The 57671-nt window shown below is 65.1% G+C and carries 47 protein-coding genes (1 of these 47 cut by a window edge); 18 read left to right on the forward strand and 29 right to left on the reverse strand.

Annotated features, from left to right (window positions below; genetic code table 11):
* Positions 1-36: 36 nt before the first annotated feature.
* The 3 genes from ftsA to H6718_25405 form a co-directional block, all read right to left on the reverse strand.
* Complete coding sequence (gene ftsA, locus H6718_25395) at positions 37-1317, reverse strand: cell division protein FtsA (GenBank protein MCB9588771.1); 1281 nt, start codon at positions 1315-1317, stop codon at positions 37-39.
* 214 nt (positions 1318-1531) lie between these two features.
* A complete protein-coding gene (locus H6718_25400) occupies positions 1532-2497 on the reverse strand; it encodes an SDR family NAD(P)-dependent oxidoreductase (GenBank protein MCB9588772.1) in 966 nt (321 codons plus the stop codon).
* A 2-nt stretch (positions 2498-2499) separates the two neighbouring features.
* Positions 2500-2976, reverse strand: a complete 477-nt coding sequence (locus H6718_25405) for an SRPBCC family protein (protein MCB9588773.1) — start codon at positions 2974-2976, stop codon at positions 2500-2502.
* Positions 2977-3124: 148 nt separating this feature from the next.
* On the opposite strand from H6718_25405, the gene H6718_25410 reads away from it, so the two are divergent.
* From H6718_25410 to H6718_25425, 4 genes are all read left to right on the forward strand, one after another.
* The gene (locus H6718_25410; protein ID MCB9588774.1) at positions 3125-4432 is read left to right on the forward strand and encodes an FAD-dependent oxidoreductase; all 1308 of its coding nucleotides are present in this window, start codon (positions 3125-3127) and stop codon (positions 4430-4432) included.
* On the forward strand, positions 4429-5235 hold the full coding sequence (locus H6718_25415) for a DUF1365 domain-containing protein (protein MCB9588775.1): 807 nt from the start codon (positions 4429-4431) through the stop codon (positions 5233-5235). The genes H6718_25410 and H6718_25415 overlap by 4 nt, the downstream gene beginning before the upstream one ends.
* 43 nt (positions 5236-5278) lie before the next feature.
* Positions 5279-6643 (forward strand): class I SAM-dependent methyltransferase, encoded by a 1365-nt coding sequence (locus H6718_25420; GenBank protein ID MCB9588776.1) that lies wholly within the window; start codon positions 5279-5281, stop codon positions 6641-6643.
* Between the two features lie 83 nt (positions 6644-6726).
* Complete coding sequence (locus H6718_25425) at positions 6727-7803, forward strand: class I SAM-dependent methyltransferase (GenBank protein ID MCB9588777.1); 1077 nt, start codon at positions 6727-6729, stop codon at positions 7801-7803.
* A 6-nt stretch (positions 7804-7809) separates the two neighbouring features.
* Here the strand turns inward: H6718_25425 and H6718_25430 are convergent, their stop codons facing one another.
* From H6718_25430 to H6718_25445, 4 genes are all read right to left on the reverse strand, one after another.
* Positions 7810-8988, reverse strand: coding sequence for an NAD(P)/FAD-dependent oxidoreductase (locus tag H6718_25430; GenBank protein ID MCB9588778.1), 1179 nt, complete (start codon positions 8986-8988; stop codon positions 7810-7812).
* 13 nt (positions 8989-9001) lie between these two features.
* Positions 9002-9703, reverse strand: a complete 702-nt coding sequence (locus H6718_25435) for a DUF1641 domain-containing protein (protein ID MCB9588779.1) — start codon at positions 9701-9703, stop codon at positions 9002-9004.
* Positions 9704-9769: 66 nt separating this feature from the next.
* Positions 9770-10810, reverse strand: coding sequence for a hypothetical protein (locus H6718_25440; GenBank protein ID MCB9588780.1), 1041 nt, complete (start codon positions 10808-10810; stop codon positions 9770-9772).
* Between the two features lie 2 nt (positions 10811-10812).
* Entirely contained in the window at positions 10813-11886 is a 1074-nt protein-coding gene (locus H6718_25445) for a hypothetical protein (protein MCB9588781.1), read from the reverse strand.
* Between the two features lie 533 nt (positions 11887-12419).
* Here H6718_25445 and H6718_25450 point away from each other — a divergent pair.
* On the forward strand, positions 12420-13292 hold the full coding sequence (locus H6718_25450) for an HDOD domain-containing protein (GenBank protein MCB9588782.1): 873 nt from the start codon (positions 12420-12422) through the stop codon (positions 13290-13292).
* 56 nt (positions 13293-13348) lie between these two features.
* On the opposite strand, the gene H6718_25455 is transcribed toward H6718_25450, so the two are convergent.
* The 13 genes from H6718_25455 to mraZ all read right to left on the reverse strand — a co-directional run bounded on the left by H6718_25455 (position 13349) and on the right by mraZ (position 28945).
* Positions 13349-14383 carry a class I SAM-dependent methyltransferase gene (locus H6718_25455; GenBank protein ID MCB9588783.1) on the reverse strand — a complete coding sequence of 345 codons (1035 nt, stop codon included), beginning with the start codon at positions 14381-14383 and terminating at the stop codon, positions 13349-13351.
* A 97-nt stretch (positions 14384-14480) separates the two neighbouring features.
* Complete coding sequence (locus H6718_25460) at positions 14481-15410, reverse strand: FtsQ-type POTRA domain-containing protein (protein ID MCB9588784.1); 930 nt, start codon at positions 15408-15410, stop codon at positions 14481-14483.
* Entirely contained in the window at positions 15407-16807 is a 1401-nt protein-coding gene (locus H6718_25465) for a UDP-N-acetylmuramate--L-alanine ligase (protein ID MCB9588785.1), read from the reverse strand. Before H6718_25465 ends, H6718_25460 begins: the two co-directional genes overlap by 4 nt.
* Positions 16807-17997: an undecaprenyldiphospho-muramoylpentapeptide beta-N-acetylglucosaminyltransferase gene (gene murG / locus H6718_25470; protein ID MCB9588786.1), complete on the reverse strand. Its 1191-nt coding sequence runs from the start codon at positions 17995-17997 to the stop codon at positions 16807-16809. Before murG ends, H6718_25465 begins: the two co-directional genes overlap by 1 nt.
* Positions 17994-19271: a putative lipid II flippase FtsW gene (gene ftsW / locus H6718_25475; GenBank protein MCB9588787.1), complete on the reverse strand. Its 1278-nt coding sequence runs from the start codon at positions 19269-19271 to the stop codon at positions 17994-17996. Before ftsW ends, murG begins: the two co-directional genes overlap by 4 nt.
* On the reverse strand, positions 19271-20704 hold the full coding sequence (gene murD / locus H6718_25480) for a UDP-N-acetylmuramoyl-L-alanine--D-glutamate ligase (protein MCB9588788.1): 1434 nt from the start codon (positions 20702-20704) through the stop codon (positions 19271-19273). The genes ftsW and murD overlap by 1 nt, the downstream gene beginning before the upstream one ends.
* Positions 20705-20706: 2 nt before the next feature.
* A complete protein-coding gene (locus H6718_25485) occupies positions 20707-21837 on the reverse strand; it encodes a phospho-N-acetylmuramoyl-pentapeptide-transferase (GenBank protein MCB9588789.1) in 1131 nt (376 codons plus the stop codon).
* Complete coding sequence (locus tag H6718_25490; GenBank protein ID MCB9588790.1) at positions 21834-23342, reverse strand: UDP-N-acetylmuramoyl-tripeptide--D-alanyl-D-alanine ligase; 1509 nt, start codon at positions 23340-23342, stop codon at positions 21834-21836. Before H6718_25490 ends, H6718_25485 begins: the two co-directional genes overlap by 4 nt.
* Complete coding sequence (locus H6718_25495; protein ID MCB9588791.1) at positions 23339-24895, reverse strand: UDP-N-acetylmuramoyl-L-alanyl-D-glutamate--2,6-diaminopimelate ligase; 1557 nt, start codon at positions 24893-24895, stop codon at positions 23339-23341. Before H6718_25495 ends, H6718_25490 begins: the two co-directional genes overlap by 4 nt.
* Before the next feature lie 3 nt (positions 24896-24898).
* Positions 24899-26971 carry a transpeptidase family protein gene (locus H6718_25500; GenBank protein MCB9588792.1) on the reverse strand — a complete coding sequence of 691 codons (2073 nt, stop codon included), beginning with the start codon at positions 26969-26971 and terminating at the stop codon, positions 24899-24901.
* Between the two features lie 161 nt (positions 26972-27132).
* On the reverse strand, positions 27133-27483 hold the full coding sequence (locus H6718_25505; GenBank protein ID MCB9588793.1) for a cell division protein FtsL: 351 nt from the start codon (positions 27481-27483) through the stop codon (positions 27133-27135).
* 38 nt (positions 27484-27521) lie between these two features.
* Positions 27522-28484 carry a 16S rRNA (cytosine(1402)-N(4))-methyltransferase RsmH gene (gene rsmH, locus H6718_25510; protein ID MCB9588794.1) on the reverse strand — a complete coding sequence of 321 codons (963 nt, stop codon included), beginning with the start codon at positions 28482-28484 and terminating at the stop codon, positions 27522-27524.
* Positions 28481-28945 (reverse strand): division/cell wall cluster transcriptional repressor MraZ, encoded by a 465-nt coding sequence (mraZ, locus tag H6718_25515; protein ID MCB9588795.1) that lies wholly within the window; start codon positions 28943-28945, stop codon positions 28481-28483. Before mraZ ends, rsmH begins: the two co-directional genes overlap by 4 nt.
* Positions 28946-29399: 454 nt before the next feature.
* Between mraZ and H6718_25520 the strand changes: the two genes are divergently transcribed.
* Positions 29400-29558, forward strand: coding sequence for a hypothetical protein (locus H6718_25520; GenBank protein MCB9588796.1), 159 nt, complete (start codon positions 29400-29402; stop codon positions 29556-29558).
* On the opposite strand, the gene H6718_25525 is transcribed toward H6718_25520, so the two are convergent.
* Positions 29540-30307: a 16S rRNA (uracil(1498)-N(3))-methyltransferase gene (locus tag H6718_25525; GenBank protein MCB9588797.1), complete on the reverse strand. Its 768-nt coding sequence runs from the start codon at positions 30305-30307 to the stop codon at positions 29540-29542. The genes H6718_25520 and H6718_25525 overlap by 19 nt on opposite strands.
* A 65-nt stretch (positions 30308-30372) precedes the next feature.
* Between H6718_25525 and H6718_25530 the strand changes: the two genes are divergently transcribed.
* On the forward strand, positions 30373-31674 hold the full coding sequence (locus H6718_25530; protein MCB9588798.1) for a hypothetical protein: 1302 nt from the start codon (positions 30373-30375) through the stop codon (positions 31672-31674).
* Here H6718_25530 and H6718_25535 read toward each other — a convergent pair.
* Positions 31659-32366 carry a metallophosphoesterase gene (locus H6718_25535; protein ID MCB9588799.1) on the reverse strand — a complete coding sequence of 236 codons (708 nt, stop codon included), beginning with the start codon at positions 32364-32366 and terminating at the stop codon, positions 31659-31661. The genes H6718_25530 and H6718_25535 overlap by 16 nt on opposite strands.
* 284 nt (positions 32367-32650) lie before the next feature.
* On the opposite strand from H6718_25535, the gene H6718_25540 reads away from it, so the two are divergent.
* From H6718_25540 to H6718_25550, 3 genes are all read left to right on the forward strand, one after another.
* Complete coding sequence (locus H6718_25540) at positions 32651-33340, forward strand: hypothetical protein (GenBank protein ID MCB9588800.1); 690 nt, start codon at positions 32651-32653, stop codon at positions 33338-33340.
* A gap of 231 nt (positions 33341-33571) precedes the next feature.
* On the forward strand, positions 33572-35728 hold the full coding sequence (locus H6718_25545) for a BamA/TamA family outer membrane protein (GenBank protein ID MCB9588801.1): 2157 nt from the start codon (positions 33572-33574) through the stop codon (positions 35726-35728).
* Positions 35728-40632: a translocation/assembly module TamB domain-containing protein gene (locus tag H6718_25550; GenBank protein ID MCB9588802.1), complete on the forward strand. Its 4905-nt coding sequence runs from the start codon at positions 35728-35730 to the stop codon at positions 40630-40632. Before H6718_25545 ends, H6718_25550 begins: the two co-directional genes overlap by 1 nt.
* A gap of 22 nt (positions 40633-40654) precedes the next feature.
* Here H6718_25550 and H6718_25555 read toward each other — a convergent pair whose 3' ends face one another.
* Positions 40655-41473 (reverse strand): class I SAM-dependent methyltransferase, encoded by an 819-nt coding sequence (locus H6718_25555; protein ID MCB9588803.1) that lies wholly within the window; start codon positions 41471-41473, stop codon positions 40655-40657.
* 126 nt (positions 41474-41599) lie between these two features.
* Here H6718_25555 and H6718_25560 point away from each other — a divergent pair, with 126 nt between their 5' ends.
* A complete protein-coding gene (locus H6718_25560) occupies positions 41600-42421 on the forward strand; it encodes a M23 family metallopeptidase (protein MCB9588804.1) in 822 nt (273 codons plus the stop codon).
* Positions 42422-42508: 87 nt separating this feature from the next.
* Here the strand turns inward: H6718_25560 and H6718_25565 are convergent, their stop codons facing one another.
* The 3 genes from H6718_25565 to uvrC all read right to left on the reverse strand — a co-directional run bounded on the left by H6718_25565 (position 42509) and on the right by uvrC (position 48258).
* Positions 42509-43207, reverse strand: coding sequence for a response regulator transcription factor (locus tag H6718_25565; protein MCB9588805.1), 699 nt, complete (start codon positions 43205-43207; stop codon positions 42509-42511).
* Between the two features lie 117 nt (positions 43208-43324).
* Positions 43325-45709: a hypothetical protein gene (locus H6718_25570; GenBank protein MCB9588806.1), complete on the reverse strand. Its 2385-nt coding sequence runs from the start codon at positions 45707-45709 to the stop codon at positions 43325-43327.
* A gap of 452 nt (positions 45710-46161) precedes the next feature.
* Positions 46162-48258 (reverse strand): excinuclease ABC subunit UvrC, encoded by a 2097-nt coding sequence (gene uvrC / locus H6718_25575; protein ID MCB9588807.1) that lies wholly within the window; start codon positions 48256-48258, stop codon positions 46162-46164.
* A 174-nt stretch (positions 48259-48432) separates the two neighbouring features.
* Between uvrC and H6718_25580 the strand changes: the two genes are divergently transcribed.
* From H6718_25580 to H6718_25595, 4 genes are all read left to right on the forward strand, one after another.
* Positions 48433-50004 carry a VanW family protein gene (locus H6718_25580; protein ID MCB9588808.1) on the forward strand — a complete coding sequence of 524 codons (1572 nt, stop codon included), beginning with the start codon at positions 48433-48435 and terminating at the stop codon, positions 50002-50004.
* Positions 50005-50084: 80 nt separating this feature from the next.
* Positions 50085-50426 (forward strand): hypothetical protein, encoded by a 342-nt coding sequence (locus tag H6718_25585; GenBank protein ID MCB9588809.1) that lies wholly within the window; start codon positions 50085-50087, stop codon positions 50424-50426.
* A gap of 61 nt (positions 50427-50487) precedes the next feature.
* Positions 50488-50997 (forward strand): dual specificity protein phosphatase family protein, encoded by a 510-nt coding sequence (locus H6718_25590; GenBank protein ID MCB9588810.1) that lies wholly within the window; start codon positions 50488-50490, stop codon positions 50995-50997.
* Positions 50998-51140: 143 nt separating this feature from the next.
* Complete coding sequence (locus H6718_25595) at positions 51141-51842, forward strand: TetR/AcrR family transcriptional regulator (GenBank protein ID MCB9588811.1); 702 nt, start codon at positions 51141-51143, stop codon at positions 51840-51842.
* A gap of 19 nt (positions 51843-51861) precedes the next feature.
* Here the strand turns inward: H6718_25595 and H6718_25600 are convergent, their stop codons facing one another.
* Entirely contained in the window at positions 51862-52740 is an 879-nt protein-coding gene (locus H6718_25600; protein ID MCB9588812.1) for a hypothetical protein, read from the reverse strand.
* A gap of 118 nt (positions 52741-52858) precedes the next feature.
* Here H6718_25600 and H6718_25605 point away from each other — a divergent pair, with 118 nt between their 5' ends.
* Together H6718_25605 and H6718_25610 are read left to right on the forward strand one after the other, a co-directional pair.
* Positions 52859-54037 carry a DUF882 domain-containing protein gene (locus tag H6718_25605; GenBank protein ID MCB9588813.1) on the forward strand — a complete coding sequence of 393 codons (1179 nt, stop codon included), beginning with the start codon at positions 52859-52861 and terminating at the stop codon, positions 54035-54037.
* Positions 54034-55008: a DNA polymerase III subunit gene (locus tag H6718_25610; protein MCB9588814.1), complete on the forward strand. Its 975-nt coding sequence runs from the start codon at positions 54034-54036 to the stop codon at positions 55006-55008. The genes H6718_25605 and H6718_25610 overlap by 4 nt, the downstream gene beginning before the upstream one ends.
* A 25-nt stretch (positions 55009-55033) precedes the next feature.
* On the opposite strand, the gene H6718_25615 is transcribed toward H6718_25610, so the two are convergent.
* Positions 55034-55708 carry a thiamine phosphate synthase gene (locus H6718_25615; GenBank protein MCB9588815.1) on the reverse strand — a complete coding sequence of 225 codons (675 nt, stop codon included), beginning with the start codon at positions 55706-55708 and terminating at the stop codon, positions 55034-55036.
* A gap of 229 nt (positions 55709-55937) precedes the next feature.
* Between H6718_25615 and H6718_25620 the strand changes: the two genes are divergently transcribed.
* The gene (locus H6718_25620; GenBank protein ID MCB9588816.1) at positions 55938-57146 is read left to right on the forward strand and encodes a hypothetical protein; all 1209 of its coding nucleotides are present in this window, start codon (positions 55938-55940) and stop codon (positions 57144-57146) included.
* A gap of 23 nt (positions 57147-57169) precedes the next feature.
* Here the strand turns inward: H6718_25620 and H6718_25625 are convergent, their stop codons facing one another.
* Positions 57170-57671, reverse strand: partial view of an acyl-CoA carboxylase subunit beta gene (locus tag H6718_25625; protein MCB9588817.1) — the 3' end only. The gene runs 1052 nt beyond the window's last position; the window shows 502 of its 1554 coding nt (coding positions 1053-1554); its start codon lies beyond the right edge, outside the window; the stop codon is at positions 57170-57172.

Raw genomic sequence — 57671 nt, forward strand, 5'->3', positions numbered from 1 at the left:
GCTCAAACCGGCCCTTTTTCGGCCGGTTCGTGAATTCTAGAAGGCGTCCTTGAGCCAACCCCAGAAGCCCCCTTTGCGCCTCCGCATCCGCACCTCGGCGGGCTCTGGCTGCGCGGGCTCCTCGTAGTACTCCTCGTACTCGCCCCGGGCCGCCGCCTGAGCCAGCTGCAAGGCGCCGTACTGGACGAGTCCCACGCCTGTCGCGTACTGCGGCCCCTGGACCAGCTGCACGATGCCCTTCATGCCGACGGGAAACCCGAGGCGCACAGGCATGCCCAAGATCTCTTCGGCGCACTCGACCATGCCTTCCATCAGCACGGAGCCGCCCGTGAGCACCGCTCCAGAGGCTACCTGGTCGAGCAAGCCGGCGTCTTCGATGCGGCGCCGAGCCTCGCTGAAGATCTCTTCGACGCGGGGCTCGATGATGTCGCTCAACACGCGACGCGCGACGCGCCGGGGCGAGTGCCCACCCACGCCAGGCACCTCGATCTCCTCCTCATCGGCGATCATGCGGCCGAGGGCGCAGCCGTAGTTGCGCTTTAGGCGCTCCGCCTCACCCATTGGAGTACGTAACCCCGCGGCAACGTCGCTCGTCACGTTGTTGCCGCCTGCCGGAATCACGCTGGTGTGGGCGATGCCGCCGTCTGCGTACACCAACAGATCCGTGGTGCCTCCGCCCATGTCGATCACGGCGACGCCGATCTCTTTTTCGTCCTCGCTGAGCACGGCTTCGCTGGAGGCCAGCGGCTCCAACACCACGTCGGCCACGTGAAGGTTGCAGCGCTCAACGCAGCGGATCACGTTCTGCACGCAAGAAGTCGCCGCGGTGACGAGGTTCACCCGCACCTGGAGTCGAACACCGCTCATCCCGATCGGATCGCGGATCCCGTCTTGGGTATCGACGATGTATTCGCGCGGCAACGCGTGAAGGATCATGCGGTCCGCATCCACCGGGATCGCACGAGCGCCTTCGAGCACCCGGTCGAGGTCGCTGCTCATCACCTCGCGCCCGCTGATGGCACACACGCCGTCGGACATGTGGCTGCGGATGTGGCTGCCAGCGACGCCGGCGTAGACCGTGCTGATCTCGACACCGGCCATGGTCTGAGCGGCGTCGATGGCCTCGCGGATCGCGCGCACAGTCCACTCGATGTTGCTGACCACACCTTTGCGGAGACCGCGACAAGGTACGTTGCCCACCCCAAGGATGGTGATCCCGTCACTATCTACCTCGCCCACCACGGCACTCACCTTGGTGGTGCCGAGGTCGAGCCCAACGACGATCTCGGGTTGGCTGAGGCCGGTGTAGCTGCGCATGGCTTCCTTTTTTGGCTCCGGTATTCGGCTCGGACTGGTCGAAGCGCCGCGAACTTTTTGGGGGGTGAGGTACCCTGCCCAAGCGGTGGGAAACCCTTGCTTTCCCACTGTTCGAGGCTCGCTCCGACGCTGCCATGCGCGTTACTCACGGGCCAAATTTCGCGACCGCCGATGCAGGCACAAAAGCGCTGCCGCAGCAGCCACGTCGCGGCTTTCAGGTCGCAGCAGCGTGACGCTGACCCGCGGCTTTCTCACGCGCCATGAGCGACTCGCACAGCTCCCAAAGCGCGGGGCCATGGCGGTCTCCACTCCGAGTCGTGGGAAACACATGGCTGGGGGCGCGCTGGCGGTCGAACCAGAAGTGACCGCTCTCGCCACGCAAGCGCGCACAAGCCGCAAGCCACACGATGGTGTCAGCCCCTTCGGCTGGGCTACGCAGAATCGCGCGGGTGATCTGGTGAAAGCGCGGCAGGGAACTCCTCACGGCGGGCGTATCTGCCCACCCCGGGTGCATGGCCGAGCTCGTGAGCCAACTCTCGCGGGACGCCCAGAGCTCGTTGAGCACGACCTCGGCGCGTTTGGTGAGCGCGTAGGCCCGGGTCCCAGCGTAGTCCCGGGTCTTCCACTCCCAATCAGCGAGGTCGAGGGCAACCGGATACATGCCGCCGCTCGAAACGTGAATCACCCGGGGGTCGTCGGACCGGCGCAACTTCGATAACAACCCGCGGGTGAGCGCAAACGGACCGAGCACATTGGTCGCAAAGCAGAGTTCGACGCCCTCTGGTGTCTCCTCACGCGTCGCCGGGAGTACCCCGGCGTTGTTGATCAACACGTCGACCACATCCGGAGCCCGTTGAGTGACGTAGCGCTCGACGTCCGCGAGCCGCGATACGTCGAGCAGCTCGAGCTCGAAGCTCCCACTGGGTACGGCTTGCTGAAGTCGCTCACACGCGTCGCGTCCGCGGGCTGCGTTGCGACACAGGAGGACCACATGGGCACCTAACTCCCCTAACCCCCGGCAAGCCTCGAAGCCGAGCCCCGAGTTCGCGCCGGTGACGAGCACCGTGCGGCCGGCAAGGTTTACCTCGAGGTCACTCGCTAGGAAGCCTCTCGCGTGACGCTTGAAGCCGGTGCGATCGAAGTTGAAAACGACACTCCGATCCAGAAGCCAGTTCAGCATGGTCAGGCCACGGCGGGGACAGAGTCTTCGGCGCGCCGGGCGACGTCGAGATGCTCGAGGCGCTCCCTGAGGTTCGTGATGGCAGCTTTGCCGCCGGCTACGATGCGCGATCGCAAGAGCCCCTCCATCGGCCTCAGTATGCCAAGCAGCGAAATCTCCGCGCGGTAGCTGACCCGTACCCGAGATCCCCGCTGTTCCACGCGGATCTCGTCCACGGCGTTCACTCCGGAGCTAGAACCAACCAGGGTGGCGACGCGATCCGTGAGTTCGACCACGCGGTAGTCGACGTTCACCGTTCGCCCTAGCGACTTGAGCGACACCAAGAAGCGCGAGCCGACCGCGACTTCCTTCGCATCATCCAGACGCTGAACGCGCACCACGCTCGGATCCCAAGCCGGCAGGTGCGCGAAGTCCGCGACGTACCCCAACACGACTTCGGCGTCGCCGGACACTTCCAAGGATTCTTCCAACAAGATCATTTTCGCACTCCTCGGCGATGGGCTCGTCATCCCCTCAGGACGTCGGTAAGACCAGCTTTCTTAAGCCGCCAGGGGCGAGCGCTGAAATGCGCAAACACCTCGCGCTACGATTGACCGTTGCAAGAGCGGTCCTACGAGGCGGCGAGAGATGGTTGCATCGGTTTCGCCGTTACCCCCTGGACAGCGGGTTGCTGTCATCGGCAGCGGCATCGCCGGCTTGACCAGCGCCTGGCTGCTCGCGAAGCGCCACGAGGTCAGCGTCTTCGAGGCTGACGCCAGGATCGGCGGGCACACCCACACCTTCGACGTGGAGGTCGGAGGCCAAGCCTACGCGATCGATACGGGCTTCATCGTCTTCAACCACTGGATGTATCCGAACTTCATCCGCTTGCTCGACAAGCTCGGGGTGGCGTCCAAGCCCACGGATATGTGTTTTGGGGTCAACGATGAAGAGACCGGCCTCGAGTACTCGTCGCGCTATTTGAGCGGCTGGTTCGCGCAGCGCGGGCGCATCTTCGATCGGGCGCACTGGCGCACGCTCCTCGATCTGCTTCGCTTCTCCAGGGAAACACGGGCCCTCATGCCGACCCGAGATCAGCTGAGCTGGGACTACAGCCTCGGGGAGTTTCTGCGAGAGGGGCGCTACAGTCGAGATTTCGCGGAGCGCTTCATCGTTCCCATGGGGTCGGCAATCTGGTCGGCTCCGTTAACGGAGCTCGAGCACGCGTTCCCTTTTCGGCTGTTCATCGAGTTCTTCCACAACCATGGGATGTTGAACCTGCTCCACAAGCCGGTCTGGCGGGTGATTCAGGGAGGCTCCCGGAGCTACCTGGAGCCGCTGACCCGCCCATTTGCGACGCGCATTCGCACCGCCTGTCCCGTGCTGCGGGTCGAGCGACTCCGCGACGAGGTCAAGCTACTCACACACGCTGGTTGGGAGTCCTTCGATCAGCTGGTGATCGCCACCCACAGCGACCAAGCGCTGCGGCTGCTGGACTTCGATGCTCGGGACGCGGAACGCGCAGTGCTGGGCGCCATGCGCTACCAGCAGAACGACGTCGTATTGCACACCGACGAACGTCTGCTGCCGAAGAACCGCGGAGCCTGGGCGGCCTGGAACTACAGCATCCCAAAGGGCGCATTTCGCGGTGCTACGCGCCCCCGCGCGACGTTGACCTACAACATGAACCACCTGATGGGTCTAGAGGCGCCCGTCACCTTCTGCGTCACGCTGAACGGCACCGCTAGCATCGACCCGAAGCGCATCCTCGGTCGATTCGACTATGCCCATCCCGTCTACGACGCGGCGAGCGCGCGGGCGCGCCTGCGCTATTCCGAGATCGGTGGCGCGAAACATCGCACGCACTTCGCCGGGGCGTACTGGGGTTATGGCTTCCATGAGGATGGCGTGGTGAGCGCCGTGCGCGTCGGGGAGGCATTCGGGTGCCGCCTTTGAACCACACGGAAACACACAGCGCGCTCTACGTCGGTCGCGTCAGCCACCGGCGCTTCGGGCCGACTGCTCACGCCTTCGACTATGGCCTCTTCATGGCCTACCTCGATCTCGACGAGCTACCGCGGGTGCTCGACCCGATCCCCGGCTGGTCGTCGCGGCGCCCCGCGCTGGCGGAGTTTCGGCGCAGCGATCATTTCGGGGCTCCGAAGCACAGCCTGCGGTCGAGCGTCGACTCACTGCTGATGGAGCGTGGGATCGAGCCGCCGGGAGGTGCGATCCGCCTCCTCACCCACCTGCGCTACGCGGGCTTTGTCTTCAACCCCGTGAGTTTCTACTACTGCTTCCCCGAGGATAAACAGGCGAGGGAACCCGAGGTGATCATCGCCGAGGTCGACAACACGCCCTGGGGCGAGCGACATCTGTACGTGTTGCCGAAAGCGGCAGCCAAGCTGTGCGGTGACGACCTGTGCTGGGAGTTTGACAAGGCCTTTCACGTCTCCCCGTTCCTGCCGATGGATCAGCGCTACAGCTGGCGCTTCGGGGCCCCAGGGCAAGCACTCCGGGTCGCGATGACCAACCGAGGGTTCGGGGCTGATGGCGTCGAGCCCGCTCGAACCGAGCAGCGTACGTTTGCGGCGCATCTGAGCCTCGAGCGGCGACCGCTCACCACAACGCAAGCGTGGGGCGCCCTCGCGCGCTTTCCGCTGATGACCGGCAAGGTGTTTGGCGCCATCTACTGGAACGCACTCCGGCTCTGGCTGAAGGGCGCGCCGTTCTATCCACATCCGCGCGGTAACGCTTAAGAGCCCGAGCGCCCCACTTCGACTCCAACCGAGGAAGATCGCCATGAGCCAGAGTCTGCTGCTGCATAATTCAACCGCTAATCCGCTCAGCGCGCCGAACCGGGCACTTCAACGCCACTCCGAGGAACGGTCCGCGCGTCCTGGCGCCCTTGCCGCGTTTGCCAAACGCTTGCTGCTCGGTCGCCTCGTGCGCTTGGAAGTTGGCTCCGTGGTCTTGATGGATGGTCAACAAGCGCACGCCTTCGGCACGCTGCATCCGGATTTTCCGGAGCCGGTACGCGTCTCGGTTCGCTCGCCCCAAGCTTACGTCGACTTGTGCTTCGGCGGGTCGATCGGCGCTGCTGAGGCCTACGCTCGCGGGCACTGGACGTGCGCGGAACCTGCGACCCTGGCGAGGATCTTCGCGCGCAATCGCGGCGCGCTCTGGCAGCTCGACAGCGGCTTGGCGCAGCTGACGAAGCCTGCTGCGCGCCTCGCCCACGCACTCCAGCGCAACACGCTGAGTGGCAGTCGGCGAAACATCGAAGCACACTACGACCTCGGCAACGACTTCTACTCCCAGTTCCTCGACGAAACCCTCAGCTACTCCGCCGCGGTCTTCGAGTCTCCTGACCAGGCGCTGTTCGACGCCTCGGTGAACAAGCTCGAGCGAGTCTGTCGGAAGCTCGATCTGAAACCGACGGATCACCTGGTCGAGATCGGGAGCGGGTGGGGAGCGCTAGCCGTCCACGCCGCGGAGCACTTTGGATGTCGAGTCACCACGACCACGCTCAGCCGCGAACAGTACCGCCTGGCTCGCCAGCGAGTCGCGCAGGCGGGTATGGACGATCGCATCGAAGTGTTGCTGCGTGACTACCGCGACCTGCCGCTCCTGGTGGAGTCACAGGGTCGCTTCGACAAACTCGTGAGCATCGAGATGGTGGAAGCGGTGGGGCACCAGTACCTCTCCGACTACTTTCAAGTCTGCGAGCGCTTGCTCAAGCCGGACGGCTTGATGTTGATTCAAGCGATCACGATCCGGGACCAGCGCTTCGAGGCGCACAAGCACAACGTCGATTTCATCAAGCGCTACATCTTCCCAGGCAGCTGCATTCCCTCACTCACAGCGCTCTCGGAGGCCTGCTCCCGCACCGATCTGAAGCTGATTGGTCTGGAGGACATCAGCAGCCACTACGCCTTGACGCTCCGTCACTGGCGCGAGCGCTTCATGGCGCGGCGTGGGGAGATCGCAGCTTTGGGGTACGGAGAAGAGTTTCTCAGGCTCTGGGAGTGGTACCTGGCCTACTGCGAAGGCGCCTTCAGCGAGCGCTACATCGGCAACGCGCAGCTCTTGTACGAAGGCCCAATGCGTCGCTCCGACGCGCCCCTCACCCCCACGAGCGCAATCGGTCTAGGGGAGATTTCGTGAACGCGCCGTTGCCCCCCAGCGTTGGGCTGGGCGTGCTTCTGCGCCAAGCCACGCGGCGCGTGACGGAGCAAGGCTTCTCGTGGATGGAGCGCGGTCATGTACCCGACGCGATGATCCGCCTGGGGATCCGCCGCTTGCTCAAACAGCGCCTGACGCGAGAGCGCGAGGGTGGCCTCGAGCGCTTGGGGGAGCGACGCGCTGAGTGGGTCGACGTACTGAAGCAAAGCCCCGTGGCTATCCTCACGGAATTGGCAAACGCTCAACACTATGAAGTCCCGACGGAGCTGTTCCAGATCGCCCTCGGTCCCCACCTGAAGTACTCTGCGTGTGCCTTCGAGCATCCCGAGAGGCGCGAAGACTTCAGCGGCGACACCCTCGCCTCGGCCGAGCGACGCATGCTCGAGCTCTACGCCGAACGCGCGGAGCTGGTCGATGGGCAGCGGATGCTCGACCTGGGCTGCGGCTGGGGCTCCTTCTCACTCTGGGCGGCGGAGCGCTACCCTCGGAGCAAGATCGTCGGCGTCTCGAACTCGCGCACCCAGCGCGAGCACATCCTGCGCGAGGCGGCGGCGCGGGGCCTCACGAATCTCCAAGTTCTGACCCAAGACGCCAACGCACTCTCTGCTCAGGACTTCATATCCGCGGGGATCTCTCCTCGGTTCGACCGCATCGTCAGCGTCGAGATGTTCGAACACCTGCGAAACTATCGCACGCTCTTCGCGCGCCTCGCGAGTTGGCTCGATACTTCGGGCAAGCTGTTCGTCCACATCTTCGTTCACAAGGAACTCACCTACGCGTTCGAGGCTGAGCGCGCGGACGACTGGATGGGACGACACTTCTTCAGCGGGGGCTTGATGCCCAGCGAAGACTTGCTGCTGAACTTCCAGGACTCGTTGAGCCTGGAGCGACGCTGGCGCGTGAGCGGGCTGCACTACGCGAAAACAGCGCGCGCCTGGCTCACGCGGCTCGATGAGAGCGCGGAGCGCGCCCGGGAGGTCTTGGCCGCGCACTACGGGACCACGAACGACGAACCGAACGCCGAGGCCCAGCGCTGGCTCATGCGCTGGCGGGTGTTCTTCATGGCTTGCGAGGAGCTATGGGGCTACCGCGGCGGAGACGAGTGGTTCGTGGCTCACTATCGCTTCCGCCGCCGACACTAGCAGTCCTCACATGCGGCCGCGCAGCATGCCGTTCCAGTACATGCTCGGTAGGCCGTACGCCTTCAGGAGCCACATGCTGTAGCGCTCTTCGGCTTGGTCGAAGGGGAAGCTCTCCATGATTTTCCCGTCGTAGCCAAACTCCGCGAGCATCACGGTACCGCGGCCGGTAACCAGCGGACACGACGCGTAGCCGTCGTACTCCGCTTCGACCTTTTCCCCTGCGCGCTTCGCCAATAGGTTGTCGACCAGCACCGGGACTTGTTTCCGCACGGCTGCACCCGTCTTGGAGGTCGGAGCGCTCGAGCAATCTCCTGCGGACCAAACGTTGGGGAACCGCGTGTGCTGCAGCGTGTGCTTGTTCACCTCCACCCAACCGGCAGTATCCGCCAGTGCACTCTGCTTGATCACGTCTGGCGAGCTCTGAGGTGGTGTCACATGGAGCATGTCGAACTTCAGCACCTTCTCCTTGCCGTCAACCTTGAACACCGCCTCTCGTCCACGCACTTCGATCAAGTCATGACCAAACCGCGCCTCGACGTTCCGCTCGGCGACCAGCTTCTCGAGTGCGGTACGGTACTTCGCCACGCCAAAGATCGCGGCTCCCGCGGAGGCAAAGATCACGTTGGACCCATCACGCACGCCGGAACGCCGAAAGTGCTCCTCGGCCAGCCACATGATCTTCTGCGGGGCGCCCGCACACTTGATGGGCGTGGATGGGTAGGTGAAAATCGCATTCCCACCTTGGAACTCGCGCATCAGCTTCCAGGTGTACTCGACGGTTTGGTAGCTGTAGTTGGAAGTAACACCGCCCTGCCCCAGCGCGTCCTCCAAGCCCTTGACCTTTTTCCAGTCGAGTTGAATCCCCAAGGTAACGACCAAGTCGTCATAGGTGATGGTCTTGCCACCCTTCGTCACCACCCGACTGTTCTCAGGGTCGAAGCTCTTGACCCGATCACGCAGCCACTCGACCCCTTTCGGGATGTACTCTGCCTCAGGGCGCACCGACACTTCCTTGGGGAAGACGCCGCCGCCCACCAGCGTCCAGATCGGCTGGTAGTAGTGGTGCTCCGAAGGCTCGATCAGCCCAACCTTTGGCGGCTTATCGCTTGCCATCAGCCGCGCCGCGATGCTCACGCCAGCGGTGCCACCGCCGACCACCAGGACCTCAAAGTGCTCGCTAGACATATGCGCCTCTCCTTCAGCCCTGGTTCCCTGCAGGGAGTTGCTTGACCTGAGCGGTGTTCAGCGCATCACCGAGGGTGCGGCCCATGGCGACCAACATGCCCATCGCTTGCTGCACGCCCGGCTCACGCATCGCCCCGAGGGCGCCGAACAGGCCAACCGGCTTCACGCCTTGAGTGGCCGCTTGGCTCAGCGCTGCAGCCATCTTTGCGAGCAGATCCACGGCGTGGGGGCTCAACATACCGGAGTCGAAGAACGCCCCAAGCGCGTTGGCGTTGCGCGCGGCACCGAGCAACGCAACCTTGAGGTTCTTTGCCACGTCGTCCAGGAGGATGCCTTGAGCCTCTGCTGAGCGGGCGAAGTCGTCGAACATATCACCGAGCATCGCGACGAGCTGCGGTGCCTGCTCAATCTGGTCCACGAGCAGCTCGAGCCGATCCAGCATCTCCGGTTGGGTCATTCGCGCGACCAGCGCATCCAGCCGTTGACGCCCTGGGTCGTCTGCTTGGTCTGCGTGGCGAGACAGCAGACGCTCGATACGCGCGAGGCGCTCCTCAATCCGACTCAAGGCATCATTGCCTCCGCCGACTCTGACTGATGCTTCCATTGCGAAATGCTCCCCGAGCAGCGCGGCTCCTGGCATCTCGATCCCCGTGCGACCGAGATACCCCCAGTTGGCCTCGTGACACTGCTCCTGAACGGGGTGCGCGAAACGCACCCTAGGTTTAGGAAGCTAGAGCCGCGCCTCGGGAAAAAGATTCGCGACCCCGGAAACTTTTCGAGCCTATTCGGGAAGGGGTGAGCAGCTCAGCTCTGACGCTGCGCGTCGTTTCAAGCAAGCGGTCCCCGAAGCCACGTGTGGAAGGCGCGCAGCGCCGGTGGCCGCTGGATGGAGGAGCAGCCGAGTCGCTGTGTCGCACCCCAGCCCTTCCTTCATGCCGTGAGGAAACACCTTTTGTCCGTCAACCAGGTCACCAAGCCTCGAGAGGAATCCCTGAGGAATCAGAGCTAGGATCTCTCGAAAGTGGTTCACGCAGAAGTAGCGCCAGCCAACGGGGAGGCAGCCTGTACAGAGCTGCCGCAACGCACCGATCGCGAACTCTGTCTCTTGTGAGTCGCGGTGGCCACTGCCGCGTTCTCGAAAATCTTCCGCCGCCAGCACCATGGCCTCGACTGCCAGAAGTCGTTCCATCGCCCCCGCACGAACATCGCTCGCTACCTCAGGGAAACCGCGCCAGGCCAATGCGCCAACCATGGTTGCGATGCCCAGCGACTCAAGAACTGCGTGAATCTCCCGGTGCATGGCAGACCTGGGTGCGAGTTCAATGTCCGGATGGCACGTCCTGGGAAGCGCCCCGAAAGCATGGCTCTCACCGAAGAGGCGTCTGGAGTCCTCGAGCGCGAGCGGCTGCAACGCGGCGATCGGCTCTGGGATCACCGGCAGGCGGTCCTTCAGAAAATAGAGATCCTCGAGGTTCTTGTGCCAGTGGTAGATGTTGTAAACGAGCCCACACTGCTTGGTGAGGAGCAGGTACTCTGCAGGTGCGATGCGCAGAGGGCCGAGCACAGGCTCATTCCACAATGGCTCGCCGTCGAACTCACGCTGAACGCGCCCCCAGTACTCGGAGGTCGAGGAATTCGCGACCTCGACGAAAGCGTTTCCGTACTGAAACGTAAACTTCTCGTCAGCTTGTTTGACCGATACTTGGGGCAGTCGCTTTCCCAGCTCCCGAATTTCTTCAGAGGACCCAATTAGATCCCAATCCTTTGGTGGACGAAATTCTGGAAAGCGCCGCAGGATTGCTCGGCTGCCGATTAGCAGCATGCTTATGCCAGTTCGAACCCAACGGCGCGATCGAGCACTTGTTGCGTGTCCGTGCCTTCCTGAAGGACCTCAGCACCATCGATCGTGGGCACCCCCGGAACCTTGAACTGGCGGTCCTTGGGAGCGAAAAACGTGTGTACACAACTACCGTTGGCCGCGTTGCATGTCTGGTTCGATGCCTTCTTGCAGGTGGCGATCCACGAAATCGAGGACCAAGTCGCCCAAGACGGACACTTGCGGGGAGCGGTGTCGCCGTTGGAAAAGGTGATGCACTCGATCGCCCCCGGGGCACACTCGACACACCCACCCAGGTAGCAAGCTGGCTTGTTCCCCGTGCACTGCGCACTGGCGATCCAAGATCCACCGACGCAGGTCTCCGGAGTCGTGGCGTTGCCGCAGCGCTTGGGTGCCGGGTTCGGCGAAACGCACTGCAGGGCGTCCATGCCCGAACACTGGAACACGCCGCAGTCGTTGCAGTTGCCGCCGGGCGTGCCGCCCAGGGTCTTGACGCAGCCGCCGCACGCGTTCTTGACGAAGTTCGTGTCGTTGTCGTCGCAGTCGTCCCCCGGGCTCGCGGCACAGTCCTTGGACCCGTGGGTGTCGCCGTCCGTGTCCTTCGCGACGACCGCCGTACCGTTGCACTCGCAGTCGGGATCCGTGGTTCCGCACGGATTACCGCCAGTGCCAGCCGTGCCACCCGTTCCCGCGGTCCCGCCGCTCCCAGCTGAACCTGCGACCCCACCTGCACCGCCGGCCGCGCCAGTCCCACCGGCACCAGCACCGCTCGTCCCTGCACTGCCGCTCGCACCAGCAGTCGCGCCAGTGCCCGCACTTCCCGCGTTACCCGCGCTTCCTCCGTTGCCCGCGGCGCCTGCGTCGCCGCCCATGGCCCCGGTACCCCCGTTGCCGCCAGAGCCCGCTGTGCCGCCACTCCCCTCGACTCCCTGCTCGCGCGTTTCCGCGGAGCAAGCAGCTGCTAGGACGACGACTGCGCACAGCGCGCCGCCGCGCCCGAGGCGACGGCAGGTTGAGGTTGAGAGCGTGGTTGGGTTCGGCTGGTCAACACGTCGGCTCATGCGTAACACCTCGAAAGAGAAAGAAGTCTCGAGGGGAAGCCTATCACGCCCTCACGGATCCATCAGGCCCTGACGAGTTCATACGAGCTGGGATCAACTATGAGACTGCGCACGTTTTGCAGATCGTTGTTTCCCCGATGTCTCCGCGTCTCACGGTGCTGGTGGATGGTTCGCAGCGACGGAGCCCGGGCCCGACGCGCCGCTCCCCGCTCGGGCTTCCGAACCTCCCGAGGCGAATTGGTTTGGGACGCGGAAGGGTGAGTTCGGACGCCCCGAACGCATTTGCGTTGGCGGACCCGGAATATCTGGAACAGATCGCAGCCGGCGAAGACGGCAAGCTGAGTGGGCGGGTGTGGGTCTTCGAGCGGGACTCGGGAAACCCGCCACGGTGTGATTGATAGGGTGTCAATGATAGAGCGTCATTGATTCTGCGCGAAACTCTGAAAGCTACTTCAGTTCCCCACGCCGTGTCCGTTTGCCTCCCTTGAGGACTGGACCTTCCGAAATCGATTCGGGGCGCATCCAGGTAGCCAATGGACGCTGGAGTCATCCCAACCTTACCCCCGCCAACACCGGCCTGCGATGGCCTCCCTCCCGCTCTAGCCGCGGCGTTCGAAGCGCAAGTCAAGCGCGGCGAGCTGAGTGTCGCGCTGGCACGAGGCATGGCCGGAAAGATCCTCGAGGAAACACTCCACGAGGAGCCCGACTTGGCTCGCCTCGCGGAGTGGCTCGAGTCGGATCCGGGCCTCACGACCGCGACGCTGAACGCTGCAAACTCCGCGTTCTTCGGTTTGCGAATGAAGGTCCAAACCGTCGAACGCGCGCTCGCCCAGCTGGGCAGCGTGCGCGCGCGCGAAGTGTTGCTGCTCGCGCTGAGTCGCGCCGCGATGTTCACCGTGCGCGAATTCAAACAGGAGATGCTCGCGCTGAGGGAGCACTCGGTGGCCACCGGGATCTGGTCGCGCGCCATCGCAGCCCACCTGGGTCAACCTCCTGCGACCGCCTTCGCGTGTGGCCTGCTCCACGAAGTCGGCAGACCGGTTGCGCTGCAAGAGCTGTCCACCCTGTCACGCCTGAGTCGCGTGAAGTTGAACCGGGCCACGCTCTGGCAGACTGCAGCGAGTTACCGGGATCAAGTCGGTCTGGTGCTCGTGCGCAGCTGGGCAGACGTCGATTTGCTAGAGACCGTCCAAGGCACGACTCACCGCGCGATCCCGCGTACCGTTGCCTTTGCGAAGCGCATCGCCGCCCTAGACTTCGGCTGGGGCGACACGTGTCCAGTTCCAGAGACGTCAGCGGAACTCGCCGCCGAGGCAAACCTCGGCGGGCTCCTGCTCACGGAGGACCACGCCGCCGCGCTGCTCTCGATGCGCGAGCGGGCCCTCAGTCAAGTCCAGACGCTGTAGTCGCTGACCTGTTTCGCGAAGGCTCGTTCGCCGAAACGCTAGGGTTTGACGAAACGCTAGGGTTTGACAAAGCGCAGTGTCATGCGGTCGCTCTCGCCGATCGCGGTGTACTGCTCGCGATCTTTGTCTCCAAGGCGCAGCGTGGGAGGCAACGTCCACACCCCTTCAGGATGTTCGGTCGTGTCCTTGGGGTTCGCGTTGATTTCCGACTTCTTGGACAACTTGAAGCCCGCCGCCTGCGCGCGCTCAACCACGAACGCCTCGGGCAGGTAGCCCTGCTTGGTGCTCTCGTCAGGGTTGGCGTCCGCCTTCGCGCGGTGCTGCACCACGCCGAGCACTCCGCCCTTCTTCAGGCTCTTGAAGATCTGCTGTAGCCAGACGTCCACTTGGCCATCGCGGTGCCAGCCGTGCATGCCCCGGACCACCAGGACCATATCGAGTTCTCCGTCGAGCTTGAGATCCGGAGCCTTGCTGTCCACGATGATCGGCTGAACTTTGCCGTAGACCTCTGGCGCTTTCTTGAGGAAACGCTGGGTGCGCTGCGCGTACATCGTACCGCGAACCGTACGCGGCCCTGCGGGATCCCCGCTGGTGACGTAGAGCATCCCGGAAGTCGCGAGCGTGGGGGCAAGCACCTCCGTGTACCAACCCTCACCCGGGCCATACTCCAAGACCTTCATCCCGGGTTTCACCCCAAAGAACGCAAGCGTTTCCGCGGGGTGACGGGCGGCGTCGCGCTCCGCGTGTCCGGGGGTCCGATGCCCTCCCTTGAGCACGGCCTTGAGCGCCACACTGAGGTTCGCGTACTTCGTCTCGGCGAGCTTCTTCGCCTCAGCGCGCAGCTCTGGGGTCCAGCGCTTGTCTTCGGCGTCCGCGCTCGCCTCCATCTCGGCGAAGTCCTTCACCAGCTTCTGTGCGGCGAGCTCCTCTTTGGTCGGCTCCGCCGGGGGAGCTGGCGCCTCTTCAACCGGCTCGACGGCTACCGGCGCCTCCGCGATGGGCGCTTCAGGCTCTACAGGTTCGGGCGGGGGAGAACCGCCGCACGCAACACCCAAAGCCACCAAACCGAAAGACCAGAACTGACGTCGCATCTGGGTTCTTTCACCGGGAAAGCACCGCGCGAACAGCAGAAAAGAACCAGTGTGGCAGCTTTACACACCTAGGCCTGCTCTCAAGCGGCCCCGATGCTCACTTCATGCGCACGACCACGCGCTCCGGATGCGCGCGGTTGTCCAAGAACACGATGCGCGGCAAGCGCCCCTTGGCCGCCAGGGAGCCCATCACCCGCCAGGCCATCAGCAGCTTCGAGCGCCAGGGCCCCTTCCCCAGATGGAGCGCGATGCCGCTCTTGCCAATCGTCAGCACCACGTCGCCATCAGACCCGAGGTTCACCTCCTGGGGCGCGTGCACTTTGCTCATCGGCACCCGAGCGTACTGACGCAGCACCTGCATCCCCACGCGGATACGCTCGACCTGGCGCACGCGATCGCGCGCGAAGTCGTCTGCGGTGATCCCGCTGATGACCGGCAGGTCCTGAGGATCGCCGTCCTCGGTCTGCTTGAACGGCTCACCCTCACGGCTCACCAAGTACAGGCTGCCGCCGACACTGGCGATCGCTTGCGCTTCGCGCTCCACCACGTGAATCGCCAACGTTGCGGGGATGCGTCGCTCGACCTTTGCGGAAGCGATCCACGGATCTTCGAGCAGGCGGCGCTCAGCCACGTCGGTGTCCACTGCGAAGAGGTTGTCCCCGAGCTTGACGCCTGCCTGTTTCGAGAGCTGGTCCGGGGCGCGGCGCAGCGTTCCCGTCACATCGAGCTTCTGAATGGCGAAGCGCGGCGTCGTCAGCGCGTACCTCTGGAGGCCCCACGCCAGCGCGAGGGCTGCACCCAGCACGACCAAGATGCCGCTCAGGAGCTTGGTGCCCATCCAGGCACGCAGGAAGAAGCCAGGGCGCTCTTGCAGCGACGCCTCCCCACGCCGAGCGGCGCGCTTTTCGGCAGCCCGCTTCTTGGTCGCCTTGTTCTTTGGCTTCACGCCGACTGGGGGCGGGCTCTCGCTTGGAACGTAGCCGGTCTCGTCGGGCGCTTCGATCGCGCGGTGCTTGATCCCACTCACGAGTCGCTGCCTTTCGCGCCGCGGATGAGCTCGAGCTCCGAGCGCACCTGCGCGAGCACGCGATTGATGTCACCGGCGCCCAGAGCGATGACGCCATCTCCCGGGGCCGCGAGCCCAGCCAGACGATGTGCCAGCTCCGAGCGATCGGAGACGTAGCTCACCGAGTGGTGTCCGTGCTCAGCGATCGCCCGTACCAGGGCAGCCGAATCGATGCCCTCGATGGGCTTCTCGCCTGCGGGATAGATGTCCGTCACGAGCACGTGATCCGCATCGTTGAACGCGCGCGCGAAGTCATCGAACAGATCTTGAGTGCGGCTGTAGCGATGGGGTTGAAACGCCACGATGACCTTGCCGTCGAAGGCGTTGCGGGCGGCGGTGAGCGTCGCCTTGATCTCAGCTGGGTGGTGACCGTAGTCGTCAACCAAGGCGATCTGGTCGACTTCGCCAACCAAGCTGAACCGCCGAGCGACTCCGCCGAAGGTGGCCAACGCCTCCTTCATCTCGTCGAGGGGCACTTCGAGCTCGTCGCCGACCGCGATGGCTGCCAGTGCATTGAGCACGTTGTGCTGGCCCGGCATGCGGAGCGCGAACTCACCAAGCGGCTCGTTTCTACGATACGCCATGAAAGAGCTCACCGTGCCGCGATGGGTGAGATGCCGCGCGGAATAGTCTGCCTGAGGCGAGAGCCCGTAGGTCACGTGTCGCCGACGGATCCGTGGGAGCAAGTCCTGCACATCGGGGTGGTCAAGGCACAACACCGCGAGTCCGTAGAAGGGCACCTTCTCGATGAACTCCACGAAGGCGTCCTTGATGCGCTCATGACTGTGATAAAAATCGAGGTGCTCGGGATCGATGTTCGTCACCACCGCGATGGTGGGGGTCAGCCGCAAGAACGACCCGTCGCTCTCGTCCGCCTCCGCCACCAACAGGTCGCCAGCGCCGAGACGCGCGTTGGTGCCGAGCGCCTGCATCCGACCGCCCACCACCACCGTCGGGTCGAAGCCGGCGGCGCGCAGCAACGTCGCGACCAGACTAGTCGTCGTGGTCTTGCCGTGAGAACCAGCGATGGCTACGCCGTACTTCACCCGCATGAGCTCGGCGAGCATCTCAGCGCGGGTGATGACGGGGATGCCCAGCGCGCGCGCCTCCACCATCTCCGGATTTTCCGCAGGGATAGCACTGGAGTAGACTACCACGTCCGCGTCACGCACGTTCTGGGCGACATGCCCGACGTCGATGCGCACGCCAAGGCGCGCGAGGCGCTTGGTCGTCTCCCCTTCTCGCAGATCCGAACCGGAAACGTCGAACTCCAGGGTGCGCAGAATCTCCGCGAGCCCGCTCATGCCGATGCCACCGACCCCGATGAAGTGGACGTGGCGAACTCTGCCGCGAAACATCAGCCCTGCCCCTGCAGCACATAGGTGCTCGCACCGAACTCGAAACGTGATTCGTCCTCGACCTCGTCATGGACGAACGGGCTCGACTTGCGGCGGTCGCTCGCAGCCTCGAGACCAGCCAGGTGTAGTAGGTCCCTGGCGATCACCCTCGCAGCGAGCGGGCGCCCGCGTTCGGAGGCTGCAGCTGCCATGACAGCGAGCTCCGAGGGAGCCTCCAGCAACGGAGCGATCACCTCGAGCAAGCGCTCCACGCTCGCGTCCTCTTGGAGCACGACGCGCGCCGCACCGACCCGCTCCAGGCTCTCGGCGTTGAAGCGCTGGTGGTCTCCCGCCGCGAAAGGATACGGCACCAGAACCGCCGCGCGCCCCACCGCGCAGACCTCGCTCACAGCGCTAGCACCGGAACGACCAATCACTAGGTCCGCCGAGGCAAGGCGCTGAGGCATGTCGTCGATGAACTCGAGCACACTCACGCCCTCTGTCTGGCCGAGCTCCGCATAGCGTGCGCGTACCTCATCTGCCTTCTTTGCGCCCGCTTGGTGCTGCACCTCGAAGCGCAGCCCTCGGGCTCGAAGTCGCTGCACCAGCTCAGGCAGCGCATCATTCAAGGCCTTGGCGCCTTGACTGCCGCCGAGCACGAGCAGCTTGAGCCCGCCATGGGGGATGTACGGCACAGGTTCGAATCCGCTCCGCAGGGGCACACCGGCGCGCAAGATCGTATCCTCCGGGAAGTGCTTTTCGACCTCGGGGAAGGCGGTGTAGGCGCGCTGGACCATGCGGGCGATCAGCCAGTTCGCCATACCAATCACGCTGTTCGGCTCCATCAGCGCGAGAGGTATGCGCAGCAGCTTCGCCGCGGCGCACACCGGACCCGCCGCGTACCCACCAATCGAGAACACCGCAGCCGGCTCGAGTTGCTTCAAGAAGCGCCTCGCCTCGGGGATCGACGTCGCCGCGCGTAGCACACCCTTGCCGGCCCCCGTCAGCCCGCCACCACGGATCGGCAGCACCTCGCGCAGCTCGAGCTCATAGCCCGCCTGGGGAACCAGCTTGCTCTCCATCCCGCGAGCTGTGCCCAGGAACACCAGTCGAAGTCCCGGTCGCTCCTGACGTAGGGCGTCCGCTACGGCAATCATGGGGAAGACGTGTCCGCCGGTGCCTCCGCCCGCGAGTAGAATGGTCTCGCTCATACTGCCTCCGCCGCTGCCCCTGGCATCGACCGCTCCTGACCTTCCATGTGTGCCGCTTCAGGCCCATAGCCTGCCTCGGTGACGAGCATTGCGCTCACCTCGGGCGCGGGCCCCAAGTCAGCAACTCGGGTGTTCTTCAGCTCGACCCGCTGACGCGAGACATTCAACAGCACGCCCATCGCCGCGCAGTTCACCAGCAACGAAGACCCGCCGTAGCTCACGAGGGGCAGCGTCAAGCCCTTGGTGGGCAAGATGGCCATGGCCACCGCGACGTTCCACAGCGCCTGCACGCCGACGAACAGCGAGATCCCGAAGGCGATGTACGAACCGTACTCGTCCTCGGCGTTCAGTGCCGCGCGGATACCGCGAGACACGACCAGCACGTAGGTGAACAGCAGGAGCACGATGCCGATGTAACCGAGCTCCTCGCCCACGATCGCGCTGATGAAGTCGTTGTGGGCCTCAGGCAGATAGAGCACCTGGTAGCCCTTGCCGAGCCCTAGCCCCATGAGGTCGCCAGAGCCGAAGCTCATCACCGACTGGAAGGGCTGATACGCCAGGTCGTGGCGGTGGTGCATCATGTCCTGCCACGCCTGGATACGCTCCCAGCGATACTGGGCGAAGCGCACCGCCATGAAGCCGAGGAAGCCACCCACGATGCCGATGGGGATGAACCACACCCAGCGCACACCCGCGATGAACATCAACGCCGCGGTCAACGTCAAGAGCACGACGGCGCCGCCGAAGTCCGGCTGCTTCAGGCACAAGAGCGTGAACAGGCCCGCGACGATCAGGTGCGGCAAGAAGCCGTAGGAGAACTGCTTGACCTTCTCCCGCTTTTTCCCCAGGGAATAGGAGATCCACAGGATCAACCCCAGCTTGGAGACCTCGGAGGGCTGCACATTGATCGGACCGAGCTTCAGCCAGCGCGTCGCACCACCACCGGAGTGACCGAGGCCCGTGATACTCAGCAGCATCAGCGCCACACACAGTCCGAGGATCGGGTGAGTGAATGGCTGCAGGCGCTGGTAGTCGATCTTGCTGATGATCAGCATCAGGATCACACCGCCGCCGGCGTACATCGCCTGGCGCTTCAGAAAATACTGCGCGTCCCGGAACACCACCGTGCCTTCGTAGGCACTCGCGCTGAACACCATGACCACGCCAAAGCCGAGCAGCGCGATGACCAACGCCATCAGCACCGTGTCGAAGGGGCCGGAGCGCGGTGAGGGCGCGAAGAGTCCCCGAATTGCCCCAAAAGCCCCTCTCAGCATCAGCGATCAGCCTCCGTTCCCGGCTCGCCAGGCGTTCCACTCGGGGGCGCACCCACTGCGCCGCGCGTCGATTGCAGCTGTTTTACAGCCTCTACGAAGCGCACACCCCGGTCGTGGTAGTTCTGGAACATATCGAAGCTCGAGCAGGCTGGACTCAGTAACACCGCTTCCCCGATTTGGGCCAAAGAGTGGGCCAAACTCACCGCTTCCTGCATAGACCCTGCTCGGGCCACCTTCACGCGGTCGCCCACGGCCTCGGCGATGCGGTCCGCCGCCTCGCCGATCAGCACCAGCGCGCGCGCCTTTCGCTCCAGCGCCGCGACCAACGGCGCGTAAGACCCGTGCTTGTCGCGCCCGCCAGCGATCAACACGCCCTTGGGCTCCGCGAGCCCAAGCAGCGCTGTCACCGCGGAGCCGACATTCGTCGCCTTGGAGTCGTCGTAGAAGGTCACCCCGTCCACGGTATCGACCCGTTGCATGCGATGGGGCAGCCCGCGGAAGCGCGCTAGCCCCTGCTTGATAGCCTCCGGCTCGACCCCAAACTCCCGCGCGGCAGCGATGGCCGCGGCGGCGTTGAGCAGGTTGTGCGCGCCGTGCAGGTCGGCATCCTGCAAGGAATAGAAGTCGCCTCGCTTGCGGTCTCGTACGCCGGGTTCGGGGGTGAGGACCGCCGCAAAGTCGGCTTCCCCGACGGAGTCGAGACCAAAAGTCACGCGACGCGCTAGCCCGCGCTTGGCCTGTTCCTCGATCGCAGTATCTCCCCAGGGAATCACCGCGACGTCCTTGGGCGACTGACGGGAGAAGCTGTTGCCTTTGGCGGCCACGTACCCCGCGAAGTCTGGGTAGCGGTCCAGATGATCCTCGCTGACGTTCAAGAGCAAATTGACCCGGGGCCTGAAGTCCCTCACCCGCTCGAGCTGAAAGCTCGACACCTCGACAACCAGGGCGTCGTAGAGCTCCTCGTCACTGCTGGGGTCAATGGCTTCGCTGAGCGGCGTGCCGAGGTTCCCCCCAGCGAAAGTGCGCAGCCCGCCTGCCTCGATGAGAGCAGCGAGCAGCGTCGTCGTCGTGCTCTTACCGTTGGTCCCACCCACAGCAAGCATTGGTGCCTCGAGGAAACGCGAAGCGAGCTCCAGTTCCCCGATCACCTCGGTGCCGGCGAGCGCCGCTTCGTCCAACACCGGAAGCGGAGGCACGCCAGGGCTCACCACCACCAGGTCCGCGCCCTTGAAAACATCGGGCGTTTGCGCGCCCGCCCGCACCTCGATGCGGGCGCCACTCTTGATGAGCGCGGCCACCTCCTCACGCAACACCGCTTCGTCGCGGGAGTCACTGACGACGACGGTCGCCCCTTCCCGTGCACAAAGCTGAGCAGCGGCGTGGCCGCTCCTCCCGAGCCCGACCACGACAACCCTCTTGCCAACCAAGTCCACGGCTACCTCAACTTCAGAGAGGACAAGCTCACCAGCGCGAGCAGCACTGAGATGATCCAGAAGCGCACGATGATGCGCGGCTCGGGCCACCCCTTCTTCTCGAAGTGGTGGTGGATCGGCGCCATCAAGAACACACGCTTACCAAACAGTTTGAAGCTGATCACCTGGGTGATCACGCTCACCGTTTCCAGGAAGAAAATCCCCCCGACGACGATGGACAGGAGCTCGTTCTTCGTCAACACGGCCATCATCCCGATGCCTCCACCGAGCGCCAGGGAGCCGACGTCCCCCATGAAGACCTGCGCCGGATAGGTGTTGTACCAGAGGAAGCCGATGCCAGCGCCTATCACCGCGGCGCCGAAGACGGCCAGCTCACCCATCTGGGGAATGCCCGCGATGTCCAGGTACTGCGCCACGGGGCGACCGAAGATCACCAGGCCCGCGAGGTACGCCCACACCAAGTAAGTCCCCGCGTTGATCATCACCGGACCAATCGCCAAGCCATCCAGGCCGTCCGTCAGGTTCACAGCGTTGCTCATCGCAACCACCACGAACAGCGCGAACGCCACGTACACATACAGCGGCAGGTGGATCGGGTGCTTCGAGAAGGCCAGGAAAGGGATCGCCAAGCGAGTGCGGATCTCGAGCCACTCCTTGGGCAAGCTCGGCTCGTACAGGAACACATAGCCGAGGGCGATCGCCCCGATCAGCGTCTGACCCAGCAGCTTGTAGCGACCGGAGAGCCCCTTGGTGTTGCGGCCCTGGATCTTGAGCCGGTCGTCGATGAACCCGATCAGACCGTACCCCGCGGTAACGCCAGCCGTGGAGATCACGAACGCGTTCTTCACGTCCGCCCAGAGCATCGTGGGCACCAACACACTGAGCAGGATCAGCGCGCCGCCCATCGTGGGCGTCCCGGCCTTGACGCGGTGGCTCTCCGGCCCTTCCTTGCGGATCACCTGGCCAATCTGCTTTTTCTGCAGCTCGCGGATGAACCAGGGCGCGAGCCAGAAGCACAGCCCCATCGCGGTGATGGTCGCCATGATCGCGCGGAACGGCACGTAGCGAAGCACGTTGAGCCAACCCGCCCAGCTGTACTTCGTGCTCAGGGGGTACAACAACTCGTACATCATGGGGCAGAGGGCCCTTCGGTTGCCGGCCCGGGAGCGCTCGCTCCCTCAGGCTCGGATGACGTCCCAGCGAGCAACGCTGCGACCACGCGTTCGAGCTTCACCCCCCGTGAGCCCTTGACCAAAATCACGTCCTCGGGCGTCGTCGCGCCTTGCAGTGCCTCTACGGCGAGCTCCGCGTCTGCCACGAACACCGTACTCACACCCCGAGCCGCAGCTTCTTCCGCGAGGAAGCGAGCGTCGCCCTGCACCGCGATCAGGTCGGCCAAGCCGAAGCTCGCCAGCTCTTTGCCGATGCGTCGGTGTTCCCGCTCCGACAGCGGTCCGAGCTCGAGCATTTCACCGAGCACCGCGAACACTCGACCACCCCGCTCCGCCGCGAGCTCCCGCGCGACCGCCACTGAAGACGGCACGCTGCCGGGGTTCGAGTTGTAGGAGTCATCGAGCACGAGCGCGCCGTCTAGCATCGCTCGCGCACAAAGCCGGCCATTCTCGGCCACTTCGGAGCTTTCGAGCGCCCGGCTGAAAAGTTCTGGACTCGGCAACGGAAGGCCCAGACGACTGCTCACCACATCCGCGACCAACGCCGCACACACGCTCGCCAGCGCACCCGGGTACCCGAGCAGCGACGAACGCAGCTCGATCTCCCCCCCAAAACCAGCACGCGAAGCCGTGAGCCGCGCACCCGAAACGCCCACCGGTTCTCGACGCAGTAAGCGATACCGCGCCGTTGGTGCTTTGCCGTAGCTCTCGACGGCGCGTCCGGTGCCTGCGGCGAGCTCGAGCTGCCGTGCCACTCGCTCGTCATCCACGTTGCCCACGGCGACGCCATCTGGCTTGAGACCGCGGAACAGATCGCCCTCTTCGGCCTCGATGGCGTCCAAGTCGCCGATCCCCTCGGTGTGCTCGAAGTCGATCAGCGTCACCACGCCAAGATCCGGCTCGCTAACCCGCGCTAGCTCCGCGACTTCGCCGCGCAAGTTCGTCCCGAGCTCCACCACCGCCACGCGGTGCGGGGCCTCGCAACCGAGCAGCACCATGGGCGCCCCGATGCGGTTATTCAGGTTTCCGCGCTGAGCGTGAATTCCACCAGGAATCAACTCGCTGAGCACACGTGAGATGCACGCCTTGGTGGTTGTTTTCCCTGCGGATCCACCTACGGCCACCACGAGGCCGCCCCAGCGCCTACGATGGGCCAGCGCCAAGTCCCCGAGGGCCGTCAGCGTACACGGCACCTGGATCTGCAAGAGCCCGGGAATTTGGGGGTGAGGGTCCTCCACCAAGGCCATGGCGGCACCACCGCGGGCCACCTGCTCGAGGAAGCGATGGGCGTCAAAGCGCTCCCCTTTCAAGGCGACGAACAACGCCCCCGCGACGTCGCTCCGGGAGTCTGTCGTGACTCCGCGCGCGCTCGCGTCCCCAGCGCCAACCGCGACGTGCCCACCCGTCGCCGCCAACACTTCGGCCAGAGTGAATGGAGCAGCGTTCCGGGGGATCGGCGTGCTCACCCAGCGTCCTTGGTCATCGAAATACCCCGGCGCCGCGCCAACGCGTCTCTGGCCACCAAGCGATCATCGAACGCCAACACTTGGTCGCCGATCAGCTGATACGGCTCGTGGCCCTTGCCAGCGATCAGCACCACGTCCTGCGGCGCGGCTTCGGCGATCACCGAGTCGATGGCCAGCTTGCGGTCGAGGATCACGTTGAACTCAATCGCATGCGGGGCCAGTCCGGGCAAAATCATGTCAGCAATCACCTGGGGCGACTCGCTCCGCGGGTTGTCGTTCGTCACCACAGCGCGATCCGCCAAACGCCCTACGGCATCCCCCATCTTGGGGCGCTTGCCGGGATCACGATCGCCGCCGCAGCCGAAGACGCACCACAAGCGGCCAGCTTGCGGCACGAAGCCGCGTACGGCGCTCAATGCGCGAGCCAATGCATCCGGTGTGTGGGCGTAGTCCACGAGCACGGTGAGGTCATCCGCTTCGGCGTCGCAGCGCTCGAGGCGTCCCGGCGCGGAGTTCACGTCCTTCAACGCTCGAACCAACCGATCCAAGTCCAGGGCCTCGCCTTGGGCGCGCAGCGCGAGCGCAACCCCCACGGCGCACAGCAGATTCTCCACGTTGTGCTCACCCACCAGACGACTCTCGAAGGGCAGCGAACGACGCTCCTCCGGGAGATCCAGGGCCAGCACACCGCGCATACCAAAGGCTCCAAGCTCCAGGGAGGAGAGACTCACGTCGCCGGTCTCTCGCCCCACGCGGATCACCCTGAGGCCGAGGGCCTCGGTGCGCGCGGCGAGCTTCGCTCCAAACGTATCTCCGACGTGGATCACGCTGACCTCAGGAGAGAGCTCCAAGAAGAGCCGCGCCTTTGCCTCGGCGTAGTCGTCGAAGGAGGCGTGGTAGTCGAGGTGGTCCTGGGTGAGATTCGTAAACACAGCCACGCGGAAATGAATCGCGTCGGCTCGCCGCTGATCCAGCGCGTGGCTCGAGACTTCCATCACGAAGGTCCGCGCGTTGCCCCGGACGGCTTGCGCCAGGTACCCGGAGATCACGTCGGCTTCAGGCGTGGTGAGCGGTGAATCGACGGAAAGCTCACCAAAGTCGAAGCCCAAGGTGCCAAGGCGCGCGGTGGGCAAGCCGGCGGCTTCGAGCGCCCGCTGGCAGAGCCAGGCAGAAGTCGTCTTGCCGTTGGTCCCGGTGATCCCCACCACACTCAGCGCGCGGCTTGGGGAGCCGAAGATACGCTCGGCGCACACCCCCATCGCCAGGCGCGCGTGCTCGACTTGCAGCGTCGGTAACGGCAGCTCGAGCCCTCCGGGTGCATCCGTGAGGATCGCCACAGCGCCAGCTGCCCGCGCGGCGTCTACGAAGCTCAGACCGTTCGCCTTGCCACCGACACGGGCCACGAACAGGTCGCCGGGGGCGACCCGCCGCGAGTCCTGGGTGATCCCGCTGACGACGGTCTCCGCGTCACCCGAGAGCTTCAGCCCGTTCTTTCCAAGCTCCGAGAACAGCTGACTCAGCGTCGGTTTTTGGGGGAGAGGTGCATCGGACATGGCTCAGGAAGCCGGTTCGAAGATCAACGTCAGCTCGGCGCCCTTGTCTATCACTGCGCCGGGCGGTGGCTCCTGGCGGGCGACCAGTCCGGAGCCTTGAACCTTGCCCTTCACGCCCAGCTCGCCGAGCTTCTGTACGGCCTCGCGCATGGGCCAGCCGGTCATGTCGGGAACCTTCACTTGGCCTCTCCCCGGGGAACCGGTCTTCACGACCTCTTGCACCGGGGGCTTGAGCCCTTGACGCTGTCGCAACGCCTCGATCGCAGCCTGAGCCGGATCGGGCTCGGCGCCCAGCTTGGTCACATCCGCGCGCTTCGTCCCCTTGGGTGTCAGTCCCTTGTATTTGAGGGCGCTCTGGGCGACGCGACGAAACACCGGCGCTGCCACGGAGCCACCTGCGTGATCGAGCATCGGCTCGTCTACCATCACCGCGATCGCGATCTTGGGGTTCTTCGCGGGCACGAAGCCAACGAAAGAAGCCACGTACTTGTCGAGGGAGTAGCGGCCTGTCGCGGGGTCCGTCTTCTGCGCGGTCGCTGTCTTGCCCGCGACCTCGAAGCCATCGATGGCGGCTTCGGTACCCGTCGCGTCACCTTCGGTCACGCCGATCATCATCTCCGCGACGATTCGCGCGATGCGGGCGGGCACGACGCGACGCCGCACCTTGGGCGCCCCCTCGCGGACCAACTCACCGCTGGCAGTTTCCACCCGGCTAATCAGCATGGGCTCCATCAGGTTCCCACCGTTGGCGATCGCGGCAGTCGCCATCGCCATCTGCAGGTTCGTGACGCTGATACCTTGACCGAACGAAGCAGCCGCCGTCTCGACCTGAACCCAGGGGCGCCCGCGTGGCCTCAACGTGCCGCCGGACTCACCTGGTAGCGGGACATCCGTCGGCTGACCGAAGCCGAAGCGCCGGTAGTAGTCGTAGAGCTTGTTCCCGCCCATCGACAGGCCGATCTTCGCAGAGCAGATGTTCGACGAGTACGCGAGGACCTCGCTGATGGTGAGCCACTCCGAGGGGTGGGTGTCGCGGATGGTGACGTTGTCCACCGCCATCAGTCCCTTCTCGCAGTAGAGCTTCTGAGTCGGCTGAATCGCGCCAGAAGCCATGCCGGCAGCTAGCGTGAAGATCTTCATGCTGGAGCCGGGCTCGAATCGATCGGAGAGACTGCGATCGCGTCGCTCTTCGGGGTCGCTCTCGCGGTAGTCGTTGGGGTTGTAGCCAGGCCAGCTCGCCATCGCGAGGATCGCGCCGGTGTCGGGCTCGATCACGATCACGCTGGCGCCCACCGCTTCGTGCAAGCGCGCCGCCGCTGCGAGCTCCCGCTCGGCGACGAACTGAATGCCTTGATCGATCGTCAGGTAGACGTTGTGCCCCGCGAGCGCTTGCTCGTCGCTGACGCCGTCAGCGAACAGCAGACGGCCGCTGCGGTCGCGCAATCCGGAGAGCTGCTCCACGTGCCCAGAGAGCTCCTGATTCAGGCTCACCTCGAGGCCATCTTTACCCTCACCATCGGGCGCGACGAAGCCGAGCAGGGGCCCCAGCAGCTCGCGGCGCGGGTAGTAGCGACGTCCCTCACCTTCGACGACCAGGCCACGCACGCGATCTTTGCCGCGCTCGATGGACGACATCTCGCGAATCTTCTCCGCCTCTTCGGCGCTGATGCGGCGCTTGAGCCAGCTGAAGCGGCGCTTGCGCAAGATCTTGCGCTCGACCTTGGCGGCGTCGAGCCCCAGCGCGGATGCGATCCGCGCGGCAGCCGCACGGGCGACCTCTGGTTCGCGGTCACGGGGCACTCCACGCATCAACTCGATGGCGTCCAGGCTGACGCTCGGCACCTCGACACTGACGGCCAGAGCCGACCCGTTGCGATCGTAGATCGTACCGCGCTTCGGCTGCACGTGGAGCCGGCGCTGGCGCTGCTTTTCAGCCACTTCGCGCCATGCCTCGCCATCATGAACCATCAGGGTGTAGCCCGAAGCCAGGACCATGCCGAGGAAGCACGCCATCACCGCGGCAATGACCGAGATGCGGCGCCGAATGCCCTCGCGCCGCTCGGGCGTCGTAGGCATCACAACGACTGACAGCGGAGCGTCGGAATCCCGCGCGTCGCGCTTCTTTCCGCGCTTGGTTCGCGGCGCTTTCTCCCGGGGAGCGTTCTCGCGCTCCACGTTGCGCGGTAGAACGCTGTTCCTTGGGGAAGCACCTTCTCGTGTCTTGCGCCCTCTGAGCTTCACGGCACGTCTCCAGCAACGGAGGGACCAACCTCCGACTCTTCCTCATCGCCCTCGTCCACTGTGGGCAGCGGCCCCGCCGGCATGATGCGGTCGGGAGAGGGTTCACTCATCCCGAGCAGCGTCCTCGCCACCAAGTCGACGCGCTCCGGCGTCTTGTGGCTCGCGATCTCGAGCTCGAGCACACGCTTGACCTCACGCAAGCGAGCGACGCGGGCGTGAGCGCGACCGAGGGAATACCCAAGCTCTACGGAGCGCACCCGCAGACTCAAGTAGAGCACGAACGCACTCGTCGCAGCGACAACTGCGAGGAGCCACAGAACCAGGAAGGGTCGCGCACTGCGTTTCATACGATTTCCGCGAGGATTTTCTGAAGCGGCACGTGCCCTCAGTAGTCGCTCGCGTCCTCCTCGGATCCGAAGCCGAGCTCCGGCTCGGTGTCATCGATACGGCGGCCGACGCGCAGCTTCGCGCTGCGTGCCCGCGGGTTCTGCGTGCGCTCCTCGTCGCTGGGGAGCAGCGGCTTCTTGGTCAAGCGCTCCCAGGTCTCACGCTCCATGAAGGCCCGCTTGACGATGCGGTCCTCCAGGGAGTGAAACGAGATGAACGCGGCCAGTCCGCCGGGCTTGACCACTCGACTGGCGATGGCCATCAGGCTCTTCAGCTGACCCAGCTCGTCGTTCACCGCGATGCGCAGCGCTTGAAAGGTCTTCGTCGCCGGATCCACGCCGCCCACGCGCCGAGGCCCCACGGCGCGGACCACCGCGCGGCGCAAGTCGGCGGTCGTAGCAAGCTCCCCGGCTTCCTCAGCCTGCTTGATGCAACGAGCCACGCGGCGGGAACGACGCTCCTCGCCGAGCTGGTAGATGACGTCCGCCAGTTCGTCCTGACTCAAGCTCTCGATCAACTCGAGCGCCGTCGGACCCCGGCTTTGGTCCATGCGCATGTCCAAAGGACCGGTGAAGCGGAAGCTCATGCCCCGCTCCCCATCGTCTAGCTGGAACGAACTGATGCCCAGGTCGGCGACCAGCCCATCGACTTGCCCGAGGCCGGCCTGCTCTAGCCAAGCCTCAATGCCCTCGAAGTCGGTGTGGACCACCGTCGCACGCTCCCCAAACTCTGCGAGGCGCTCCTTCGCGCGCCCCACGGCGTCGAGGTCGCGGTCGCAAGCGACCACGCGACTCAAGGGTCCCGCTTCGAGCAACGCAGCGGCGTGACCTCCGCCTCCTGCGGTGCAGTCCAGGTACAAGCCTCCGGCCTGTGGCGCCAAAGCGCGCACGACCTCCGAGCGCATTACGGTGAGATGCATCAGCGGTTGCTCTTCCGGTAGAAGGAGTTCTGCCAGGTTCATAACGGAAACTGCTCCACGGCGTTGCGGTAGGACGCCTCGTCCTCCGGGCTGATCTCCAAGGCCTGATCCCAGTTCTCCTTGGACCAGAGCTCGATGTTCTTCCCCATCCCGGCCCACAAGAGGTCCTTGTCGAGGCTCGCTTGGTCGCGGAGATGAGGCGGGACGAGGACGCGGCCAGCGCGATCGGTCTCGCACTCGACAGCGGCGGACACGTATTGCCTACGGAAACGCACCACGTTGCGGTCGTGACTCGGCAGCTCGCTGATGCGGCGCTCGATCTCTTCCCAGGCGCGTAGCCCAAACACGTGAAGGCACGGGTCGAACGGCGCAGGCGTCAGGATGAAGCGCGCGTCACCGGAGCTCGCCAGCGCCTCGCGAAATCGCGCGGGCATGCTGACGCGTCCTTTCGCGTCGATCTTCTGAACGAACTGCCCGCGGAACATGTTGGCTTTCCATTCCATGGGATGTGGCGACACTCCGCCCCACTTTCTCCCACTGGATGGCCGAAGCTACGGACCTCCGGCCCGGGTGTCAACAACTCGGACAACGGTCGATCCAGCACAAAACCTGGGCGATCTCCCCTCACATGAACAAACGAGCAGTAGTAAATCTTGCCAATCGCAGCGTCTTGGAGGGTGGGAAGCGGTGGGAAGGGGCGGTCCGTTCCGGGTCCGCTCCACCGCCACGGACGTGTTCCCTCACCCACGAGGCCGTGTCCCCGTGACGGCGCAGCTGATCGACTCGAGCCAAGCGCCCGAGCTTCTCAGGGCAGCAGAAGGTTGGCCCAATTTGCCAAGGAAACCCTAACCTTCGCCCTCGCTCTTCGAGCGCTGGAGGAGGCCAAACACCGCTCCCCGAAACGCGGGCATGCCGGTTGCTCTATCAGCGTTCGTCCTCCCGAACCTGGAGCTCCCGATGACCCTGCTGCTCGCTCTCGTCCCTGCCCTGATCGCGGTCTACATCTTCCACGCGACCTGCAGCATGCAGAGCCCCAAAGCGAAGGCCCGCCTGGAGGAAGCCGCCCGCTTCGGGGATCGCACCCCGCCCCCGCCGAACTACGGTCGAGTGGCCTGAGCGAAAGAGCGCTGGACCCAGGCCAGCGCGGCGCCGAGCACCGCACAAGCCGCCGTCTCGGTACGCAGCACGAGCGGCCCGAAGCGTACCCGCCGCGCGCCGCGCGCCTCCAAGAGCTCGAGTTCAGCGGGCGCGAAGCCGCCTTCGGGTCCGATCCAGATCTCCACAGCTGCGTCGGCGTCTGGCGAGAGTTCGTCTAGCACGTCGAGCAATCCCACGTTACCTCGAGGATCCAAAACGAGGCAACGCTCCGTCACCTCGCCCAAGTAGTCTTCCAGCGCCAGCGGGCCTATGACCTGGGGAATGCGTGGTCGACCGCTTTGCCGTGCGGCATCAATCGCGGAAGCCTCCAGGCGCCGCCTTCGCTGAGTGGCCCGGCCGTCGGTGTGGGCAACTCGCGGCGTCCCACGCTCGCTCTCGAGCAGCACCACCTGACTCACGCCGAGAGCCGTAGCCTCCTTGACGACCCGTTCGGGCTTGTCCCCCTTGCCCATCGCCTGCACCAAGCGCACAGGCAGGCACCCGATGTCTGGCACCTCATGGGGCTCCTCGGCGCGCACGCGCACGCGCTTCTTGCCGACTTCGAGCAGGGTCGCGACGGCCTCGGTCCCGGCGCTGGGGTCGAACAGCACCAGCTCTTCGCCCGCCGCCAGGCGGTGCACGCGGGCGACGTAGTGGGCCGCATCGGGGTCCAGCAGTTGCTCCCCGGCGGCAAGTGGGCACACGAAGACGCGGAGGGTTCGAGCCATACAGGCTGTGATATATGCCACAGGCCGCGCGGATTGCGTGGCGTCGCTTCGAATCGACTATCACCGTGAACCAACGCAGCAAGGGAGTGCTCTACATCCTGGTCGGGGCCGCGGCCGCTGGGGTCTACCTGGAGGTCAAGCACCACGAACACGAAGGCACTCTGTACGGTCCAAGCAGCTCGGCGACCGCGAGTCAGTCGAACGGCGCCACTCCCAGTGCCTCGCCGCCGAGCAGCGCGACCACGAGCGCCGCCACAGGGACTACCAGCGCACCTCCCCCCCAAGCTCAGGAACTCAAAGCGAGCGACGTTCAGGCGCTGCATGATGCGATCGGTGATCGGGTGCGGAAGGGCGCAAGCGACGCCGGGAGTCCCTGGGCGATGGCCCATGGTTTGATCGCCTTTGGCAAAGACTTCAAGGCCTCCGATGGGCAAGACGCGGTGGACGCCATCGCTAAACTTCTGGTTCTGGACACTGGGGCAAGCGGGAAGCCCACGTGGCAATTTCCTCCCGGAAGCCCGGCTGCACCGTCGGAGCCCCACCCACACCTGATCGTGGACGTGTTGCTTCAGGTTGGTGTGAGCCCCAGCCGTGAGCTGACCACGCAGACTGGCCGTAAAATCAGCCTGCAGACGCTGATCGATCAGGCCCTCAGAGACGCGAAGGATCCGACGACTGAGCCAGAGTGGATCGACTCGCCATGGCTGCTCGACCTATTGACCCGAACCGCGAAGGGGAAGAACCGAGCGACGCGACTCGCGCCGGTCGTTTGGGAGCAGCTCAGTAAGCAGACCCAGCTCATCGCGGATTACCGCGGGGCACCGGAACGCGCATTTGCGAACGGGACACCGCTCTTCGAAGCCAAGCGCAACAAGACGCAAATCTACGGGCACCACTGCGGCGGTTTGCATTTCATGCAGGCCGCGCTGAGCCTGGAGGCGAGCGTCAAGGCCGAGCCGCAAGGCGTCGCCCCGGAGCTCGATCGTTTGCTCAAGCGCATTGCCTTGGAGCGCTCCACTTACAACGCCCTCGACGCGCAAACCCAGGGCACCCCGGCTGCTCGCCTGTTGTTGGTCCAGGAGTTGAAGTTCTTCGGGCACAGCGCTGAGACCCTGGGGCTCGCTCGGGAGCTCGAGCTGTACGACCCCACGACCAATGAAGGTAAGCGCCTCGACGCAGCGCTACGAGCCTTGGCCTGGGATCTCAAGCGCGTCTTCGACGGCCTCGAGCAGGACAGCGCCTACAAGCAGCTCGACGCGATCAAGAGCGAGCGCGTGCAGACCTACCTCGACCTGATCGGCGATGGCTGTCACGCGATGCGCGGCTTGAAGCGCGCACTGCCTGCCTTCGATCAGACCGCGAAATAGCTAGCAAGCGCAGGAACCGAGACGATCTGCGAGGCGCGTTCGCTCACCGTTCGCGGCCGCTCGTGAGGCTCGAGCACCAGCGCACTGAGTCGACCACCATACACACACGCGGAGTCGAGCCCCGTCGCGTGAGGGTGGAGTTGCAGACCGAGGCGTGCGTTGTGTCCAAACACCACGTGGCGGTCCCCGCTGTAGCTAGCCGCCCAAGATTCCTCCCGGAAACGGTCGCTGGGCTGTCGCTTTGCGGGCCCTCCCTCCCAGCTGCGCATGCGGGTCAGCACGTCCAGGCGTTGTTCGGTCAGTTCCAGCCGCGGGTCGATGCCCGCGTGGACCACCAGCACACCGTGCTCTGGCAACTCCAGGTACGGCGTCATCGCGTCGAGCACTTCCCAGTCGGCGGCCGACATGCGTTGGTAGACGTCCGCATGGCTCGGCCCGAGATGGGGGGGCTTCTTGCCCCGCGCCCGTGCATCCCGCACCTTGAGCAGCCGGTCTTCGTGGTTCCCGAGCACGGCTCGCGCCCCCAGCTCGCGGACTTGACGGAGCACGCCAAGGGTGTCCGGCCCACGAGCCACCAGGTCGCCTACGAACACCCAGCGTGTGCCGGGCGCAGCGCCCACCTGCTCTCGGAGGGCTGCGAGCTCCTCGGAGCAGCCGTGGACATCACCTACGATGACGGTGCGAGCTTCCATGTGTGCTGAAATCCAATGAAACTTTGATTCAATCCCCGGTGATTCCCGAAAGGTTCCGCGGTACGACCTGCACTCAGTGTGTCGGCTCTCTATGTCGTACACCTTTCTCGCCCGCCAGGGCGAAACGCTGTGAGGGGTGAACCTCGCAAGAGCGCGTTCTTGCAGCGGAAGGGGGCAGCATGATAGCCGTGCCGTGCTCACAACAAGAGAGCTCAGGGACTGACAGGAAGGTACTGAACCAGATGCGTAGCGCCGCTTCTCTCATCGCTCCTCGCTTCTCCGTGATCCCCCGTGGTGCATCATGGCTCGTCACGCTCACCGCCCTGTTGGCGGCATCGGCCCTCACGGGGTGCGGTGGTGACGACAAGCCCTACGAGCCCCGAGGCGCGCCGAGCGGCGTCACGGCTTCTCTACCCGCGGTGCCCAACGTCCCGCAGAAGCCGGTGAAGAACGGCGATGCGTACACGATCTGGGGCGCGAGCTACTCGCTGCGCAGCCGCGTTCACAACTCCGACGTCTCGGACAAGCCCATCACCATCGAGGGCTACATCACCAAGACGAACCTGGGCGACGCTCCCGAGTGCGCGGTTCACAAGACCGGCAAGGGCGACCCCGACGACTGCAAGCCGCCGGTTCCCGCTTTCTGGATTGGTGACACCAAGGACGCGACCGAGAAGGACTCGATCAAGGTCATGGGCTGGGCGTCGAACTTCGCGAACATCTACGACGCCATCGAGCAGTACAAGAAGGACGACGCGGAGGAGTACAAGGACGTGCGCTTCCAGGTCACGATCCCGAATCCCATCGTCGCCGCCGGCGCGAAGGTCAAGGTGACTGGCAACTACGGCACCACGTACACCCGTCACACCACGGGCACCGAAGCGGACCCGATCATGGGCGTGCTGACGATGGACAAGTTCGAGTACATCGAGAAGCCCGCTGAGCCCGGCACGCTGCCTGGCATGAAGAAGTAAGCTGGCATGAAGAAGTAAGCTGGCATGAAGAAGTAATCAGCCGCTCGTTTTTTCGGGGGTGAGGCGCGCTGGTCGTCCACCCGCGAACCAACTCAGCGCCTCGATGCGCCTCGATTCGAGACGACGGGAGCCGAAACCGGCTCCCGTCCGGCGTTTTGTCGGTCGAAACCGCGCGAAAGCGTTTGCCTTTCGCGTCGCCGATGCGGTGCCCCGTACTACGCTTCGTCGCCGATGCTCCGCTCCCTCGTCGCAGCCACCCACCAGCAAGCTCCGCTGGTTAGCGCGAGGCTGCGCCACGTGTGGCGTAGCTGGCTGCGCGCTGTGTGGGTGCTCGGCTGGGTGTGTGTGACCCTGGGATGCGCCAAGTCGTACCCCGCCGGGCGCGACGTGGTGGACGCCGTGGAGCTGCAAAACGCCCAGGTGGTCGACGCCGACGATGTGCTGGACGGCCTCGCGACCGCGGAGAGCCCGCGCTTTCTGGGAATTTGGCAGGGCGTCGTCTTTGACTACGAGGTCTACGACAAGGACGTTCTGGCCCGCGATCTGAAGCGGATTGAACGCTACTACCGCGCCCGTGGCTACTACGAGGCGAAGGTCAGCGCCGCGCGAGTGATCCCTACCGACGAGCGTCATGTCCGCGTGGAAATACGCGTTGAAGAGGGCGACCCAGTCATCTTCAAGAACATTCAAATCAAGGGCCTGGAGGACATCCCTGTCGACATCAGCGTCGAAGCCCTCAAGGCCGTTCAGCTCAAGCAGAACGAGCGCTTCGACGAAGCCACCTTCGAAGCCACCAAGAAGGGCCTGGGTAAGGCGCTAGCAGATCGCGGCTACGCCTTTGTCGAGGTCGACGGCAAGGCTCAGGTCGATATCGCGAAGCACGAAGCCAACGCCATCTTCGTGGTCAAGCCCGGTCCCTTGGCGATTTACGGGACAATCAGCATTCAGGGCAACGGGGACCTGCCTGAAGACAAGCTACGCAACACCATCTCCATCAAGCAAGGGGAGCGCTACTCCCACGCCGATCTCGAGGCCGCGCAAGACGCGCTGATCGCACTTGGCGTGTTCGCCACGGTGAACGTTCGCCAGGACACCACGCACCCCGAGACCCGTCGGGTGCCCATCACGATCGTCGTGCAGCCGACGCAGCTGCGGACGCTGCGGCTCGGCGGCGGCATGATCTTCGACTCGCTACGCCTGTCGAATCATCTGCGAACCGGCTGGGAGCATCGGAACTTCCTCGGAGGACTACGCCGCTTCTCCATCGATGCTCAGCCAGGCGTCGTCTACTTCCCGACGCGCGTCCCCAGCAGCGAATCGCCCATTCAGGGCCCCACGCGCCTGCTCTTCGAGCTGACCGTGCGGGCGGAGCTGAGCCAGCCGTCGTTTATCGAAGGCAGGACACGCGGCATCTTGAGTGCCGAGTTCCTGCGATATCCGCTGCTCTACGAGGGCGAGACCGATGATCAGCAATCAAACATCGTTGGCTTCAACGAGGTGCGTGGGAGCGCAGCGCTCGAGCGCGCCTTCTGGCGCCAGCATTTCTTGGTCAAGCCCTCGTACAACATCCAAACGAGCTTCCCCTTCTCCTACAACAGCAAGCAGCTGCGCGACGGCGTGGACTCCGTGGTGGTGTCATTCCCCGAGCTGCTGTTCATCGTCGACTTCAGGGACAACGCGCTGGCGCCTCACAACGGCGCGGTGTTCCGCAGCACCGTGCAGGTGGCCGGGCACGTCTTTGGCGGCGATGCGTCCGACGTACGGGTGCGGCCCGAGCTCAACCTCTACAAGGCCCTCTCTCGGCGCGTCGTTCTCGCCACACGCACCACCCTCGGGTTCCTCTTTCCATCCAACTACGAGTCGCGGATCACCACAGACGTCAATGATCCCGCAGCGATCCGCGACCAGCAAATCCTGCTGTTTCGCGGGTTCTTCTCCGGTGGACCGAGTTCCAATCGCGGCTACCCTTATCGAGGGGTTGGCCCCCACGGCGTACTGGGCTTCCTGATCCCAAACGAAACTGACTGCATGTCGGATCCGCTCCCCACCCGCTGCACGCGCAAGCGTCCCCTCGGCGGCCTGACGCTGTGGGAGGCGTCTCTCGAGGTGCGCTTCGACATCGCAGGGGACTTCGCCGGCGCGCTGTTCCTAGACGGCTCCGACGTCACCACGGACGTCGCCTCGATCCGCTTCGACTTCCCGCACCTCTCCGCGGGGCCTGGCTTGCGCTACCAGACTCCGGTTGGGCCGATCCGCGCGGATGTGGGCTATCGCCTGCCCTTCGCACAAGAAATCGGCGCCGAGAATCCGCGCCCCGAAGAGGGCAACCCGGGGACCATCCTGGGGCTGCCAATCGCCATTCACCTCGGGCTCGGCGAGGCGTTCTGATGGCGCAGAGCGGAAAGACTCCCGAGCCCGGCGGCGAGGCCGAGCTCGCCAGCACGCCGCCAGGAGCAACCGGCGAGGTGCAAGGCCGAAAAGCGCCGCGGGGCAACGGCCACGCGGCCCCCGAAGAGCTGGATGAAACGCTCACGGCGCCGCCTGACCCCAGGCCCGTTGCTCCGCGGAAACGCAAACCCTCCTCGCGCCCGCCCGCCAAGCGACGTTCGGAGCGCCCTGCTCCATCCAACAACAAGCCGGCCAAGGCGCTGCGGCGGATGCGGCTCCGCAAGTGGCTAACTGGGCTTGGGACCGGACTCGTCACCAGCGTGGTCTTCACCGCCGCCACGGGCGCTGGTTTCTTCCTGCACGTCGATTTGCCGGCATCGCGCCGTGTCGTCGCCGAGACCATCGAGAAGAGCTACGCGGCTTCGATGCAAGGGCAGCTGCGCGTGGAGGGCCTACGTCACGTCTCGCCTCAACGCTTGGAGATCGACACGCTACGGCTCATCGACACCAGTGGACGCGAGGTCGTCACGCTGAGCGGAGTCCGCATCCGAGCGAACTTGGTCGACCTCGGTTGGGACGGCGTATTCGGCGGCTCGAAGACGACGCTCGTCTTGAACCATATCCGCGCGGAACGGACCACCTGGCAAATCATCCCGGATGCGGATGGCACGCCCAGCCTGGTCAACGCCATGAACGTCCGCCCGAGCGACACGCCGAAAGCGCCCAGCACTTCGGCGCCACGCTACATCCGGGTGTGGATCCCAACCATCGAGCTCGGGCAGAGCTACGTGCGCGGGAAGATCGGTGACCTGCCGACTGCCGAGGTTTCGCTGTCGAGTGCCCGGGGTTCCCTGCTCGCCACGCCCAAAGGCCTGGCTATCGACGTGCAGCGCTTCGGCGCCACGCTGCGTGGCCTGCTCGGCGCTGACGCCGTTGGTACGGGGGACTTCCACATCCGCTCTCCGGGCGCCGTGTGGAGCAACTTCAACGGGCAGCTCGGCGACGTACAGATCGGCGCCTTCATCAAGGCGCACGGGGGCGAGCTCGAGACACGCATCGAGTTACCCCGCGCTGAACCCGAGCCCGTACGCGCGCTGTTCGCCGACTGGCCGCTCTACCAGTCAGTCACCGCGCGGATCACGGCAAGCGGGAAGCTACCCAAGCTCCAGACCAAAGCGAACTTCAGCATCGGGGACGCGACCATCGAGGCGACGGGGCCTGTGCGCATCGGGGGCGAACTCGGCGCCAACCTCGACGTGAAGGCGAAGCAAGTCGATTTGCGCGCGGTCTGGCCAGACGCCCCAGCGACCAAGATCGACGCGTCGACCACGTTGGAGATCTGGAACCGCAAGGGTGAGGTGGTGGTCGACGTGAACGGCTCGACCAAGGCCACGCGCATCGCTGACATCGACATCCCAGTCGCCGACTGGAACGGCACCTTCGACAGCAAGGGCTTTCGAGGCAAGACGAACATCCACGAGCCAGGCGTGCCAATCCGCGCTGATTTCGAGATCTCGCCAGCGGGTCGCATCGACCTGGATGTCCACGCGCGTCGCTTCGCCCTCACGGACTCCCCTCGGCTGCGGCCGTACGTGCGTGGCTACCTTGATGTCAGCGCGAAAGGCACCATCGCAGACGGTCGCATCAACGCAGCCGTCTCGGCAACCGGCGACCACCTGAGCGTTTCCGCGGTACAGGTAGGAACCGCGAAGCTCAACGGCACCGTGAGCGGCCCCCTGAACAAACCCGAAGCGCTGACGGTGTCCTCCACCGTCAGCGGAGGCGGCTTTCGCTCTGCGGGGCTGTTCTTCGAGAAGTTCTCCGGTCGCGCAACTGGTCTGCTCCTGAAGCCGAAGCTCAAGGCCAGCTTCTCCGGCGAGTTCCGCCCCAAGGTGGTCGCAGAGGCGCAGCTCACGCCTCCCCTGCGCGGCAACAAGCGCACGACCCTCAGCAAGCTGAAGGTCAGCATCGAGCGAGACGACACGCGCGTCACCGGCCATGCGACGAGCCTCGACATCCTCGGCAAGCGCGTCGACCTCAAGAACCTCGTAGTCACCGGCGCTGGAGGAAAGCTCGAAGGTTCTGCGACGCTCGCGGGCAAGGAGCTCCGCGCCAACCTAAGAGGCAGTGGCGTCAACCTCTCCACCTTCTCCCGCGCGATCGGTCTCCCCAGGGATACGCTCGAAGGCACCCTGAACGTCGACGCGAACGTGCATCTGAAGGAAGATGCATCCGCGGGCTACGTCTCCGTGGCCTTGGGCCATGGCAGCCTGATGGGCATCCAGGGCATCGATCTGATGGTGCGCTCGGATTTCAACGATGCGCGGGTCGAAGGCGGAGCACAGGTGATCGTCGCCGATTGGGGCGGAGTGCGGGGGACCTGGAAGGGCAGCATTGACGGTGACCCGATGTCTGCCAGCGCCTGGCAGCGCGCGGTCGGCAACCTGTACGTGAACGCCGATCAGCTGAACCTGGGTGGCCTCGAGATCGCGTTGAAGAACCAGGGTGTGGACGCAGTACGCGGCAAAGCCGCGGTGAACTTGCACGCGACACGCAGCGACCCGGAAAAGCTCCCGGACGTGACGTTCATGGCAGGCACTCAGGGCCTGGAAGTGGACTTTCACACCCAGGGCAAGGACAAGCAGCGCACAGACTACAGCGTCAAAGAGATCGACGTCGCCACGAGCGGAAAGGCGAACGGAGACTCGGGCGAGACCCGCGCGTCGGTCGGTGTATATTACCGCACGGAAGAGCTCGCCGTGCTCAGCGGCGGTGTCGGTCTCGACTTCGAGCGCCTCATTCGCTCGAACGCAAAGCAGGCGCTGTCCATGCTCGCAAACGCTCCAATCGATGCGCGCCTTGCCGTACCGGACCGCGGCCTAGGACAGCTGCCCGAGCAGGTGCGCGTAGAAGGCTTCGAAGGCAGCGTCGCCGCGGACGTGCGCTTTCGCGGAAGCGTTGCGGAACCGGAGGTCGAGGCAGCGGTGTTCGCTTCCCGCATCAAGCCGGAGAGCAGCCGCCTCGCGCAGCCCCTCGACGGCGTCGTACGCGCGCACTACGTCGCCAAGACAGGCGACTTCGATGGTTCCGCCGAGGTCAAGGTCAAGGGTCGACGAGTCGCGCTCGGGAAGAGCTCCGGCAACGCGAGCTGGGCAGACATCAAGGCGGGACGCTCGGTCTCCGAAGACTGGTGGCAAGTCGGCGCCACGCTGAAGCTCGAAGATCTACCGATCGAAGCTTTCCCGCCCTTCTCGGACAACTTCATCCAAGCGAAGCTGACCGGGAGCTTGAGCGCCCAGCGGGCGAAGGGCAAGGCCCTCGTGGTCGCCAGCGTACGCGTCAAGGACCCGGTGCTGGATCGAGTGCGCCTGGGGCAAGGCTCCATTAGTTTCCGCTCGGATAATGAACGTGCGGACGCCACACTCAAGCTGAGCGACGCCGCGGGCAACCTCGAAGCGAGCGTGCGCACGGGGCTCGAGTGGGTCGAGCTATTCCCGGCGCTGGACCAACGCGCGAGCGTGCGCGTCGACCTGAGCGCATCGAACTACGACGCGGTCGTGTTGCAGCCGTTCCTGGATCGCATGTTCACGCAGGTGAGCGGCCGCGTGGATGGGAAGTTCCACGCCATCCTACGGCGCCAAGAACAGGGTCCAGACGCTGAAGGTCCTGGCTGGACCGGAACCATCGATGGCTCCGCAAACGTTCACGATGGCGTGCTTCAAATCACGACCCTGGGGCTCGAGCTCGAAGACGTGCGCTTCTCCGTGGACGCCAAGAGCGACGGGGTCGGGACCTCCATCGAGCTCTCAGGCTTGAAGGCCAAGGTGCGCTCCGACGTCGACAACGTCGAGGGCACTTCCCGCTTCTACATGAGCGGCCTGGAGCTCACCCGGGGCGCAGGCTGGCTGCGCATGGACTCCGTCCCGCTGCTGCTCGAAGGCGTGAACCAGGGTACGGGCACGGGCTATGCCACTTTCCGCATGGAGAAGATCCCCGAGGGCATGCGCCTCGAGCTGGATATCCCACGGCTGGAGGCCCGCCTGCCGCGTTCGTCGTCGCGGTCGGTCTACGATATCGACGACAACCCCGACATCCAAGTCGCCCAGCTGCTGCGTGAACCGAAGCGCAAGAGCGACGAGAAGCCCACGCTCTGGCTCGTACCCATCAAGCTCGGTCGCGAAGTGCGGGTAACCCGCAGTGACATGGAGGTCTACGTGCGCGGCGAACCCACGCTGCGACTCGAGGCCAAGCCCTCCCTCGAAGGCTTCATCGAGCTAGTGCCCGGCGGACGCATTCCGGCGCTCGGCAAAGCCTTCGTGATCGAACGCGGCTTGATCAGCTTCGATACGGGAGATCCCACGGATCCACACCTGAACGCCACCGCCTCCTGGCGCGCGGCGGACAACACCACCATCTACGTCGACGTGGCCGGTACGTTGAAGCACGCCGAGCTCAGCCTGCGCAGCGACCCACCGCGACCCGAACCCGAAATCATCGCGCTGATGCTAGGCGGCGTGAGCACCACGGGTGAAGACACCCAGCAGACCAGCGCCGGCGCGGACAACGCGGGCGGCGGCACCGGCTCTGCGGCGGTGAACATCGGTGGCGGCGTAGCCGCCATCGGCCTGAACGAACTCCTCGCGGATACGCCCCTCGGCGGCGTCGAGCTGCGCGCCGACGCCACCTCCAAGGCTGCCCCCTCCTACACCGCAGCCTATCGGGCGAGCAGCAAGGTCTACTTCGAAGGCACCTATCAAGCAGCCGACAACAGCGGAATTGACGACACCGTGAAGGAAGGTTTCACCGGAACCGTCGACTACCGCTTCTTGCCCAACTGGTCGCTGCGCACTCAGATCGGCAACACCGGCACGGCGCTCGACCTGATTTGGCAGTACCGCTACTGAGCTCGCCCTCCCGCTGCGCGGCTCAAGGCTTGCGCGCGCTGGCGCAACCGATGTTGAGCGTCAGCTCGAACTTGCCCTCAGACCAGTACTTGTCGATGGCATCGTAAACATAGCGGAGCGGCGCCGAGAGCTGATCCAAACCGAGGGTCGCTTCGAACTCAGGCACCAACATCAGCCGCGTCACCGGATCTTCGGCGAAGGCGCGACCGCTATCGAAGCCGAGGTGTGTCTGTCGGACCTCGATGTCCACGTCATACAGGCCCACGGCTTCGAGCTCTTCCTCCAGGGACTCGAGGCTCGGACGCGCGTCACCAGCACCTTCGACGCGCTTGCCGAAGTCCCCCTGATCGCTCTTCAACGCATACTCTCGGAACAGATCATCGACCTCGATGAAAGAGCCGCGGAGAGGTAGCGCGACCAGCGCCTGACCCCCGGAGTACAGCACCCGGGACAGCTCGCTGAACAGCAACTGGCGTTGATGCGCGGTCGCCGTCGGATGGAGCAGCAGGCTATGGGAGAACTCGGCGTCGTTTAGTTCCGTGGGGAACGTCGTCGCGATGCGGTAGTCCAGCGTCGCCTCGGTCACCGTGGCTGCCTTGTTGCGCGCGAGCTCGATGGCTGGTTCGTTGGCGTCGATGCCGACGATCACGCTCCCCGGGAGCTTCTCGACCAACTCACGATCCGGGTAGCCGGTGCGACAGCCGATGTGCGCCATGCGCACCGGGCCTCCCGCCAGCATCATCTCTTGCGCGAGATCCGCGAAGAGTCCCAGATAGCGCGGCACGACGAAGGTCTCGATGACCGCCGCGTCTGCAGGGCTGAGCGTGAGGGTACCGGCCACTTCGGGGTCAGGTATCAACCCTCGGCATCTGAATCAATGGACTGTCGGGCCCCAATGCGACCTTTTGCGACTCCAGCGCCGCACGGGAAGCATCCACACGGTTCACGGGCTATACCGGACTGGCAGATGACTCCGGCAGCAGTGTGGACAGCCATAGCGGCAGCCGCCTTGACGGCATTTGGAGGCTTGGTCCCACGGCAGAGCGCGCAAGCGGCGGCGATGGCCCTCCCAGGCTCTCCGGAAGCGCTCCAGAGCCAATGCCCCCGAGGCACGCTGCCGGACAACGCCGTCTGCATCCCGGTCCCCACCCGTGACGACCCCGGGCTCGAGCCCCTCGGCGCCGAACAGAATCGGCATCGCGACAAGCTGGGGAACTGGGTCGTCTACGACCAGATCCCAAGGCGCCCCGACCGCCCAGCTGACTATCGCAAGTACCGCTATCCGGTGCCTCCGCTGAAGAGCCAGTCGCTGGTGGTGAGTGGCTACGATCTTCACCTACACGACGCAGACCAACGCCGCGGCTCGAACCTCAAGGCGGTAGGCCATGGCGGCATCGATCTGGCCCAGCGTCGCAACACCGAGGTGCGTCTCGTGAACCTCGAACACCAGGTTGGAGACGCCGACGTAGTCTTCGTTGGCGAGCTATTCGGCAACTCGGTGGTCACGCGCCATGCGCTGCGCGAGGGCGGTCAGCTGCGAGAGTACGTGGTGATTTACGGTCACCTCGCCGGTCCAGCTCCGGGGCTCAAAGCCGGTGACAACGTGCGCGAAGGTTCGCTGCTCGGCTTCGTCGGCGACTCCGGTAGCGCCGGCGATGTGCACCTGCACCTGGAGATCCGCCGGGTGCGGCCGAAGGTGGACATCTCTCAACTGGTGGGCTCCGCCATCGCCAAGAGTTCGAACAGCGTGGTGTGCGATCCGCGCAATGTGCTCCCGCTGGCTGAGTAGTCGACGCGCCTCGACGCGCATCCCAGAAGCCGAAGCCAGCGTACCCTCACCCCCAAAACCAAGCGCTCGGTTATCCCGCGCTGGAGGCTACGGGACGAGCTTGTAGCCGTAGCCGTATACCGTGAGGATATGCTCGGGCTGATTCGGCGTCGCTTCGAGCTTCTTGCGCAGCTTGACCACGAAGTTGTCGATGCTGCGATTGGTTGGGTTCGCTTCGACACCCCAAATCCGCTCCAGAATCTCCTCGCGCTTCACGGGCTGGCCCTGACGCTCGTACAGCAACTTCAGCAACTCCACCTCGTAGAAGCTGAGCTTCTCCGACGCTCCGTCCTTCTCGAGCAGGTGAGCCGCGACATGCACCGTCGTCTCGCCGATCTTGAAGCTCAGGAGCTCCGACGGGCGGTTCAAGCGGCGGAACAGCGCCCGGATGCGCGCTACGAGCTCACCCACGCTGAAGGGCTTCGTGACGTAGTCGTCGGCGCCGGAGTCCAGCCCACGGATCTTGTCCGCTTCTTGAGAACGCGCCGTGAGCATCACAATCGGCACCGCGGGATCGCTCCGGCGAATCGTCTCACACACCTGGTAGCCGTTCATGTCCGGCAGCATCAAGTCGAGCAGGATGCAGTCGGGACGCTCGCTCTTGGCGGCGTCCACACCGCCGCGCCCGTTGCTGCGACTCACGACATCGAAGCCCTCGAAGCGCAGGGCATCCTCGAGGCCCAGCACGATGTGCGGCTCGTCCTCGATGATCAGGATCTTGCGTCTGCCAGCACCCACCGCTCGCACGCTTAACACTGATCGCTCGCGCCGTCCGCCGTGGTGTGAGCGCGACGATCGCGGCGTCGCGAACGCAAAAAAGGCGGCGCGCCGAAGCGCACCGCCCTTTGCTTTCCTAGGCCTGACTCACTTCAGCGCGGTGACCGTGGTGTCCTCCAAGGAGGCACCCTTACACGCGATGAAGGTCGTCGCGCCGCGTGCGGGCGTCTCGGCTTGGTCGCCGAAGAAGCGCAGCACCTGACGCTGCGACGCGGGGCAGCGAGCGATCAAGTCCGGGTTGCCCTGCGCCTCGTCGACGTAGCACCAACCGGTGACGGCGGGCGCCACCTCGTTGAGGCAGAGGTTCAGGTCGTTGCCCGTCAGCTGGAGGATCTCGCAGTACAGGTAGTCGTCGCAGGTGCGACCCGTGTCACCACCGCAGACTCCGGTGCGCGTCAGCTCCGCCTTCACCGCCTTGATGACGGCGTCGTCGGCGTCAGCGCGACCGGCGCGAGCGCAGTTCAGGTTCTCCTTCTGCTCCGGCGGAACAGACTCGATGATCTTGCAGGGCACCTGCGCCGCCAGGTTCGGATCCGGGTTCTCGGAGTCGGGCTGCAGCTTACGCGGCAGGCACTTCTCGTTGAGCGCTTCCTTCAGGCGGTCGATGATCGCCGTCACCGCAGGACGGTAGCCGTAGTCCGCCGCGCCGTTGGCGAGCGTCTTCGGGCAGATGGAGGCGATGATCGAGTTGTCTCCGTAGCCCTCAAGCGCGCTCAAGAGGCGCGTGCCGGGGTAGCCCTTTGCCTTGTTCTGCTGACCCACTCCCGTGCAGAGCGGCTTGTTCACGTCGATGTCGCGCTGGCTCTCGCAGTCGCAGGCGCCGCTGTCACACGGGTTCTCTGTGAGGTCGAAGATGCAGGCGTACTGGAGGTCGGTCGCTTCGCCGCTGGCGTTCGAGGTGTCGTAGTCGTTGCCGTTCAGGCCGTTGGCGCCGGGTAGCGACTCGTTGACGAAGGGGTTGGTGCCGCTGCGCGCGAACGCCGTCTCCTGCATGAAGGGGTCGGTCGGGTTCTTGAACTGGTGGCGAACCTTCACGTCCTCTGCTTCACAGCCGCTATCGCCACCCGCGACGGGGGTGCCAAGAATGGCCTCCCAGCGGTTGAGAGACCTGAGCTGTGGTGCCGTCAGGTACTTGAGCGAGCCGTCCGCGTTGGGGCACGCCTCGGGGTCATCATTGCAAGTCTCCTGGGTGGCTTCGAGATCCTGCCAGGGTACGCCGACGATACCGGCGAAGAAGACCAGCGACGCGTCGCGGGTCGGGCGACCTTCGCTCTTCAGGTCCTTGTAGATCGGGTTGTCCTTCTTGACCGGATCGCAACCGTTGTAGCCCACGGTGACCTGGATCTTGCTCAGACCCTCGACGTAGCGATCGACGGGGTAGAGGAAGTCGATACCCGAGCGACGCTTCTGATCCCAGCAGCGGAGGTTCGGGCTGTCGCCGCCGAGAGGTGGTCCCTTGCACTCGTCAGCCTTTGCCGGACAGCCGTCTCGCTGGCCCTGAGCGCACGAGTAGCAGCAGTTGGAGTTCGGGTCCGTCTCACACGTGGCGGTCGGGCGGTAGCCGAATGCATCGACGTCAGCCGCAAACCAGAACTGGCCGCCTTGCTGAATCGAGCAATCGTTCTCGTCCGTCAGCATGATGACCGCGAGCAGCGAGTCGGGGCGCAGGAACTCCGCACGCTGAGCGATCAAGGCATCGTCTGTACCCACCTTGCCGACGCAGGCGTTGCCGGTGTCACTCGCGTTGCAAGGCTGACGCTGCAGGCTCGCCGGCGGATCCGGATCCACGAGGAAGCGGTACCAGGACTCGAGCGAGGCCTCGTAACCACAGCCAGACTCGCCAGTGGCCGACACGTGGGCCTGGAAGTCGTTGATCAGCTGACCCGAGTCGCCGACGCCACCCCAGCTGAGGAAGCCGTTGTCACCGGCAAGGCCGGGGCGCTGGGTACCCATGAGGTGACCTTGGTCATCCTCAGGCGGCGTGTTGGCGGCGCAACCGGAAACGGAGCCGGCACCCGCGTCACCCAAGCTCGAGCTGATGACGCCGAGGTGGAAGTCCTTGATGGGGCGGAACTCACGCTCGAAGCCGCTCGGGCAGTCGGCATCGGGAGCCGTAGGCTGAGTTGGCGCCAGCGCACCCGCGCCGTCCACGCAGAACGGATTGACGAGGCGGTTCACCAGGTCAGGGACGGCGTCCCGCAACACCGCCTGCTTGTCAGCCATCGACGCTGAGTTGTCGATCATGAACAGCAGGTCGATCTTATCGACCGCGGTCTGCGTGATCTGGTCGACGAAGAGGTTCGACGTGTTCGGGTTGAGGGGGCTCACCGGGCGATCGAGACAGCCTGCGGTGCTCGCGCTACCGAGGCCGATCAGGGCCAACCCACCCAGCCCCATGCGCAGGAACCGCCCAAAGGGGCGACGGCGGCGGGGACTGGAAGCAGTGTTTTCGACGTTGGGAAGCGTACTCATGAACCTCTTGGCTCCTGCTGATCTGGCTACTCCACCGGATCCTGACGCTGCGAAAACACAGCCGGATCCAACATTGGCGAGGCAGCCTAAGTGTTCGAGACCATTGCTGTCAACGACTGCCGAGGAGGCGAGCTACGTGCTCAGCCCCAGGTGTCTGATTCCGCTCTTAGCAGACGACCGCGCGGATTTGCCGAGGGCTTCCCCGACGCCTCCACCCGTGTTGATGGACCCAGCCACTCTCCGGTTAAGGGTGCGCGGGGAGTTGTGCACCCCACGTGCCATGTTAGTCGCCGTAAGTCGCCTGGATCAGCGGACCTCCCCCCCAAACCCGCGCGCGCTGGGATTCGAGGCCTTTTGCGCCTCCTTGCACACACTGCCCAAGGCGCTTGCCGACTTCTTTTTTTGGGGGAGAGGGCACGGCGCTTAGGAACAGCCGCCTGCCAGGTGCCAACTTAGTTGTCAGCAGCGTCAACCGAGTTGGCAGGCTCTAGCCCTGGATCCAGCGCTCGGTCCGCTTCGCCCACCTCGACCTCTGTCTGGGCCGGCTCTTCCTCACGCCCCAACACATCCCGCAATGCAGCCAGCTGTTTCTTGCCGACTCCGCGCACAGCCAGCACCTGCTCGTCACTTGCTCGTCGGATGCGAGCGACTGAGCCAAACGCCGCGAGCAGCGCCTTGCGCAGCACCGGACCTACCCCCGGCACGTCATCGAGCTGCGACCCGAGTCGCCGCTTCTTACCTAACTGCTTACGCCCCCGGTTCGCGAAGCGGTGCGCTTCATCTCGAGCGTGGGCGAGCATGTAGAGCTCCGGGCTGTTGGGCTTGAGCGCGACCGGGTTCTTCTGACCTGGGAGGTAGACGCGGTCGACCACCTTCTCCTCTCCCGGGCGCTCTCGCTCCTTCGCGAGACCCACGATGGGCAGGTTGAACAGCCCCAGGTCCTGGGCGGCAGTGAGAGCCACGCCGAGCTGTCCCTTGCCACCATCCACCACGAACAGGTCCGGCAGATCCCACTCCGCCTCCCGGCTTCCCAAGGTGTCCGTGGCGGCTTCATCCTTTGCTTCCTGCTCGGCGGCCTTTTTTCCTCGCAGAAATCGCCGACTCAGCACTTCATACATCGCGCCGTAGTCGTCACCCTCCGATGCGAGCCGGACTTGAAACGAGCGATAGCGTGCCTTGTCCGGCTTTCCGTCCTTCAGCGCGACGATGGAGCCAACGGTATCCCGGCCGCCCAAGTGTGAGATGTCGCAGCACTCGATTCTGCGCGGTAAAGCGGGGAGCCGAAGGCGTTGTTGGATGCGGCCGAGGCGCTCATCCATGTCCTCCCCTGCCCGCTTCTTCTCGGTGAAGGCATGACGCGCGTTGTCCATGGCCAGCTCCAGCAGCTGGCGGCGAGGTCCCCGAGCAGGCGCGAGCACCTGGCAGCGTCGCGCACGTTGACCTTGCGCCTCGAGCACGACGGCGCGGCGCTCCGAGAGCCACTCCGCGACGCCTTCGGCCGCGTCGGGCAGCACAGGCACCAAGACTTCATCGGGGATCCAAGCGTTCGCCGGCCCGTCTTCCGCGTAGTGATCCCGCAGGAAGGCGGCCACCAGCTCGTCGTCGGGCAGCTCGAGGCGTGGGTAGGAGAAGGTTGCTGCCTCCACGACGCGCCCTTTGCGAATGTACAACACCGCGAGCTCCACCAGGTCGCCTTCACGGTAGAGCCCCATCACGTCCTGGTCGCGATCGGTAACCACCACAACGCGCTGTTGCTGGCGCACGACGCTGACCGCGCGGAGTTGGTCGCGGTAGGTGGCGGCGAGCTCGAACTGCATCGCGTGGCTCGCGTCGTACATCCGCGACTCCAGTTCTTCGGACAGCTCGTCGTGCCGATCCTCGAGGAAGAGCGCCACGGATCGCACCTGCTGCGAGTAGTGATCCTCGTCGATCGCGTAGACGCAAGGCGCCGGACAGCGCTTGATCTGATACTGCAGACACGGTCGTTTCCGCGAGGCGAGCTCACTGTCGCTGCACGTCCGCAGCTGAAAGTGCTTCTCCACCAGGTGCAAGGTGCGGCGTGCCGCCGTGGCCGAATGGAAAGGACCGAAGTAGCGCGCGCCGTCATCGTTTGGACGGCGCACCAGCTCGAGGCGGGGCCAGCGCTGACCTCCCTGGTTTTCTCCACGCAGATCCAGGCGCAGCGTGAGGTACTCCTTGTCGTCCCTCAGCTTGACGTTGAAGCGCGGCTGACGCTCCTTGATCAAGCTGTTCTCGAGGATCGCGGCTTCCTTCTCGGTGGAAGTGACGAAGGTCTCGAGATCCGCGACGCTCTTCAACAGCAACGGGATGAAGGCGCGCACATCGCTGCTGCCCTCTTGAAAGTAGCTTCGCACGCGCGAACGCAGGCTCTTCGCCTTGCCGACGTAGAGCGGCTTGCCCTTCTTGTCGCGGAAGACGTAGCAGCCGGGGCGCGCAGGCAGGGCGTCGAGCTTCTCCTGAACCAGCGTGGGCCAGCGCTCGGAAGCGGACTCTGCGGTCGATTCTTGCTCTGCGGCTTGGTCGTCCATGTCTACCGGCTGGCGCGGCACTACGATGTCTTCTGGCTCGTTGGCGGCGCCTGATCGCCGCCTCTCCCCGCCCCGGCTGTGGCCAAAGCAGGGTTCTTGCGGCTGGTTCTTAGCACGCCCGTTGGTCCGCTGATCAGCGCTGCTTGCTTGACGGATCGCAGACCCGTTTTCAAGATGCGCGGGCTCATGCGCATCGCCGGTCGCGACATCCCCCGAGCCGCAGTGAAGACAGCGCTCAGCCTTGGAATCGCCCTGATCGCCGGGCTGGCTATTGGGCTCCTACTCACCCCCAAAGGCCCAAAGCCAGACGACGTGAAGGAGCAGGCACCCGAGGTGTGGCTACTTGGCAAGCCACTCCCCCTCGACGACCAGGCGACGTCGCGGGCCGTGGAGCGAGTGCGAACCTACGTCACACGACGCTTCGCGCTGGAGATCGCAGGCGAGGATCCAAAACGGATCCAGCCCGGACGCCTGGGAGTCGAGATCGACAAGGTGCGGCTCTCCGAGCTGGTGCGGGACGCCCAGGACCCCACGAGCCCCATGCGCCGAGTTTGGCGCAACGGGGACAAGAGCCAGCGCATCGACCTCCCGGTGCCCATCGTCATCGACACCGACTCGGCGCTGCCTACCCTGCTCTCCCTCAAGGGTGAGCTCGACCGGCTGCCTGTCGACGCGCGTCTGGATCTGGAGAAGCGCGTGATGGTTCCCGAGGTGATGGGACGGCAGCTCGACGTCGATTTGACCCTCGCTTCTTTCCGCACGGCGCTCCTGCATGGCGAAGATCGCGCTCAAGTGGTGTTCGAAGAGCAGCGCCCGCGTCGCGTGAGCAAAGAACTCGAAGGCGTTTCATTCGATCACGTGCTGGGCGCCTTTGAAACGCCCTACGACCGTTCCCAGCGCGCGCGAGAACGCACCTTCAATCTGCGCCTAGCGGCTTCGCGGCTTGACGGACACGTGTTGATGCCTGGCGAGGTCTTCGACTTCAACGACGTCGTGGGGCCGCGGGACGAAGCCGCCGGCTACAAAGTGGCCGCCGTCATCGCCCAGGGCGAGCTGGTCGACGGGATCGGTGGCGGTACCTGCCAAATCTCGGGGACGCTCCACGGCGCTGCGTTCTTTGCCGGGCTGGAGGTGGCGGAACGCTACCCCCACACGCGCCCGAGCTCGTACATCAAGATGGGAATGGACGCGACGGTGGTGTACCCGACCATCAACTTCCGCCTGAAGAACAACCAGAGCTTCCCCATCGTGCTGCATGAGACCGTGCGCGGAGGCAAAGTCCGCGCGGAAATTCTCGGACCGGTCCCAGCGAAGACAGTGACCCTGATTCGCCGCGTCCTCACCACCATCCCCTACGACGAGATCGAACGCCCAGATCCCGCGCTGAAGAGCGGAGTGCGTGTGTTGGCCCAGCGCGGAGTCCCAGGATTCAGGCTGCGCCGCTACCGAGTCACGCGGGACGGCCCCCACGCGATCCGCGAGCGCTGGGACGAAACCTACCCACCCACGCAGCAGATCATTCGCGTGGGCAGCTCGAGCGACGGCAAAGAGAAGGCAAACGACGACCCCCACGGGGAGTACCTCGCGGACGAGCTCCTGGTGATCACCAAGAGCACCGACGAAAAGGACCCGAAGCAAGTCGAGTTCCGGGAGAATCGGGAGAAGGGCAAGTACGGCGAGCCGGGCTGGACCAAAGAGGCCGGGATGCCCATCTACGAGCACCACAGCGGCAAAGCAGAGGAGTAGCCCTCCGAGCGGCCGAAGCCACGCGCTGGCAAGCCAAAGAATGGCTGCAAAGTGGGGCGCTTTTGGTTAGCCTCCAGGCCATGACGCGTTCGTCTTTGCTCTTCGTGCTGCTTTGCTCCCCCTTGGCCATCGCCTGCGGTGGAGGCGCGGTCGCGAGCGTCCCCAACATCGAGCCGGTGTACGCGCCGATGCCCGAGACCAACGACCTCGACGACGAAACAATCGAAGAGGACGAGGAGGAGTCGGACGGGCCCGCTGACGCAGCGAAGCCAGCTGACGACGGCGACAAGGACGACGCGGACGACGGCGACGAGGACGACGACGACAAGGCCGACGCGAAGGACGCCAAGCCTGGCAAGGCCGACGCGAAGGCGCCAAAGAGCGACCCCAAAGCGGACGCCAAGGCCCCTGCCAAGAAGTAGGTGCGCCGCTTGCGAGCTGGCCACCGCTCAGGTTCCCGCCTCGAGTTGCTGGGTCTAATTCATGTGGCCCATTCGTGATCGCCTCTACCTCGGCGACTACGCGTCCGGCGTAGCTGCCCTCGCTGGCGTGCGCCGGCCGCTTCCCTCCGGGGAGCTGGCGCCATTCGCAGGAGTCGTTTCCCTGTGTCCCATGCCGCTATTCCCCGAGGATACGATCCCCGGACCCGAAGCGGAGGAGACCGAGTGGCTCGAGCTTCCCATCGCTGATGGAGGCAACGGAGAGCAGGAGTTCGAGGCGGCACTGCGCATCGCCGAGCGCTTCGCGCGGCGGCGCATCGCGGCGGGGAACGTACTGATCCACTGCGCGGCCGGTATGAGCCGGAGCGTCAGCGTCGTCGCCGCCCTGCTGTGCAGCGAAGGTCTCGCGCCGACTCAAGCGTTCGTCGCGGTCGCAAACGCGAAGGCCAAGGCCGCCGGAAGGCGCACTCACGACCCGATGAGCTTGATCGAACCCGCGGCTGAATTCAGACGCGTCTTGGAGCGGCTATACGGTCGGAAGCCCGCGAGATAGTGATCGAATCAGGGGCTGGCCCTTGACGAGTCCAGCGCCCCTGAGTGAAAACCACACGGCCGAACGTGGGGCCGACGGCATGCAGTAGCGCTTCCCGCTTTCCACATGCGGTGCCGTCCGGCGCGAATCAATCCAAGGGGAACATGTCAGCTTCAGATGAGTCGAGTACGCCGGGCAGCGTCAGCGAGCAGCCCGAAACCAACGAGTCGGCACCTCGAGCAGTGGACTGGGACAACCCCCGCGTCGCCTCGATCCTAGCGGCGGCCGCGAAGTGTTTCGCGCGGAAAGGCTTCACCGCCACGACCTTGGCAGAGATCGGCAAGGAGCTGGGGCTACGCAAGAGCATCGTCCACTACTACTTCGCGAGTAAGGCAGCGCTGATCCATGAAGTGCAGAGCTACACCTACCATCGCCACCTCGATGGCGTGCGTGCGGCGCTGAACCAAGCCCCCAAAGACGACAGCCCCGCTCGACGCGCAACGAGCGCCTTGAACTCGCTCTGGGGCGCACTGAAGGAGAACCGCACGACCCTGTGGCTCAACATCGAGGTCTGGGCATCCGCCCGGCGTGACGAAGAGCTCAAGCGCCGTGCCGCTGCGCTCCACCAGGACAGCCGCAAGCTGGTCCAGGAAGGCATGGCCGACGTGCTGGGGGATCCTGGCGCTTTGGGCGGCCAGCTCGTCCCCATCAGCTCGCTGATCATCGCCGTGTTGAACGGCCTATCCGTCGCGGAGTACCTCGAAGGGGAAGACGCCAAGGCGGACGAAGCCTACCAGCTGTTTCTGCTGCTCCTACGCCTCGGCCTCAAGGAGGTCGAAGCCGCCAAGGCCGCCGCAGGCGCTTGACCCTCGTTTCCTCCGGGATTCAGTTCGAGCAGCCGGAGGTGTCAATATTCGAGAAGTCCGCCACGTGGTCGCTGAGCATCTGATGCCCCGTCGTCCAGTCGAATACGGGACCGACGAAGTCGAAGGTGGCGCCCGCGCAGAGTCCGGGATCCTGGGTGAGGAAGAGCGGTGCGGCGATGGGAGCGGTTCCGTACAGAACGCGGTACTCCGTCCCGCCCGCTGAGCCGACGGTGTCCACCGTCGCGTTGTTGATCGCCACCAGTTCGCTCTCGAAGTCCTCGCTCAGTGCCGTGCCTGCGCCAGCAGAGATGGTCTGAGCGAGATTCGTCACGACGTCGAAGTTCCCGCCATCGTTGGTCAAGATCTCGTGGCTGGTGACCTGCTTTTGGCCGTTGAAGCTACCGAGTTCCTTCACCCAGAGGTCGAGCTTGTTGCCCCGCACAACGGTCGGCACCTTGCCCTCGAAGACCATGATTGCCGGCCCCGGCTGCACCGCCTGTACAAGGTAGCTGTTGGAGCGCACGTAGGTGACGTAGACGCCAGTTACGGTCGCGTCCACAGAACCGTCGGGCAACGCGCGCAGGTCCTTGAGCGACAGGCTGGCACCACCCGTGCCCGCAAGACCGCCCGTGGCACCGGCGCCCGCGGCACCGCCAGTTCCACCAACCGCGCCAGTTCCAGCCGCGCCGCTTCCCCCAGCCGCGCCAGTCCCCCCCACGCCGCCGTTGCCAGCGGAGCCTCCGCTACCGCCGCTCGCGCCAGTGCCCCCTGCGCCCGCACCACCAGTGCCGGCCTGACCACCGGTGCTTCCGCTGGAGGCCTCATTGATCGAGGTGGAGGAGCAGCCCAAAGCGCACGCGGCAACACAGACAGCACCAAGCAAGTCTCGAGTGTTCATTCCGCGGCAGCTTATCACGGCGTCAACAGCGCTCTCGCGCCAGAAAGCCGCGGGTTTTGCCGCGAGTTCGATTCCGCAATCGCTCTCGCGTAGTTGACGACCCCTACGCTCGTAACGCATGTTTCGGCGGGTGAACAGGCGTGCGGTGACAACCAGCTCGAGTCGGCGCCTTACGCGCCAGCTCGCGGCGTTGGTCGCCTGCGCTGCCCTCGCCAGTTCAGCCGGGGCAGCTCCCGCTCAGAAGGCGTTGCGTGGCCCGACGCTACCCACCCGTGATCTCGGACCGCTCAGCGCCACGTCGTGGCTCGTGGGAGAAGGTCAAAGCTATCGTCTCCCGACGTGGTCCGAGGCGCCGCTGCTGCAACGCTTCGTGAACCCAGCGGTCGAGCGGCGGCACCCCGCCGATGAGTTCTGGCATGGTCGCTTCGGCGAACGGGCGCTGAAGAGCGACCTGCACCTGGTCTGGCTCGACGGTGACGCTGATCCGACTCCAGGCGTCGACCTCCACCTCCCCCAGCTTCTCCCCACGGAATCGACAGCCGACGATTTGCCGACCTGGTTGCGCGACTCCCAGGCGCAAGCCCTGGCGCACAACGGCGAAGATTTGAGTTCACCCTGGCGGGGACCGCAGCTCTTGCCCACGTGGGCCATGCAAGCGCCCCCCGCGCCATCGGAGCCGTTTTCCTTCGCTCCGCTGCGCAGGCCTTGCGCCGCGTGGGAGCCGACGCCGCGGGAAATCACCATCGGGCGCTACGGCGCAGAGACCGATCGCTTCCTGCTACTCGAGTGCGACGGGTCGATAGCCCCAGAGGCACTCGATCGGCTGAGCGTGATGGCTCGTCCGCCGGGTGTGGAGCGCCCCTCGCTACCGCTGCCTGTCGAGCCCGACGCCGAGGCTGTGAAGGACGGCGAATGGCTGCACGGGGTCAAGCTGCTGCATCCGCGCGTGTTGTGGCTGCTGAACAAGCTTGCGCTGGCTTACCCCGGTCACCCCATCTACTTGATCAGCGGTTACCGTAGGGATGCGCACGGCAGCTACCACAAGAAGGGGCGCGCCCTCGACTTGTTCATGAGCGGCGTCCCGAACGAGGATCTGTTCAAATACTGCCACAAGCTCAAGGACGTGGGCTGCGGGTACTACCCGAACCACAATTTCATTCACGTGGACGTGCGGCCGTTCGGCAGCGGGCATCCGTTCTGGGTGGACGTATCCGGACCTGGAGAGCCTTCTCGCTATGTGGATGGCTGGCCCGGCGTGATTGAGTCCGGCGGGTTGTCTTGGGCGGGCGGCGGGTGAGCTTCGCGGATCTCCTCGGCCAGCCCGTTGCCACACGGATATTAACTCTGGCGCTCGCTCGGGGCCAGGTGCACCATGCCTATCGCTTCGAAGGGCCGGACGGCGTGGGCAAGGAACGCGCTGCGTTCGCGTTGGCTCAAGCGCTGGTTTGCAGTGAACCGACCTCTGAGGGGCTTGCTTGTGGCGCCTGCTCCGCCTGTCGGCGGGCGCTGAGCCTCAGCCCAGAAGAGCCGTGCGTTCCTCTGCACCCCGACGTGATTCTGGTGGCGCGGGGCTTGTACTCGAAGACCCTCGGCAAAGCCGAGAGCAATGGCATCAGCGTGCAGCAGATCCGCGAGGTGGTGCTGAGCCGTGCTGGGTACTCGCCGCACGAAGGCCGAGCGATGGTGTTCATCATCCGAGACGCCCATGAGCTCACCGTCCAAGCGGCCAACGCTCTGCTCAAGACCCTCGAGGAGCCGCCGCCTGCGACTCACTTCATCCTGCTCACCGACAGCCCAGGCAGGATGCTCGACACGATCCGCTCACGCACCCTGGCGCTGCGCTTCGGCGCCCTGCCGGATCAAATCGTCTCGCGCATCCTCGAGGAAAGAGGCATCGACACGGCGGTGGCGCGGTTCGCCGGAGGCTCCGCCAGCAAGGCCCTGGAGCTCAGCGACGTGGAGCTCTCGGAGCGGCGCGCCGAGTTCGTCGAGAACATCAAGCGCGCGCTGCAGGCGCCCGATCTCGGTTCCGCCATCTCGGGCCTCGATCTGCGCAACAAGGACCGCCGAGAGCTGCGCCAGGAGCTCGCGTTCCTCGCCCACAGCCTGGCAGAGCGCGCTCGGGTGATCGTGAGCAAGGACCCGGGCGCCGCGGAGAAGGCCGCGCGTCGCTATGCCGCTGTGGGTGCGTCGATGGAGGCGCTGGAGCAGAACGCCTCCCCCGCCCTGACCGTCGAGAGCCTGATCGCGACGCTGCGGCAAGGCTGAGCGCGGCGGTAAGGCTGAGCTTCACTCAGCCGCCCAGGCGTTGATGTAGATCCCTTGCCCGCTCAGTGACTCCGCCGAGCCCAGCGGCGAATAGTTGTCCAATCACCGCACCCGCTTCCGCGCGGCAAGCCAAATCTGCCGCACGCTCCAGGTCGATGCCACCAATGCCCACCAGAGGCACCCCCGCAGCAAGGCACTTCGCGTGCATCGCTTCGAGGCGCGGGAGCCCCACCACGGGATCCGGGTTCTGCTTTGATTGCGTGGGGAAGAGCGGGCCGAAGGCGACGTAGTCAGGACGCTGAGCGAGCACCAGTTCGAGCTGCTCCGCGTCGTGGGTCGAGATCCCGACCCAGAGCCGCTTCCCGGTCAGCTCGCACAAGCGACGCAGCTCGGACAGCGGGAGATCGTCTTGGCCGAGATGCACGCCATCGACATCAGCGAGCAACGCGAGATCGGGACGATCGTTCATGAACAGCGGGACGCCGGCGCCGCGACACAATGGCACGAGCGCCTCGAGCAGCGCCAAGCTGTCCCGCGCCGACGCGTGTTTCGCGCGCAATTGAAGCGCGCAAGGTCTCGCCGCGAGCAGCGCCTGGGCGGCATCGATCACGCCGATATCGCGGGCCTGGAGCGTGTCGACGTCGAGTATCGCGTAGAGCCCACGCAGCTTCAGCGAACCTTCAGGTGCTCGGTCGGTCATCGGCCGCGGAGGCTACTACAGCGCGCCCAGAATGCAGCGAAGGGCACCACTCGGCATCGCGATCGGGGGGTGAGATCCACCGCACGCACACCACACCTCCCCCCGAACCCCCGCTCAGAGAGCCAATTCGTGCCTCCAGATAGCTACCGAAGACGCGTCGCCTTCGCCAAGCTGACAACTCGCGCCCCAGGCGTGGCCTAGCGTCGAATCTCATTGTAGCGTCGGGAGCATGAGACCCCTGGTGCTTGCTGGCCTCGTCACCACCGCCCTCCTGGCGGGGAACGCTATCGCTGTTCCGAAGAAGCCGCTGAAGAAGCCTGTCGAGCCGCCGACCAAGATCATCGACGAGGAAACGCCCAAGACGGACGCACCAGCCGACGCGGAGCCTCAACCCGACGCGGCCCCAGCCCCGTCTGAGGTGGAGCTGAGCGTGAAGCAGCACGGCCCTAGCCTGCCCTGGAGCTACGAGATCAAGAACGTCGGCGAGCGCCCCGTGCGCGTGGCGGCAGATCCGCGCCTCTTGTGGTTCGAGGTGCAGGTACCTGGCAAGAAGAAGCGCCGCACCTGTCGTCTCCCCGCGGAACTGTTCCCGAAGCACGCGGACAAAGACTTCAGCTTGGTGCTACGTCCGGGCGAGCGCTTTGGGCAACGATTCGATCCGCGCCTGTACTGCTTTGCCGCGGGAGGTCAGACGGACCTGGTGGCCGGCGCAGTGGTCTACCCGCGCTTCGGATGGCCGAAGCAGTTCAAGACGTCCTGGAAGGGCGGGAAGAAGCTGCAAACGGAGCAGCTGGACGCGCCCTTTGCCGTCACTCCTCCGGAGCGGCCCCGGCGCGGAAAGAAGAAGCAACCCCGCGCGAAGGCTGACCTGCCCAAGCAGGAGACTCACCTCAAGTTGGTGGAGGGCAAGGGCCTCGGACTCAGAAGCGCCTATGCGGGTTGGTCGAAAGACGCACTCCACGAAGACGACAAGCCGGAGCAGAGCGACTGGGACTCGCCCGAGCCGATGCTCACCATGCAGACCGGCTCCGACGCCGCAGCGGAGCGCTTGGCGACGGTGCAGGTGAAGCTGAAGAACCCGAGCAAGGACCGCAAGCTCGTGGTGTACTTCCGCCGTGAGCTCTTGAGCTTCGAGGTGATGGGCCCGGATGGCCTCAAGAGTTGCATCCCGGAGCCCCGCACGCGTTTCCCCGAGGCACAGGCATTTACCACCCTCGGCCCCGGCCGCAGCATCAGCGTGGTGAGCCGACTCGTGGAGCTATGCCCGCGCGGCACCTTCGACCGCCCGGGCCTCTACTTGATCCGCGCGCGCTTCGACAGCAAGGACGACGGCGCCGAATTCGGTCTCCAGGGCTTCACCGGCCGCATCGTCGCCGAGCAGCCAGCCACGGTGCGTATTCGCGGCGGTGAAAAGCCGTTTCGCCTGCCCAGGCGCTGAACGCTGCCGCTCCAGGCGGCGCTCTACACCGGCATCACGCCGCGCTTCTTCGCAGGGCGTTCGACGCGTTTGTGCGCTGTGAGTTCGAGGCCCCACGCGAGCGCCAGACGCGTGTCTCGAGGGTCGATCACGTCATCAACCAGAGCCCAGCCAGCAACCCGATCGATGTCGATGTTGGCCTGCAAGCGTTCGACGATCTGCGCCTTCACGTCGGCAGGCGGCTCCATGCCTCCGAATAGTTTCCTTCCGGCAATTCCGAGCATGCCTTCGGCGCCCATGACGCTGATCTCGGCGCCAGGCCAGGCGAGGAGCAGATCGGGTTCGTACGCACGACCACACATGACGTAGTAGCCAGCGCCGTAGCCCTTGCGGACGACTACAGTCAGCTTGGGGACCGTGGCGGCGCTCATCGCGTGGAGCATCTTGGCGCCGTGACGAATGATGCCGGCGTGTTCGACACGGCTCCCCACCATGAAGCCCGGCGTGTCCTGCAAGAACACCAAGGGGATCCCGAAAGCATCACAA

It is taken from the genome of Polyangiaceae bacterium (genome assembly GCA_020633205.1).
Taxonomy (GTDB): domain Bacteria; phylum Myxococcota_A; class Polyangia; order Polyangiales; family Polyangiaceae; genus JAHBVY01.

What these genes read in the sequence shown, in the direction of transcription:
- H6718_25545 (MCB9588801.1), top strand. Translation starts at nt 33,572, where the DNA reads ATGCTCCGCTCCCTCGTCGCAGCCACCCACCAGCAAGCTCCGCTGGTT.
- H6718_25605 (MCB9588813.1), top strand. Translation starts at nt 52,859, where the DNA reads ATGTTTCGGCGGGTGAACAGGCGTGCGGTGACAACCAGCTCGAGTCGG.
- H6718_25570 (MCB9588806.1), bottom strand. Translation starts at nt 45,709, where the DNA reads ATGAGTACGCTTCCCAACGTCGAAAACACTGCTTCCAGTCCCCGCCGC.
- H6718_25410 (MCB9588774.1), top strand. Translation starts at nt 3,125, where the DNA reads ATGGTTGCATCGGTTTCGCCGTTACCCCCTGGACAGCGGGTTGCTGTC.
- H6718_25420 (MCB9588776.1), top strand. Translation starts at nt 5,279, where the DNA reads ATGAGCCAGAGTCTGCTGCTGCATAATTCAACCGCTAATCCGCTCAGC.
- ftsA (MCB9588771.1), bottom strand. Translation starts at nt 1,317, where the DNA reads ATGCGCAGCTACACCGGCCTCAGCCAACCCGAGATCGTCGTTGGGCTC.
- ftsW (MCB9588787.1), bottom strand. Translation starts at nt 19,271, where the DNA reads ATGCTGAGAGGGGCTTTTGGGGCAATTCGGGGACTCTTCGCGCCCTCA.
- H6718_25425 (MCB9588777.1), top strand. Translation starts at nt 6,727, where the DNA reads ATGGAGCGCGGTCATGTACCCGACGCGATGATCCGCCTGGGGATCCGC.
- H6718_25430 (MCB9588778.1), bottom strand. Translation starts at nt 8,988, where the DNA reads ATGTCTAGCGAGCACTTTGAGGTCCTGGTGGTCGGCGGTGGCACCGCT.
- H6718_25560 (MCB9588804.1), top strand. Translation starts at nt 41,600, where the DNA reads ATGACTCCGGCAGCAGTGTGGACAGCCATAGCGGCAGCCGCCTTGACG.
- H6718_25440 (MCB9588780.1), bottom strand. Translation starts at nt 10,810, where the DNA reads ATGCTGCTAATCGGCAGCCGAGCAATCCTGCGGCGCTTTCCAGAATTT.
- H6718_25500 (MCB9588792.1), bottom strand. Translation starts at nt 26,971, where the DNA reads ATGCCTACGACGCCCGAGCGGCGCGAGGGCATTCGGCGCCGCATCTCG.
- H6718_25590 (MCB9588810.1), top strand. Translation starts at nt 50,488, where the DNA reads ATGTGGCCCATTCGTGATCGCCTCTACCTCGGCGACTACGCGTCCGGC.
- rsmH (MCB9588794.1), bottom strand. Translation starts at nt 28,484, where the DNA reads ATGAACCTGGCAGAACTCCTTCTACCGGAAGAGCAACCGCTGATGCAT.
- H6718_25620 (MCB9588816.1), top strand. Translation starts at nt 55,938, where the DNA reads ATGAGACCCCTGGTGCTTGCTGGCCTCGTCACCACCGCCCTCCTGGCG.
- H6718_25600 (MCB9588812.1), bottom strand. Translation starts at nt 52,740, where the DNA reads ATGAACACTCGAGACTTGCTTGGTGCTGTCTGTGTTGCCGCGTGCGCT.
- H6718_25505 (MCB9588793.1), bottom strand. Translation starts at nt 27,483, where the DNA reads ATGAAACGCAGTGCGCGACCCTTCCTGGTTCTGTGGCTCCTCGCAGTT.
- H6718_25615 (MCB9588815.1), bottom strand. Translation starts at nt 55,708, where the DNA reads ATGACCGACCGAGCACCTGAAGGTTCGCTGAAGCTGCGTGGGCTCTAC.
- H6718_25595 (MCB9588811.1), top strand. Translation starts at nt 51,141, where the DNA reads ATGTCAGCTTCAGATGAGTCGAGTACGCCGGGCAGCGTCAGCGAGCAG.
- H6718_25485 (MCB9588789.1), bottom strand. Translation starts at nt 21,837, where the DNA reads ATGATGTACGAGTTGTTGTACCCCCTGAGCACGAAGTACAGCTGGGCG.
- H6718_25400 (MCB9588772.1), bottom strand. Translation starts at nt 2,497, where the DNA reads ATGCTGAACTGGCTTCTGGATCGGAGTGTCGTTTTCAACTTCGATCGC.
- H6718_25405 (MCB9588773.1), bottom strand. Translation starts at nt 2,976, where the DNA reads ATGATCTTGTTGGAAGAATCCTTGGAAGTGTCCGGCGACGCCGAAGTC.
- H6718_25455 (MCB9588783.1), bottom strand. Translation starts at nt 14,383, where the DNA reads ATGCGACGTCAGTTCTGGTCTTTCGGTTTGGTGGCTTTGGGTGTTGCG.
- H6718_25465 (MCB9588785.1), bottom strand. Translation starts at nt 16,807, where the DNA reads ATGTTTCGCGGCAGAGTTCGCCACGTCCACTTCATCGGGGTCGGTGGC.
- H6718_25495 (MCB9588791.1), bottom strand. Translation starts at nt 24,895, where the DNA reads ATGTCCGATGCACCTCTCCCCCAAAAACCGACGCTGAGTCAGCTGTTC.
- H6718_25450 (MCB9588782.1), top strand. Translation starts at nt 12,420, where the DNA reads ATGGACGCTGGAGTCATCCCAACCTTACCCCCGCCAACACCGGCCTGC.
- H6718_25580 (MCB9588808.1), top strand. Translation starts at nt 48,433, where the DNA reads ATGCGCGGGCTCATGCGCATCGCCGGTCGCGACATCCCCCGAGCCGCA.
- H6718_25585 (MCB9588809.1), top strand. Translation starts at nt 50,085, where the DNA reads ATGACGCGTTCGTCTTTGCTCTTCGTGCTGCTTTGCTCCCCCTTGGCC.
- H6718_25550 (MCB9588802.1), top strand. Translation starts at nt 35,728, where the DNA reads ATGGCGCAGAGCGGAAAGACTCCCGAGCCCGGCGGCGAGGCCGAGCTC.
- H6718_25445 (MCB9588781.1), bottom strand. Translation starts at nt 11,886, where the DNA reads ATGAGCCGACGTGTTGACCAGCCGAACCCAACCACGCTCTCAACCTCA.
- murG (MCB9588786.1), bottom strand. Translation starts at nt 17,997, where the DNA reads ATGAGCGAGACCATTCTACTCGCGGGCGGAGGCACCGGCGGACACGTC.
- H6718_25525 (MCB9588797.1), bottom strand. Translation starts at nt 30,307, where the DNA reads ATGGCTCGAACCCTCCGCGTCTTCGTGTGCCCACTTGCCGCCGGGGAG.
- mraZ (MCB9588795.1), bottom strand. Translation starts at nt 28,945, where the DNA reads ATGGAATGGAAAGCCAACATGTTCCGCGGGCAGTTCGTTCAGAAGATC.
- H6718_25535 (MCB9588799.1), bottom strand. Translation starts at nt 32,366, where the DNA reads ATGGAAGCTCGCACCGTCATCGTAGGTGATGTCCACGGCTGCTCCGAG.
- H6718_25520 (MCB9588796.1), top strand. Translation starts at nt 29,400, where the DNA reads ATGACCCTGCTGCTCGCTCTCGTCCCTGCCCTGATCGCGGTCTACATC.
- uvrC (MCB9588807.1), bottom strand. Translation starts at nt 48,258, where the DNA reads ATGGACGACCAAGCCGCAGAGCAAGAATCGACCGCAGAGTCCGCTTCC.